The organism is Vibrio sp. qd031 (assembly GCF_002100145.1).
Classification (GTDB): domain Bacteria; phylum Pseudomonadota; class Gammaproteobacteria; order Enterobacterales; family Vibrionaceae; genus Vibrio.
The window spans coordinates 344,166-401,836 of the sequence record NZ_JXQD01000025.1 but is presented as its reverse complement, the minus strand read 5'-3'; the positions used below and the strand labels follow the sequence as shown (position 1 = coordinate 401,836).

54 protein-coding genes (1 of these 54 only partly in view) are annotated in these 57,671 nt (G+C 46.2%); 18 read left to right on the top strand and 36 right to left on the bottom strand.

Annotation, left to right across the window (positions count from 1 at the left end; translation table 11 throughout):
* Positions 1-797 carry the 3' portion of an ABC transporter permease gene (locus ST37_RS13815; protein ID WP_084887351.1) on the top strand. The gene continues 205 nt to the left of window position 1, outside the view, so 797 of the gene's 1,002 nt are visible here — the last part of the coding sequence; its start codon lies beyond the left edge, outside the window; it ends in the stop codon at positions 795-797.
* Positions 798-928: 131 nt separating this feature from the next.
* Here ST37_RS13815 and serS read toward each other — a convergent pair whose 3' ends face one another.
* The 5 genes from serS to lrp all read right to left on the bottom strand — a co-directional run bounded on the left by serS (position 929) and on the right by lrp (position 7,845).
* On the bottom strand, positions 929-2,236 hold the full coding sequence (serS, locus tag ST37_RS13810) for a serine--tRNA ligase (protein WP_084887349.1): 1,308 nt from the start codon (positions 2,234-2,236) through the stop codon (positions 929-931).
* A gap of 106 nt (positions 2,237-2,342) precedes the next feature.
* The gene (locus ST37_RS13805) at positions 2,343-3,689 is read right to left on the bottom strand and encodes a replication-associated recombination protein A (protein ID WP_084887347.1); all 1,347 of its coding nucleotides are present in this window, start codon (positions 3,687-3,689) and stop codon (positions 2,343-2,345) included.
* A gap of 5 nt (positions 3,690-3,694) precedes the next feature.
* Positions 3,695-4,300 carry an outer membrane lipoprotein chaperone LolA gene (gene lolA, locus ST37_RS13800; RefSeq protein WP_084887345.1) on the bottom strand — a complete coding sequence of 202 codons (606 nt, stop codon included), beginning with the start codon at positions 4,298-4,300 and terminating at the stop codon, positions 3,695-3,697.
* Between the two features lie 8 nt (positions 4,301-4,308).
* Positions 4,309-7,194, bottom strand: coding sequence for a DNA translocase FtsK 4TM domain-containing protein (locus ST37_RS13795; RefSeq protein WP_084887343.1), 2,886 nt, complete (start codon positions 7,192-7,194; stop codon positions 4,309-4,311).
* Between the two features lie 156 nt (positions 7,195-7,350).
* A complete protein-coding gene (gene lrp, locus ST37_RS13790) occupies positions 7,351-7,845 on the bottom strand; it encodes a leucine-responsive transcriptional regulator Lrp (RefSeq protein ID WP_084887341.1) in 495 nt (164 codons plus the stop codon).
* Positions 7,846-8,002: 157 nt separating this feature from the next.
* Between lrp and ald the strand changes: the two genes are divergently transcribed.
* Positions 8,003-9,127, top strand: coding sequence for an alanine dehydrogenase (gene ald / locus ST37_RS13785; protein ID WP_084887339.1), 1,125 nt, complete (start codon positions 8,003-8,005; stop codon positions 9,125-9,127).
* Between the two features lie 72 nt (positions 9,128-9,199).
* On the opposite strand, the gene ST37_RS13780 is transcribed toward ald, so the two are convergent.
* Both ST37_RS13780 and cysB read right to left on the bottom strand, forming a co-directional pair.
* On the bottom strand, positions 9,200-10,402 hold the full coding sequence (locus ST37_RS13780) for a methyltransferase (protein WP_084887337.1): 1,203 nt from the start codon (positions 10,400-10,402) through the stop codon (positions 9,200-9,202).
* Between the two features lie 88 nt (positions 10,403-10,490).
* Positions 10,491-11,465: an HTH-type transcriptional regulator CysB gene (gene cysB / locus ST37_RS13775; protein ID WP_084887336.1), complete on the bottom strand. Its 975-nt coding sequence runs from the start codon at positions 11,463-11,465 to the stop codon at positions 10,491-10,493.
* A 261-nt stretch (positions 11,466-11,726) separates the two neighbouring features.
* On the opposite strand from cysB, the gene ST37_RS13770 reads away from it, so the two are divergent.
* Positions 11,727-12,491 (top strand): DNA repair protein, encoded by a 765-nt coding sequence (locus tag ST37_RS13770; RefSeq protein WP_084887334.1) that lies wholly within the window; start codon positions 11,727-11,729, stop codon positions 12,489-12,491.
* 110 nt (positions 12,492-12,601) lie between these two features.
* Complete coding sequence (locus ST37_RS13765) at positions 12,602-13,369, top strand: tRNA isopentenyl-2-thiomethyl-A-37 hydroxylase MiaE (RefSeq protein WP_084887332.1); 768 nt, start codon at positions 12,602-12,604, stop codon at positions 13,367-13,369.
* A gap of 48 nt (positions 13,370-13,417) precedes the next feature.
* Here ST37_RS13765 and pyrF read toward each other — a convergent pair whose 3' ends face one another.
* The 6 genes from pyrF to cmk form a co-directional block, all read right to left on the bottom strand.
* On the bottom strand, positions 13,418-14,119 hold the full coding sequence (gene pyrF / locus ST37_RS13760) for an orotidine-5'-phosphate decarboxylase (RefSeq protein ID WP_084887330.1): 702 nt from the start codon (positions 14,117-14,119) through the stop codon (positions 13,418-13,420).
* 32 nt (positions 14,120-14,151) lie between these two features.
* Complete coding sequence (lapB, locus tag ST37_RS13755) at positions 14,152-15,333, bottom strand: lipopolysaccharide assembly protein LapB (protein ID WP_084887328.1); 1,182 nt, start codon at positions 15,331-15,333, stop codon at positions 14,152-14,154.
* A 14-nt stretch (positions 15,334-15,347) separates the two neighbouring features.
* The gene (locus tag ST37_RS13750; protein ID WP_084887326.1) at positions 15,348-15,626 is read right to left on the bottom strand and encodes a lipopolysaccharide assembly protein LapA domain-containing protein; all 279 of its coding nucleotides are present in this window, start codon (positions 15,624-15,626) and stop codon (positions 15,348-15,350) included.
* Between the two features lie 249 nt (positions 15,627-15,875).
* Entirely contained in the window at positions 15,876-16,178 is a 303-nt protein-coding gene (gene ihfB, locus ST37_RS13745; protein ID WP_277922157.1) for an integration host factor subunit beta, read from the bottom strand.
* A gap of 428 nt (positions 16,179-16,606) precedes the next feature.
* On the bottom strand, positions 16,607-18,277 hold the full coding sequence (rpsA, locus tag ST37_RS13740) for a 30S ribosomal protein S1 (protein WP_084887322.1): 1,671 nt from the start codon (positions 18,275-18,277) through the stop codon (positions 16,607-16,609).
* A gap of 108 nt (positions 18,278-18,385) precedes the next feature.
* Positions 18,386-19,063 (bottom strand): (d)CMP kinase, encoded by a 678-nt coding sequence (gene cmk, locus ST37_RS13735; protein ID WP_084887320.1) that lies wholly within the window; start codon positions 19,061-19,063, stop codon positions 18,386-18,388.
* 1,218 nt (positions 19,064-20,281) lie between these two features.
* Between cmk and ST37_RS13730 the strand changes: the two genes are divergently transcribed.
* On the top strand, positions 20,282-20,833 hold the full coding sequence (locus ST37_RS13730) for a type II secretion system protein (protein WP_084887318.1): 552 nt from the start codon (positions 20,282-20,284) through the stop codon (positions 20,831-20,833).
* A 246-nt stretch (positions 20,834-21,079) separates the two neighbouring features.
* Here the strand turns inward: ST37_RS13730 and sohB are convergent, their stop codons facing one another.
* Positions 21,080-22,138 carry a protease SohB gene (gene sohB, locus ST37_RS13725; RefSeq protein WP_084887316.1) on the bottom strand — a complete coding sequence of 353 codons (1,059 nt, stop codon included), beginning with the start codon at positions 22,136-22,138 and terminating at the stop codon, positions 21,080-21,082.
* A gap of 76 nt (positions 22,139-22,214) precedes the next feature.
* Here sohB and ST37_RS13720 point away from each other — a divergent pair, with 76 nt between their 5' ends.
* Positions 22,215-22,961 carry a YciK family oxidoreductase gene (locus ST37_RS13720; protein WP_084887314.1) on the top strand — a complete coding sequence of 249 codons (747 nt, stop codon included), beginning with the start codon at positions 22,215-22,217 and terminating at the stop codon, positions 22,959-22,961.
* Positions 22,962-23,025: 64 nt separating this feature from the next.
* Positions 23,026-23,709: an SDR family oxidoreductase gene (locus tag ST37_RS13715; RefSeq protein WP_084887312.1), complete on the top strand. Its 684-nt coding sequence runs from the start codon at positions 23,026-23,028 to the stop codon at positions 23,707-23,709.
* A gap of 19 nt (positions 23,710-23,728) precedes the next feature.
* Here the strand turns inward: ST37_RS13715 and ST37_RS13710 are convergent, their stop codons facing one another.
* From ST37_RS13710 to ST37_RS13700, 3 genes are all read right to left on the bottom strand, one after another.
* Positions 23,729-25,669: a DNA topoisomerase III gene (locus tag ST37_RS13710; protein WP_084887310.1), complete on the bottom strand. Its 1,941-nt coding sequence runs from the start codon at positions 25,667-25,669 to the stop codon at positions 23,729-23,731.
* Positions 25,670-25,727: 58 nt separating this feature from the next.
* Positions 25,728-26,276 (bottom strand): NAD(P)H nitroreductase, encoded by a 549-nt coding sequence (locus ST37_RS13705; protein ID WP_084887308.1) that lies wholly within the window; start codon positions 26,274-26,276, stop codon positions 25,728-25,730.
* Between the two features lie 76 nt (positions 26,277-26,352).
* Complete coding sequence (locus tag ST37_RS13700) at positions 26,353-28,368, bottom strand: NADPH-dependent 2,4-dienoyl-CoA reductase (RefSeq protein ID WP_084887306.1); 2,016 nt, start codon at positions 28,366-28,368, stop codon at positions 26,353-26,355.
* Positions 28,369-28,626: 258 nt separating this feature from the next.
* Between ST37_RS13700 and sppA the strand changes: the two genes are divergently transcribed.
* Positions 28,627-30,489 carry a signal peptide peptidase SppA gene (gene sppA / locus ST37_RS13695; protein WP_084887304.1) on the top strand — a complete coding sequence of 621 codons (1,863 nt, stop codon included), beginning with the start codon at positions 28,627-28,629 and terminating at the stop codon, positions 30,487-30,489.
* Positions 30,490-30,562: 73 nt separating this feature from the next.
* Here the strand turns inward: sppA and ST37_RS13690 are convergent, their stop codons facing one another.
* Both ST37_RS13690 and ST37_RS13685 read right to left on the bottom strand, forming a co-directional pair.
* On the bottom strand, positions 30,563-33,664 hold the full coding sequence (locus tag ST37_RS13690; RefSeq protein WP_084887302.1) for an efflux RND transporter permease subunit: 3,102 nt from the start codon (positions 33,662-33,664) through the stop codon (positions 30,563-30,565).
* A complete protein-coding gene (locus ST37_RS13685) occupies positions 33,651-34,757 on the bottom strand; it encodes an efflux RND transporter periplasmic adaptor subunit (protein WP_084887300.1) in 1,107 nt (368 codons plus the stop codon). Before ST37_RS13685 ends, ST37_RS13690 begins: the two co-directional genes overlap by 14 nt.
* A gap of 106 nt (positions 34,758-34,863) precedes the next feature.
* Between ST37_RS13685 and ST37_RS13680 the strand changes: the two genes are divergently transcribed.
* Both ST37_RS13680 and ansA read left to right on the top strand, forming a co-directional pair.
* Complete coding sequence (locus tag ST37_RS13680; RefSeq protein WP_084887298.1) at positions 34,864-35,463, top strand: TetR/AcrR family transcriptional regulator; 600 nt, start codon at positions 34,864-34,866, stop codon at positions 35,461-35,463.
* A gap of 152 nt (positions 35,464-35,615) precedes the next feature.
* Entirely contained in the window at positions 35,616-36,629 is a 1,014-nt protein-coding gene (ansA, locus tag ST37_RS13675; RefSeq protein WP_084887296.1) for an asparaginase, read from the top strand.
* A 146-nt stretch (positions 36,630-36,775) separates the two neighbouring features.
* On the opposite strand, the gene ST37_RS13670 is transcribed toward ansA, so the two are convergent.
* The gene (locus ST37_RS13670; protein ID WP_084887294.1) at positions 36,776-37,051 is read right to left on the bottom strand and encodes a DUF1315 family protein; all 276 of its coding nucleotides are present in this window, start codon (positions 37,049-37,051) and stop codon (positions 36,776-36,778) included.
* 106 nt (positions 37,052-37,157) lie between these two features.
* On the opposite strand from ST37_RS13670, the gene ST37_RS13665 reads away from it, so the two are divergent.
* A complete protein-coding gene (locus ST37_RS13665; RefSeq protein ID WP_084887292.1) occupies positions 37,158-38,000 on the top strand; it encodes a DUF2989 domain-containing protein in 843 nt (280 codons plus the stop codon).
* Between the two features lie 62 nt (positions 38,001-38,062).
* Here ST37_RS13665 and msrB read toward each other — a convergent pair whose 3' ends face one another.
* Positions 38,063-38,476, bottom strand: coding sequence for a peptide-methionine (R)-S-oxide reductase MsrB (gene msrB, locus ST37_RS13660; protein ID WP_084887290.1), 414 nt, complete (start codon positions 38,474-38,476; stop codon positions 38,063-38,065).
* A gap of 432 nt (positions 38,477-38,908) precedes the next feature.
* On the opposite strand from msrB, the gene gap reads away from it, so the two are divergent.
* The 4 genes from gap to ST37_RS13640 all read left to right on the top strand — a co-directional run bounded on the left by gap (position 38,909) and on the right by ST37_RS13640 (position 42,415).
* A complete protein-coding gene (gap, locus tag ST37_RS13655; RefSeq protein WP_084887288.1) occupies positions 38,909-39,904 on the top strand; it encodes a type I glyceraldehyde-3-phosphate dehydrogenase in 996 nt (331 codons plus the stop codon).
* A gap of 328 nt (positions 39,905-40,232) precedes the next feature.
* Entirely contained in the window at positions 40,233-41,117 is an 885-nt protein-coding gene (locus tag ST37_RS13650) for a D-hexose-6-phosphate mutarotase (RefSeq protein ID WP_084887286.1), read from the top strand.
* Between the two features lie 21 nt (positions 41,118-41,138).
* Positions 41,139-41,945: a 23S rRNA (guanine(745)-N(1))-methyltransferase gene (gene rlmA, locus ST37_RS13645; RefSeq protein WP_084887283.1), complete on the top strand. Its 807-nt coding sequence runs from the start codon at positions 41,139-41,141 to the stop codon at positions 41,943-41,945.
* Between the two features lie 128 nt (positions 41,946-42,073).
* Complete coding sequence (locus tag ST37_RS13640) at positions 42,074-42,415, top strand: hypothetical protein (RefSeq protein ID WP_084887281.1); 342 nt, start codon at positions 42,074-42,076, stop codon at positions 42,413-42,415.
* Between the two features lie 30 nt (positions 42,416-42,445).
* Here ST37_RS13640 and ST37_RS13635 read toward each other — a convergent pair whose 3' ends face one another.
* Positions 42,446-42,889, bottom strand: coding sequence for a YcgN family cysteine cluster protein (locus ST37_RS13635; RefSeq protein WP_084887279.1), 444 nt, complete (start codon positions 42,887-42,889; stop codon positions 42,446-42,448).
* A gap of 140 nt (positions 42,890-43,029) precedes the next feature.
* Here ST37_RS13635 and ST37_RS13630 point away from each other — a divergent pair, with 140 nt between their 5' ends.
* The 3 genes from ST37_RS13630 to aqpZ all read left to right on the top strand — a co-directional run bounded on the left by ST37_RS13630 (position 43,030) and on the right by aqpZ (position 44,266).
* Positions 43,030-43,227: a DUF2986 domain-containing protein gene (locus ST37_RS13630; protein WP_084887277.1), complete on the top strand. Its 198-nt coding sequence runs from the start codon at positions 43,030-43,032 to the stop codon at positions 43,225-43,227.
* Positions 43,228-43,476, top strand: coding sequence for a YkgJ family cysteine cluster protein (locus tag ST37_RS13625; protein ID WP_084887275.1), 249 nt, complete (start codon positions 43,228-43,230; stop codon positions 43,474-43,476).
* 94 nt (positions 43,477-43,570) lie between these two features.
* The gene (gene aqpZ / locus ST37_RS13620) at positions 43,571-44,266 is read left to right on the top strand and encodes an aquaporin Z (protein WP_084887273.1); all 696 of its coding nucleotides are present in this window, start codon (positions 43,571-43,573) and stop codon (positions 44,264-44,266) included.
* A gap of 116 nt (positions 44,267-44,382) precedes the next feature.
* Here the strand turns inward: aqpZ and recR are convergent, their stop codons facing one another.
* From recR to ST37_RS13550, 14 genes are all read right to left on the bottom strand, one after another.
* Complete coding sequence (recR, locus tag ST37_RS13615; RefSeq protein ID WP_084887271.1) at positions 44,383-44,982, bottom strand: recombination mediator RecR; 600 nt, start codon at positions 44,980-44,982, stop codon at positions 44,383-44,385.
* 14 nt (positions 44,983-44,996) lie between these two features.
* Positions 44,997-45,326: a YbaB/EbfC family nucleoid-associated protein gene (locus ST37_RS13610; protein ID WP_084887270.1), complete on the bottom strand. Its 330-nt coding sequence runs from the start codon at positions 45,324-45,326 to the stop codon at positions 44,997-44,999.
* Positions 45,327-45,472: 146 nt separating this feature from the next.
* Positions 45,473-47,803, bottom strand: a complete 2,331-nt coding sequence (dnaX, locus tag ST37_RS13605) for a DNA polymerase III subunit gamma/tau (RefSeq protein ID WP_084887268.1) — start codon at positions 47,801-47,803, stop codon at positions 45,473-45,475.
* Between the two features lie 44 nt (positions 47,804-47,847).
* Entirely contained in the window at positions 47,848-48,393 is a 546-nt protein-coding gene (apt, locus tag ST37_RS13600) for an adenine phosphoribosyltransferase (RefSeq protein ID WP_084887266.1), read from the bottom strand.
* Positions 48,394-48,468: 75 nt separating this feature from the next.
* Positions 48,469-48,867 carry a YbaN family protein gene (locus ST37_RS13595; protein ID WP_084887264.1) on the bottom strand — a complete coding sequence of 133 codons (399 nt, stop codon included), beginning with the start codon at positions 48,865-48,867 and terminating at the stop codon, positions 48,469-48,471.
* A 28-nt stretch (positions 48,868-48,895) separates the two neighbouring features.
* Entirely contained in the window at positions 48,896-49,090 is a 195-nt protein-coding gene (locus ST37_RS13590) for a hypothetical protein (protein ID WP_084887262.1), read from the bottom strand.
* 144 nt (positions 49,091-49,234) lie between these two features.
* A complete protein-coding gene (locus ST37_RS13585) occupies positions 49,235-50,308 on the bottom strand; it encodes a response regulator (RefSeq protein WP_084887260.1) in 1,074 nt (357 codons plus the stop codon).
* A gap of 285 nt (positions 50,309-50,593) precedes the next feature.
* Positions 50,594-52,111: an amidophosphoribosyltransferase gene (gene purF / locus ST37_RS13580; RefSeq protein ID WP_084887258.1), complete on the bottom strand. Its 1,518-nt coding sequence runs from the start codon at positions 52,109-52,111 to the stop codon at positions 50,594-50,596.
* Between the two features lie 33 nt (positions 52,112-52,144).
* Positions 52,145-52,636 (bottom strand): CvpA family protein, encoded by a 492-nt coding sequence (locus ST37_RS13575; protein ID WP_084887257.1) that lies wholly within the window; start codon positions 52,634-52,636, stop codon positions 52,145-52,147.
* Positions 52,637-52,698: 62 nt separating this feature from the next.
* Positions 52,699-53,268 (bottom strand): SPOR domain-containing protein, encoded by a 570-nt coding sequence (locus ST37_RS13570; protein WP_084887256.1) that lies wholly within the window; start codon positions 53,266-53,268, stop codon positions 52,699-52,701.
* The gene (gene folC / locus ST37_RS13565) at positions 53,258-54,538 is read right to left on the bottom strand and encodes a bifunctional tetrahydrofolate synthase/dihydrofolate synthase (RefSeq protein WP_084887254.1); all 1,281 of its coding nucleotides are present in this window, start codon (positions 54,536-54,538) and stop codon (positions 53,258-53,260) included. Before folC ends, ST37_RS13570 begins: the two co-directional genes overlap by 11 nt.
* Positions 54,539-54,584: 46 nt before the next feature.
* Positions 54,585-55,514: an acetyl-CoA carboxylase, carboxyltransferase subunit beta gene (gene accD / locus ST37_RS13560; RefSeq protein WP_084887252.1), complete on the bottom strand. Its 930-nt coding sequence runs from the start codon at positions 55,512-55,514 to the stop codon at positions 54,585-54,587.
* A 169-nt stretch (positions 55,515-55,683) separates the two neighbouring features.
* Positions 55,684-56,472, bottom strand: coding sequence for a tRNA pseudouridine(38-40) synthase TruA (gene truA / locus ST37_RS13555; RefSeq protein WP_084887251.1), 789 nt, complete (start codon positions 56,470-56,472; stop codon positions 55,684-55,686).
* A 113-nt stretch (positions 56,473-56,585) separates the two neighbouring features.
* On the bottom strand, positions 56,586-57,671 hold a 1,086-nt coding region (locus ST37_RS13550), incomplete at its 5' end, for a FimV/HubP family polar landmark protein (protein ID WP_277922153.1).

Genomic DNA, 57,671 nt, shown 5'->3' with positions numbered 1-57,671 from the left:
AATTTATTCCTTACGACGACGAGCAACAAGCGATGCTCAAGCTTAGCCAGCATAAAGTGGATTTGGTCGTCTCAGGTCAGTCACAACAGTATTGGATAAACAGTAGCTCAGCCAATGGATACATCGTTGAGAAGCTACTACTAGGCGAAGACACCCAATATCAAAAAGGGGTCATTGACGGAAAACAAATTCGCTACTTAGACTGGGTTGTCCCTGGGATATTAGCCATGAACATGATGTTTTCATGCCTATTTGGTGTGGGGTATGTGATCGTTCGATATCGTAAAAACTCGGTATTAAAACGACTCAACGCAACGCCGCTTAAAGCGTTTGAGTTTTTGTCCGCACAAGTCATTTCTCGGCTATTGATCGTGACGGCAATCACCAGCGGTATTTTTATTGCCTGTAACTTCATGTTTGGTTTTTATATGTTAGGCAGCTATTTGGATTTACTGCTGATTGCCATTTTGGGCACCGCCTCCATTATTTCATTATCTCTGCTCATTGCATGCCGCTCTGAGTCCGAGGAATTTATAGGTGGAATGCTCAATTTAGTGTCTTGGCCAATGATGATGCTATCGGGTGTGTGGTTTTCGTTGGAGGGCAGTCCCGATTTTATTCAAACCCTCACTAAGGTATTCCCACTCACTCATTTGCTGGAAGGGGCAAGAGCCATTATGTTGGATGGTGCTAGCTTGATGGACGTTTGGCCAAATGTGGCGGTGTTGTGTGCTATGACCGTTGGGTTTTTAGGACTTGGGTCCTATCTATTTAAGTGGCAAGGCCACGCTCGATAGCTGGGCAATTTAGCTAATAAAAAAAAGGGACATTTTCCAAACTGGAAAATGTCCCTAATTGTTTTGAATCTCTGCTTTAACGTAACTTAGCGTAAAGTGACGTCAAAAGCGCTGTGCTTTACAGAGTTACATTAACCGATGTGCGTCAAGCCGCCCATGTAAGGCTGAAGCACTGCAGGGATCGCAATACGACCATCCGCTTGTTGGAAGTTTTCCAAAATCGCAACCATAGTACGACCTACTGCTAAACCAGAGCCGTTAAGCGTGTGCACAAGCTCAGGTTTCTTTTCGCCTTTACGACGGAAACGAGCTTGCATACGGCGCGCTTGGAAATCACCACAGTTTGAACATGAAGAGATCTCACGGTACGTTTTCTGTGCTGGAACCCAGACTTCCAAATCGTAAGTCTTACGAGCGCCAAAGCCCATATCACCAGTACACAGGACCACTTTACGATAAGGCAGATCTAACAGTTGCAGTACTTTCTCAGCGTGGCCTGTTAACTCTTCCAGTGCGTTCATCGACTCTTCTGGCTTGGTGATTTGCACCAGTTCAACTTTGTCGAATTGGTGCATACGGATCAAACCGCGTGTATCACGGCCGTACGAGCCTGCTTCTGAACGGAAACACGGCGTATGAGCCGTCATTTTAATCGGTAGATCCGCTTCATCAGTAATGGTGTCACGTACCATATTGGTCACTGGCACTTCGGCCGTTGGGATCAAAGAGAGTTTACGAGGCTCTTCATCGTTCACTTTTTCTGTTAGTGGCTCTGTGTGGAACAGATCTTCACCAAATTTTGGCAGTTGACCAGTGCCGTATAGGCTATCTGCATTCACCAGGTATGGCACGTACATTTCGTTGTAGCCGTGCTCATCGGTATGCAGGTTTAGCATGAACTGTGCAATCGCACGGTGAAGACGAGCAAATTGCCCTTTCATCACGATAAAGCGCGCACCGGTGATTTTAGTCGCGCTGGCAAAATCCAAACCACCCGCTAGTTCACCCAGGTCAACGTGGTCTTTAACTTCAAAGTCGTACTCTTTTGGGGTTCCCCAACGAGCGACTTCAACATTGTCGTCTTCGTTACGGCCGTCTGGCACATCGTCTGCTGGAAGATTTGGTAGGCTCAATGCAATCGCTTCAAGCTCAGACTGAACGTCAGCAAGCTCGACTTTCTTCGCATCAAGGTCTGCACCTAGCGTACCAATTTGCTGCTTAATCGCCTCTGCACCTTCTTTATCACCCGCCGCCATTTTTTGGCCAATCTGCTTGGAGATCGAGTTACGCGTGGACTGCAGGTTTTCTACATCAACTTGGATGGATTTACGTTTTTCTTCCAGTTGACGGAGTGTATCGACGTCTAAGGCAAAGCCTCGACGCGCCAATTTAGCTGCTGTTTCGTCCAGTTCGGTACGAAGTAATTTTGAATCTAGCATTACTGTTCCTGTGCGTAATGTAACGGAGAAAATCGGGCGTCAGACGAGTCGTAAGACGACCAAATTTGAATCTTAAAATATAGCGGTTAACAATAGCCAAAAAAAGCTATTTTTTGTAGCGCTTTTGCGGGCTATTTTGGTTTAAAGAGTGCAAATAGTCGAGCTTTTCGCTGATTTTAGTCTCAAGCCCTCGATTTTGAGGGAAATAGTAGCGAGTGGTATCCATTTCTGGCGGAAAGTAACTCTCGCCAGCGGCATAAGCGCCAGGCTCATCATGAGCATAACGATAGCCTTCACCATAACCTAGCTCTTGCATCAATTTAGTCGGTGCATTTCTGAGGTGAGGTGGCACTTCAAACTCTGGCAGATTTCGTGCATCGGATAACGCTTGCTTCCATGCCGTGTACACCGCATTACTCTTAGGCGCGCACGCCAAGTATACGACCGCTTGTGCGAGCGCTCTCTCGCCTTCTGCGGGGCCTATTCGAGTAAAGCAGTCCCATGCACTCACCGCGACCTGCATCGCTCTAGGATCGGCGTTACCGATGTCCTCAGAAGCAATGGCCAGCAATCGCCTTGCAATATACAACGGATCGCAGCCTGCACTGATCATGCGCGCCGACCAATAGAGCGCAGCATCGGGATCCGATCCACGAATTGATTTGTGCACCGCTGAAATTAAGTCGTACCAAATATCGCCTTTGTTATCAAAACGAGACACTTTTTCGCCAGCCACTTGGGCAAGCAGCGGCAGTGTGATCTGTTTGACACCGTCGACTTCTTGCGCCATGTCATACAAAAGCTCTAAGTAATTCAGCGACATACGACCATCGCCGTTTACCCATTCTGCCAAACGCGCAACGACGCCATCGTCAAAATGCGCCTCATATTCTCCTAACCCGCGTTCTTTATCCTCAACTGCTTGTCTGATGAGGAGTTCGATGTCTTGATTGCTGAGTGAGGTTAGTTTGTACACTCGTGCCCGAGACAGCAATGCGTTATTGAGCTCGAACGAGGGGTTTTCGGTGGTAGCACCGATGAAGGTAACAGTGCCATCTTCAATATGCGGTAAGAAAGCGTCTTGCTGGCTTTTGTTAAAGCGATGCACCTCGTCCACAAACAAAATGGTCTTTCTACCCGCGAGTTTGTTTTCTCTCGCTCGCTCAATAGCAGCACGAATGTCTTTGACCCCAGAGGTCACCGCTGAGACCCGCTCAACATCGGCGTTGACGTAATTTGCAGCCACTTCGGCAAGGGTTGTTTTGCCCGTGCCAGGAGGACCCCAGAGTATCATCGAATGAATCTGGCCTGCTTGCAGAGCTCGGTACAAAGGTTTTCCTTCACCCACCACGTGAGCCTGGCCAACATATTGCTCAAGAGTTTGCGGACGCATTCTGGCCGCTAGGGGGCGAAAATCTTCATCGCCAGAAAAATCCAGACTAAGGTTACTCATGGCGGCTACTCAATGTTAGAACGTTGATCGTCCACTTCAACACCGTCTGGTGTTGTAAACACAAAACGATCTTTGCTTGGAACCGTGCTGGCAAATTGACTGAATTCAAAATGGCTGCGCTGACCGTCTTGCTCGACAACGCTGAAGCCTTCAACCACGCCTTTTGAGGTAATGTCGATATAAAACTGACCTTGGTTACTGTCGATTGCGGTCGGCGTTAACACAAAGCGGTTATCTTGCTGGGTAATAGAATACTTGTCCCAGTCACTGCTTTTATTGCGTGTTAGTAACACAAATGGCGTCTGCTCAATGGCCGTTTGCGCATCATAAATGGAAACTTGCTCAATAAACGGGCTGTAGTACCACAGCGCTTTACCATCAGAGACCATCACTTCTTCATCAGGGGCCGTCAGCGTCCAACGAAATAAGCTTGGTTTAGAAATCTCAACTTTACCTTCACCTTCCATAAGCACTTCATTATCGGGGCTGAGCACTTGCTGTGAAAAGTTGGCACTAAAACCGTCGGTTTTGTTTATTCTCTCTACCAACTCTTGTTGAGGGTTGGCCAGTACTCCAAAACTCACCAGTAACAGGGCGCAGTATTTTAACATCGGGACTCCTAAATATCTTTAATCGGTGGTGGGGCCAAAACTTCACGATTTCCGTTGTGGCCAGGGGCACTCACAATCCCTTGTGCTTCTAATTGCTCAACGATGCGCGCGGCACGGTTGTAGCCAATCTTAAATTTACGCTGTACGCCAGAAACTGAACCTCTTCGTGTTTCAGTCACATGAACCACAACTTGGTCAAAAAGCACGTCCAGCTCTTCTTCCCCTTCAGGACTTTCGCCAGGCAGTAGTGACTCTGGAGACTGATCGCCATGGGTTATTTCTGATATGTAATTCGGTTTTCCACGCGCTTTCCAATCGTTTACCACCGCGTGCACATCATCGTCGGAGGCAAACGCACCATGTACACGAATAGTATGGCTAGAGCCCGGCGGTAAATAAAGCATATCACCCATGCCTAAGAGTGACTCTGCGCCACCTTGATCCAGTATGGTTCTTGAATCGGTTTTCGTCGAAACAGTAAACGCCATACGGGTTGGGATGTTCGCTTTGATAAGCCCAGTAATCACATCTACCGATGGTCGTTGGGTCGCTAATATTAGATGAATACCCGCTGCACGCGCCTTTTGAGCAATTCGTGCAATGAGTTCTTCCACTTTTTTACCGACCACCATGATCAAGTCAGCAAACTCATCCACCACCACTACGATATACGGCAGTTTTTCTAGCAGCGGTGGTTCTGCATCCATACTGTCGCCATCTTGCCACAATGGGTCGTGGATGGGATGGCCCGCCGCTGCGGCCATTTTGAGTTTGTCATTAAAGCCTTTGACGTTACGAACTCCTAATGCCGACATCAGCTTGTAGCGTCGTTCCATTTCGCCAACACACCAACGCAACGCATTAGCAGCGTCTTTCATGTCGGTGACCACTTCAGAGAGCAGGTGAGGAATGCCTTCATAGATTGAAAGCTCGAGCATTTTCGGATCGATCATGATAAAGCGAAGATCTTCTGGCTTCGCTTTGTACAGCATACTAAGGATCATGACATTGACCCCAACCGATTTACCCGAGCCTGTCGTCCCCGCGACTAGCACGTGTGGCATTTTGGCGATATCGGCGATAACCGCTTCACCTGCAATATCTTGCCCCATAACCACCGTGGTTGGCGATTTGGCGTTTACAAATTGTTCGCTGCCCACAACATCAGAGAAAAAGACAGTTTGGCGTTTCACATTAGGAAGCTCTAAGCCAACGTAAGGCTTACCAGGGATCACTTCTACCACGCGTACCGCCAGAGCAGAGAGTGATCGTGCCAAGTCCATAGAGAGACTCGAAATACGAGATACCTTAACCCCTGGAGCAAGATCGAGTTCAAAACGAGTGATAACAGGCCCTGGGAAGATGTCGACGACCTTAGCGGTGATCTTGTAATCGGCCAGCTTAGACTCGACCAATCGCGCAATATTTTCGAGCCCTTCTCTATCAATAAAGGTATCGCGTTTTTCTGGATGATACAAAAGCTCGAGAGTTGGCATCGGCGTCGTAGGCTTAGGTAAATCTTGTTCTCTCTTCATTAAGAACGGATTCTGTTTACCAGCCATATTCTTTTGTGCTTCATTAACTAATGCCCCTAAAGCGTCTGCATTTTGTTGCTGCTCTGTCCTACCTTCTGGCTCTGACTCGGCTTGAGCTGGCGCATATGCGACGATGTCGCTGTCAGTAGCTGCACCCAGAGTGTCGAGCTGTTCTAAATCGATTGTTGGAGGAATATGTCCTGCATGGTCGCGCTCTGGCTCTCTCTCTTCTATAGAGAAAGGAGAATCCTCAACGTCAATATCATCAATAGAGCCAAGCAATACGTCATTGTCAGTTGCACTGTCGTTAACCCATGGTGGCGTCTGCTCTATCGGTGTTGCAACGGCAGATTGACTTAACTCCAGATGTTGGCTTTGTGCATCAATATCGTTGTGCGTTACAGCATCATGTTCTAACTGGTCGATGGTTGCGTGCAAGTTAGCGGTGCGATCAAATTCAGGCTCATCATCCACGTCGGGTGCCTGATACGGCGTCGCAGCCGAAGGAATGTGGATTTTGTATTCTGTTGGCTCACTCTTTGCGGTAACCCGCGCTTCGTCGACTAGTTTGGTCGCTGAACTTGGCTTGATAAGTGGTGGGTCAATAGTGTAAGTACCACTTGAAGCATCGAGTTCGTCGCTGTTGTTTGAGTTAGACAGCTCAGTTAATGGAGGGTCTTCCGCTTCAAGGGAGGCTTCATATTGCTGTGTACTCTTACCACGAACTAAGTTTAGAGCGCTAACCGTCGCGATGATTGCAGTTTTACCGATGCCTTCGACAACCGAGATCCACGAGATACCGGTAAATAAAGTCATCCCTGCCGCCCAGACAAACAGCATTGCAATAGTAGTACCAAGGCTATTTAACATTGGCATCACAAGACCTGTGATCACATCGCCAATCACACCACCCGATGAAAAGTACCAAATATCATCAAAATTAATGTCTGCCATAGCGCAACTGGTAATAAGTACTAACGTAAACCCTAGAGCTCGTGTGCCCCAAATCATCAAATCGATAGGTTCATTAGAATGACGACGGCGGAAGAAAACCCAAACCAATAACAACAGTAACGCGGGTATGGTGTAGGCGAGTACACCAAATAAAAAGAAAAACGTATCGGCAAGCCAAGCACCAATTTGACCACCGGCATTATTAATGGTGCCTTGCCACGCCGTTTGAGACCATGATGGATCGGCGGGGTCAAAAGAAAACAGGGCGACAGATAGCAGAATACTGGCGAGTATTCCAAGAATAAAAGCCCCTTCCATTAAACGCTGGCCTCCAGAGAGACGAGATTTATCCGATGTAACACCACTGTGTTCGATGATTGTGATTTTATCGCGCTTTGTAAACATAAAGACCGTTGTTGGTGTCGCTAGATCACTGTAAGGACCGCGACTCTACTTCCTAATGACCAAAAAAAGCGGCAAGCGCCGCTCATATTTGTTTAGTGTAACCTTGTTGAAAGTAAAACCCAATCCCGATGAGAGTTGAGTTTTCTTTCTCGTGAATCAGCGCGTTTTTATCACTAAGTGATTGCTCTGTTTCACTTCTTCCATCACAACGTATGTACGAGTGTCGTTTACACCAGGCAAACGCAGTAGAGTATCCCCTAGAAGTTTGCGATAGGCGCTCATATCAGACACACGTGTTTTAAGTAGGTAATCGAAATCTCCTGACACAAGGTGGCATTCTTGAATATCGTCCAACTTTTGAACCGCACTATTAAACTGCTCAAACACATCAGGTGCACCGCGGTTGAGAGTGATCTCAACAAATACTAATAATGATGCATCCAAATATTGAGGATTGAGCTGAGCGGTATACCCTAAAATATAGCCTTGGCGCTCTAAACGACGTACACGCTCCAAACAAGGTGTAGGTGATAAACCTACGCGCTTTGACAACTCTACATTCGAGATTCGACCGTCTTTTTGCAATTCGTTAAGGATATTGCGATCAATTCGGTCCAGCTCCTTGGACGGCTTATTATTGTTATCTACCATTTTTTTATTCCACCTTTTTACTTCCTTGCAAACATTTATACTACAACTTTATAATCTTTAGCATCTAATTTTATGTTGTGGCCATTATACTAGCGTTAAATCTGCCACTATCAACCACAAGGCAGTTACAACAACTAGTTTTTTAGGAGGAGTCAGGATGATCATTGGTATCCCAAAGGAAATAAAGAACCATGAGTACCGTGTCGGTATGGTGCCATCTAGCGTACGTGAGGTGATTACTCACGGGCATGAAGTCTATGTCGAAACTAACGCAGGTGTTGGCATAGGTTTTAGTGACGAAGACTACATTGCTGTTGGCGCATCCATTCTTCCAACTGCTGCAGACGTATTCGCTAAAGCTGAGATGATCGTTAAAGTTAAAGAACCTCAAGCTGTTGAGCGAGCTATGCTACGTGAAGGGCAAATACTATTCACTTATTTGCACCTTGCACCAGATTTTCCACAAACCGAGGAACTAATCAATAGCAAAGCCGTCTGCATAGCCTATGAGACTGTAACAGATAATATGGGTCGCTTACCACTATTAGCACCAATGTCTGAGGTTGCAGGTCGAATGTCTATCCAAGCTGGTGCTCAATGTTTAGAAAAATCTCAAGCTGGTCAAGGACTTCTACTAGGTGGTGTGCCTGGTGTAGAACCTGCTAAAGTTGTAGTTATTGGTGGCGGTGTGGTGGGTGCTAACGCAGCTCGTATGGCTGTGGGCATGCGTGCCGACGTCACCATCCTAGACCGTAGCCTAGATACACTTCGTCGTTTAGATGAAGAGTTCCAAGGACGTGCTAAAGTGGTATACTCAACCACAGACGCGATAGAAAAGCACGTAACCTCAGCTGATCTTGTTATTGGTGCGGTGCTTATTCCTGGTGCAGCGGCTCCAAAACTTGTTACAAAAGATCACATTGCGAAGATGAAGGCTGGTGCAGCGGTGGTTGATGTTGCGATAGACCAAGGTGGCTGTTTTGCTACGTCGCACGCGACAACACACGCAGAGCCCACTTACATCGTAGACGACGTTGTGCACTACTGTGTAGCTAACATGCCAGGTGCCGTCGCCCGCACCTCGACGTTTGCATTAAATAATGCAACTTTGCCATACATCATAAAACTGGCAAACCTTGGCTACAAAGAAGCGCTATTGCAAGACAAAGGCTTCATGCTAGGTCTAAACGTTATTCATGGACAAGTCACCTGCAAAGAAGTGGCTGAAGGGTTTAACTTAGACTACCTAGCGCCGCAAGACGCAATCGCTAAATTCAGCTAATCTAAATTTCGTCACAGTGCTGAACGCTTCAAAGCCCGCTAAACATATAGCGGGCTTTTTACTAAGTAGCATTTATTGTGGATACTCCGCTTGAATAAGCAGGTTTCTAGGCGTCACTTCACGCGAGCAAAACTCCGTTAATTTGACCTCGTATCCTATTTCGCCTAAATACAAACACTTGTCTAATGCTAACCACATTTCTAGCGGTCTTTGAAACAGTTGTTGTGCAAGCGACAGCCTTTCCATATGCCAAAATCGCAGCCTTCCTTTTTCGAGGTAGTGCTTAAAATCGACATCTCGAGGTAATTCGACGCTCTTTTTATTCGCAGCCCATTCAACAAAATATTGAAATCCTTCATCCAGCAGGGATTTCTTGATGCTTGGCACCGTAGTTTGCTCGTTAAACGAAAGCTCTGCTCTTAATAGCTCATCAAACCCTAATCTAAATGTCATTTCCTGCTGCCTGTGTCGGCTCACCCTTGCACCTCCCGTTACCGTTTGTTGCAATGGCACGCGTAAGGCCGACTTATCCAGCGTTAAGTCCAAATCTTTACCTACACTGGACATAGGTACGTAATGATCACCCCGAATTAAGTGATAGCAGCACGGTGCAATGGACACACTTTTTGGTAGTCGTTGGCTGGCTAAGCGTATGAGCTCAACATGTAAATCCCCGCAGGCGTGAAGGGCAACACAATGAATGTGGGGATGAACATGCGACACGGTGGATTCGCTGTCAAAGACGTCTTGCTGATAAAACTGCATATCCAACCCGTGACTGTCAGAATACAATTGACCAGCCTTAACTAGACTAGCCTGCCACTCTAGGCTGGTCACGTGTTGACCGGTAAGCGATGCAATCCCTCGTCCAAGATACCCCTTACCCGCGCACCACTCTACCCACGACTCTTGTTCGCGCGTCGATGGGAGCTGCGCGATTAATCGCTCAATTTGAATACGCTTATTCCCAGGCATACCAACACACATTGTCTCATCAATAGGACGTATTTTGTCAGTATCTAACAACTCAACACTGACCCAGCGGTAGTAATCACGTAGAGATGGGTCAATTAAGCCAAGGAAATCCAGCAGAGCCTCATCGCTACCCTTAAATTCGCTGATTTGGAGAGTGTCTAAGTTCTGTAATGCCACCCATAGAGCATTGAATTGAGTCGCCCAAGCAGGCTCTGAACGCGCGGAATCAACAAACGGCGAGGTTCGCCATAACAGCTGATAGTGGTGTAACCACTGAGTGAGGAGTGCAAATCGTTTCAAAAAAAAGCGCCACTGTGTATTGAGTGGCGCCTATTGTAAGCGCTATACGTGTGCACGCAAACCTCTGCTGGATAAGAAGGTGCGCCTATTAACGAACCGGTAGGTCTATTCCTTCAAACATCGCTTCAATTTCCGCATTATTTTTTAACGAGATGGCTTGTTCGACCACAGGACGGGTCAAGTGAGGCGCAAACCTCTCAACGAAATCGAACATATAAGAGCGTAAGAAGGTGCCTCTACGAAAGCCAATGCTCGTCGTACTGGCTTCAAAGATATGGCTTGCATCAATAGCCACAAGATCGTGGTCCAAGTTCTCATCAATGGCCATACTGGCAATCACACCCACACCAATCCCCATTCTAACGTAGGTTTTAATGACGTCCGCATCGGTGGCCGTAAAGACAATTTTAGGTGTTAAGTTAGCTTTGTTAAACGCAGCATCCAACTCAGAACGCCCAGTGAACCCAAAGACGTAAGTGACCAGTTGATACTGTGCAAGATCTTCAATGGAAACGGAGCCCAGTTGTGCTAGTGGGTGATCTTTTGGTACAACAATCGAACGATTCCAATGGTAACACGGTAACATGATGGCATCTTGGTACAGGTGCAAAGCCTCAGTCGCAATGGCAAAATTAGCGGTACCCTTCGCGATGGCTTGGGACATTTGACTGGGCGTACCCTGATGCATATTGAGACCGACATTAGGGTAACGTTTGGTAAATCCTTTAATAACATCAGGCAAAGCATAGCGGGCTTGGGTATGGGTAGTGGTAATGTTGAGCGTACCCATGTCGGGATTAGTGTGTTCACCTGCAACTGACTTAATGCTTTCTACACGAGCCAAAATTTCCCGTGAAATACGGATGATGTCGTCACCTGCATCCGTTACGTGAGTTAAATGTTTCCCGCTCCGTTCAAAGATTTGTATCCCTAACTCATCCTCTAGCAATCTAACTTGCTTGCTGATGCCGGGTTGCGATGTGTATAGGCTTTCTGCCGTGGCTGAGACGTTTAAGTTATGGTTGACGACTTCAACGATATACTTCAGTTGCTGTAACTTCATCCCTGTCCCTTATTTCTAAATGAGTCCCTATTAATGAATTTAGTTATAAACTGATCCGCAAAGAATTGACAGTCAATTTACTCAAAAGGTTTGCAACTGAGAAATAAAGCTACTCACAATTAGAATAGGGTCACATCGTCTAAAAATCCTATTCCAATTCAAACAAAATCAACGCGTTTTGAGGCAATTATCCTGTTACCTTAACCGAACATCAGTTATTCTACCCTATTAGCACATTGTACGGATAAACGGCGCTTTGTTATGAATATGGGATTGATCATCGCTCTGGTTGCGGTGCTACTGGTACTGGTTATTGCATACAACATTATGCTCCAGTACCGCGTTAAAACAGAAAACTTGAAAAAGCAGGAGTTTGCTAAACAAAACGCCGTCATTGAAACGACCGAAGAATTAATCGGTAATGCACACCACCTACCGTACAGCAAAGAGCTACTAAGCGTTTTAAACAATCGTATATTGTACGCGCTTAAGGCGATGTCGGAAGTCGACAACAATCCTGCATTAAATCAACGTATCACTAATACTCAACAGCAAATAGAAAAACTTGATAAGCTGACTGGAAATGAAGAGTCCACCAGCTTTAAGTCACCAAGTAACGATAAGCAAGCCTTATCTATGCTTAAGTTGGTGAAGCGCCTACGTGATATAGTGAAAAGCGAACACAATAAAGGTCGAATGGACACGCAGACTTTTGTAAACGAAAATGCTCGACTCGAGTCGATGCAAATGCGAATCCACATCGAAAACTTAACCAAGCGAGCGAAAGAGTCCTTATTGCGTGGGCAAGCTGGCACTGCGCGACAATTATTGCAAAAAGGTATCGACGCGCTTGCGTCTAAAAATGACGCATACTCAAATGGTGCTTCCCAAAAATTGCAGGCGCTGCTCGCCGAGCTTGATAAGCGACAGCAAGATAAACAAGCGCAGCAAATGCAGGCGATTGAAGACCGTGAAAAAGAGAGCGACATTGACGTACTCTTTGGCGGCGAAAAAAAGAAGTGGTAACCACTGCTTATCCCAAAAACTGGCCGCAATCGCGGCTTTTTTTTATGTAGACCTTTTTTTGTGTAGATCTTTTTTAATGTAGACCTTTTTTAATGTAGACAACGTGCACTATGAACTCATACCAATCACTCCTCGACCCTATTCATGATTTTCTGCAATGCGAAACACCGCATAGGTGGATCGATAAAGCCAAACAACCAGAGAATCTCCCGATTATTCTTAATGACCATCTACTATGTGAGCTCAAAGCTGGGCAATCAGCCATGTACCTGCTGAGAAAGTACGCAGTAGATAAAAGCAGTTGTCACGACTTACTTTCATGGTTTAAACCTTACGAAGACTTTGCCTATCGGTACATTGGGGGCCTAACCACGTTAAAAGGCAAAAATGCCCTAAGCAAAAATATTGTCGCTAAAAATAACTCACCTTATAGCCAAGACCTCATTGATAAGATGGTGCTGTTGATTAAGGAAGAACTTCATCATTTCTACCAAGTGCTTGAGATTCTAGAGCGGAGAAAGATCCCATACAGCAATGTCCCTGCGAGTCGCTACGCTAAAGGGATGCTTTCCCATGTGCGTACATACGAACCGCAAACATTAGTCGACAAGTTAATTATTGGTGCGTACATCGAAGCCCGTTCTTGCGAGCGTTTTGCGGCTCTAGCGCCGCATATGGATGAAGAAATTAAGCAGTTTTATGTATCACTACTTCGTTCAGAAGCTCGACATTACCAAGACTATTTGTCCTTGGCTCAACAGATATCTCCAGAGGATATCACAGCGCGTGTGGCCTTTTTTGGGGAGGTCGAAGCCGAGCTTATTTCAACAAAGGATACCGATTTTAAGTTTCACAGCGGTTCGCCAGCAAGCGATTGATCTTTAATTAAATTGGTCACGTCTAAAATAGAAATGACCAATTGGATACTAGCTGTTTGCTAAGCTGCTATTGATGTCCGCAAGCACTTGCGCAGGAGAAGCAGCTTGGGTAATTGGACGACCAATCACTAAGTAGTCAGAGCCTGCCTTTATCGCTTCTACTGGCGTCATAATGCGCTTTTGATCACCAGCAGCCGAACCTGCAGGTCGAATACCTGGGGTCACGAGCGCAAAGTCCTGACCTAGTTCAGCTTTAAGCAATGACGACTCTTGAGCCGAGCATACGACTCCATCCAGTCCAGAACGTTGTGTCAGCTTCGCCAAACGCATCACTTGCTCTTGAGGGCTGACTGAAATGCCTGTGCCGGCCAGATCCGATTGCTCCATACTGGTCAGTACGGTCACACCGATAAGCAGTGGTCGATCTTTACCATATGGCTCGATGATTTCACGAGCAGCGGTCATCATTTTTTCACCGCCAACGGCATGAACGTTGACCATCCATACGCCCAGCTCGGCAGCAGCACGCACAGCTTTTGAGCAAGTATTAGGAATATCGTGGAATTTTAGATCTAGAAAGACACTGAATCCTCGAGCGTGTAACTGCTTTACAAACTCTGGCCCAAATAACGTAAACATCTCTTTACCGACTTTTAATCGGCAACAACTTGGATCGATCTTATCCACAAACGCCAATGCATCTGCCTGGTTCTCATAATCTAATGCCACAATTACTTTTTGATCGATCATTGTTTCTCCTAGTTAAATCTTCTTGGTTTGAGTTATTCGCCGTCTAACCCGCGAATCGGTTTAATGGTGCCCCAGTTCTTACACGAAGGGCAATGCCAATGAGAGGCATGGGTCGAGAAGCCGCAATGACGACAGCGAAAGTGTGGTTTCACTTTGAGCTGCTCACCAACCAACTTTTGAATGGTTTGTAAGCTTGCTTTTGCTCTGCCCTCTTCAGCCTCTTGAATATGGTAATCGATAAGCCTATAAAAGCCTTTCATGGTCGGGTTCTTAATCAGTCGACCCGTTAGTAAATACTGCGCTTCTGCTGCGCCCTCATGTTTTGCAACTATTTGAGCCAACATAAGCTCTACTGATGCCCCACCACCTCGCTCTGTACAACGCTTGAGGAATCGTACCAAACCTGCTTCGTTATCCGTATGGTAGTAACAATCTGCGAGATTGGGCAGGACCTCAGAGATAAAGTCTGGATCTTGGTCTAATACATTCTCAAAGTGCGTTATCGCTTGCTTGTAATTTTCATCGCTGAGGAATATTTTGCCTAACTCTATATTTGCGCGGGTACATTTAGCATCAGCCGAAATGGCCTTTTTATAGAATTGAATGGCTTTTGGAGTATTGGTTGCCGACTGTTCAATCACCGCCAACTCACACCAATAGTGAGAAATTGAACGAGACGTCGAACGTTTGGTACTACGCTTACCGTATTTTTGCAGTTGCTGCGCGTAATCAATGGCTTTTGACCATTCACGGGTTTGCTGATAGATCGCCACTAATTGTGTGAGTGCAGGCTCTCTGTGTGCCGGCTCTTCAACCAACTGTTCAAAAATTCTTTCGGCGCGATCCAAAAAGCCAGAGGCCATATAGTCTTTCGCCAGCTGTTGCAAAGCAATGTTTTTTTGCTCTAACGTTAACCCAGAACGAGAAATCAGGTTTTGGTGTATTCGTATTGCGCGATCGACTTCACCGCGAGAGCGAAACAAGTTACCGAGTGCCAAGTGAGTGTCGATGGTTTCTTTATCGACTTGCAACAGTTCGATAAAGTGATCAACCGCTTGGTCTGACTGCTCAGACAACAGTAAGTTGAGTCCACGGACATATTGCTGCGAAATTTGGTTGGAATGCTCCTGCCTTTTTTGACTGGCACTACGATAGCCCATATACCACCCGTAGGCAGCGGCTATCGGCAGTAGCAGAAACAGAAGCTCTAACATGAAGGCGTTCTTACCTAACCTTTGGCCTTAGTTAACTCGGCACCATCACCCTGAAGCTTTTTCAGTTGACGTGATAGCTTGCGGTTGGCCAGTTTTTGAGTAAATAACATCGAGCCAAAAATCGCCCATGCAAATAAAAAAGCGACTAAGAAAACAATACCCAGTAGAGTCGATAAATGAAACTCGCCTTGAGCAAGCAAATAGTTGAAGTTTACGATCTCTTGGTTTTGGGCACCCAATGCCAAGGCGATGACAAACAATATCAATACTAAAACTATCTTGAGTATTTTCACGCTGTTATTCCTTTACTAGGCTATTTTGAACATTATGCAATAGTTTACCACTGCACACCAAATCTATTGCTACCTTTCGCGCCAGATGGCTGTAAATTAGTGTATTTAATCCGTTTATTGGCTTAATACCCGATCAGTTATCGACACATTGAACAGACGAATGGGTGGTAATGAACTAAAAAGGCCAACACAATGTTGGCCTTTGTTGACGTCTTAACTAGCTACTTGACGTCTAAGTTGCATCGAAAGTTACAGAGAGTCGTTAACTCGCTCACGCAGCTCTTTGCCAGGTTTAAAGTGAGGAACGTATTTCCCTTCTAGAGTGACTTTCTCACCTGTTTTAGGGTTACGTCCAACACGGGGTTCGCGGAAATGCAGAGAGAAACTGCCAAAGCCGCGAACTTCGATACGGTCACCCTCTTCCAGAGTAGTCGCCATATGCTCTAAAATTTCTTTGACCGCGTCCTCGATCTCTTTTGCTGAAAGATGCGTTTGTTTCGCGCATAGTCTTTCTATTAGCTCAGATTTTGTCATTGTTTCCTCGTACACTATTCTTTTATATAGAGTTATTTAATTAATACGCCAAGATCGCCAATTAGTCAAAGTATCTGGGTTACCTTTTAGTCTAATTTGGTGAAAAACTAAGCATTTAATTGGAAATTAGCAAAAGTGTAGCAGGGACAGGAAGTTACGTCCAAGGTTATTGGGTGTGGTGATGAAAGGCGAGAAGCGAGAAGCGAGAAGCGAGAAGCGAGAAGCGAGAAGCGAGATGCGAGATGCGAGATGCGAGATGCGAGATGCGAGATGCGAGATGCGAGATGCGAGATGCGAGAAAGTATGGCCCTCCTCTCTCAAAACGCAAGCGCTCTCGAAGCAAAGCGTCTCGACTCTGTTTTCAGTAAAACGTCTTGCCTCTTTTTCCCTTAAAACAAAAAAGGAGCCCTAAGGCTCCTTTTTACTAATAGACGGTAAAGTCAGTCTTAGCTTTTGTTCGCAGCTTTGAAAGCGTCAGCCATTGCGTTACCGAACGAAGCTTCATCTTGCTTGTTCAGTGAAGCCATTGCTTCTTGCTCTTCAGCTTCGTCTTTCGCTTTGATAGACAGGTTGATTACGCGGTTCTTACGGTCAACACCGGTGAACTTCGCTTCAACTTTGTCGCCAGCGCTTAGGATTAGAGAAGCGTCTTCTACACGGTCACGAGCGATTTCAGATACACGGATGTAACCTTCAACGCCTTCAGCGATCTCTACAGTTGCGCCTTTCGCGTCAACAGCAGTGATAGTACCGTTTACTAGAGTACCTTTCTTAGTATCAGCTACGAAGCTGTTGAACGGGTCGTTTTCCATTTGCTTAACGCCAAGAGAAATACGCTCACGCTCTGCATCTACTGCAAGTACAACTGCAGAGATTTCGTCGCCTTTCTTGAAGTCACGTACGGCTTCTTCGCCTGCAACGTTCCAAGAGATATCAGATAGGTGTACTAGACCGTCGATGCCACCTTCAAGACCGATGAAGATACCGAAGTCAGTGATTGACTTGATCTTACCAGTAACTTGATCGCCTTTAGCTTGCGCTTCAGCGAATGATTGCCATGGGTTAGCTTTACATTGCTTAAGACCTAGAGAAATACGACGACGTTCTTCGTCAATCTCAAGAACCATAACTTCAACTTCATCGCCAACATTCACAACTTTAGAAGGGTGGATGTTCTTGTTAGTCCAATCCATTTCAGAAACGTGTACTAGACCTTCAACGCCTTCTTCGATTTCAACGAAGCAACCGTAGTCAGTTAGGTTAGTAACACGGCCAGAAAGCTTGTGACCTTCTGGGTAACGCTTAGCGATTGCTACCCATGGATCTTCGCCAAGTTGCTTAAGACCTAGTGAAACGCGAGTACGCTCACGGTCAAACTTAAGAACTTTAACTTGGATCTCATCACCAACGTTTACGATCTCAGATGGGTGCTTAACACGCTTCCAAGCCATATCGGTGATGTGAAGTAGGCCGTCTACACCGCCAAGGTCAACGAACGCACCGTAGTCAGTAAGGTTCTTAACGATACCTTTAACTTCGCTACCTTCTTGTAGAGTTTCAAGAAGCTCATCACGCTCAACACTGTTTTCAGATTCGATAACAGCACGACGAGAAACAACAACGTTGTTGCGCTTCTGGTCTAGCTTGATAACTTTGAACTCTAGCTCTTTGTTTTCTAGGTGAGCAGTATCACGGATAGGGCGTACGTCAACAAGAGAACCAGGTAGGAATGCACGGATACCGTTAAGTTCTACAGTGAAACCACCTTTAACTTTACCGTTGATGATACCAACAACAGTTTCAGCTTCTTCGTAAGCTTTCTCAAGTACGATCCAAGCTTCGTGACGCTTCGCTTTCTCACGAGAAAGTTGAGTCTCACCGAAACCATCTTCAACAGCGTCAAGAGCAACATCTACTTCTGAACCAATTTCAACTTCAAGTTCGCCAGCAGCGTTCTTGAATTGTTCAGCAGGAATAGCAGATTCTGACTTAAGACCAGCGTCTACAAGTACAAAGCCGTTTTCGATAGCAACAACAGTACCTTTAACGATAGTACCTTGTTGGAATTCAGTTTCAGATAGAAACTCTTCAAAGAGTTGAGCAAAAGATTCAGTCATTATTTGATCTTCATAGTTTAAGTCTCCACGGCCATCCTAGCTCGTGGGGGTTGATAAAATCGCCGGTCATCATCCTTGGGACCAACGGCCTATGTGCCCTGACCGGAATCAGGACAACTTAGATTCGATAAATTTGTAGGCTTTTTCTACCACTTCTTCAATAGAAAGCTCTGTAGAATCAAGCACTAAAGCGTCATCCGCAGGACGTAAAGGAGCCACCGCTCGGTTGCGGTCGCGGTAGTCACGTTCTGTGATCTCGCTCAAAAGGTGGTCAATATTAACCTCTAACCCCTTAGCATGCAACTGATTATAGCGTCTCTGAGCGCGCTCTTCGGCGCTGGCATCCAAAAAGATTTTTGCTTCTGCGTTTGGAAACACAATTGTGCCCATATCACGGCCATCGGCAACGAGGCCAGGCTCCGCGCTAAAGGCGCGTTGACGGCGTAATAATGCTTCGCGAACACGAGGTAAAGCGGCCACTTTTGATGCTGCCATACCCGTCTCTTCTTTACGTAATTCGTCCGAAACATTTTCGCCTTCAAGGATCACTTTAACTAGGTCTCCTTCAGCGATAAATTGAACGTCTAAGTGAGTCGCAATAGGTACAAGAGCGTCTTCGGATTCTAAATCCACACCGTGATGCAGTGCGGCCAAAGCCAAAACGCGATAAATCGCGCCAGAGTCTAGCAGATGATAACCTAGTTTATTAGCCAACAGCATGCACAGAGTGCCTTTGCCTGCACCACTTGGGCCGTCAACGGTGACAACAGGGTACGGTTGAGTCATGTATCACTCCAGATAGTTATTATGCTTAGAGGAAATCCTCTAAATTTTGGCGCGGATTATACAGGAAGCTGCATAGATTCAAAAGCCATTAAACCTTAGTGAAAACATGTTAACGGCTGCAAAATCCATTTTTAATATAATGTCACTAAAGTCTATTCACAAACTGAACACACATGCTTTAAACCTATATTGACGTTTATAGTCACCGGTAGCACCCCCATGTAGCTCATGATCATTCAGCGACAACGTTACATTTGAAATTTGACACTACCGCTTCTTCAACACAGATTTTCAAACGGCTCAAATGACAAGCATACTGTCTAGAAAGGTTGGAAGAAGAGTCTAACAAAAGCAAACCGCTCAGAACAATCAAACGTCAATACCTCACACCCAAAAACCCCTTCACGAGTGTAACGTGATTCTATGTCGCTCCTAATACAGGAGCCATTGAGGTTACTGTCTAAAAATACTAGGTCGACCTGGCGTAGCCACAGTGGTAACCGCAGTACATTACCCGCTATGGTCGTCATTAGTAACTAAGGTTGTGACCCTCTGCTATACGGATATTGTTGGGGCAATATATAACAGAAGTTTAGCCGAGCCACAGCCCGAGAAGCGTCGTTGCGCAATTTTGCGGAACACACCGACCATCAGCGAGCCTTTGGTGTAACTAGCGCGAGAGCCCTCGTGAACACCGGCTAGGGTAAATTGAGGTTATTGAACTGCATTAGCTTTGGCTTTTGCCTTGATTTGGTGGGTGGATTAATTTTAGCGATTGCCCAAGCTGCTGAAGGTCGCTTTTGCTTTCTGATAAAGCTTTGGCGCTTCAATTCATTTCGCCAGTCGCACTGGCGTCAGCTTGCTTAAACGCACTCATGCGTGGAGGAGGTTAAGCACAGTATAGAAAAGCTCGGCGCTAGGCGATATGGTCTGGAGGCCCTGCTGCCGACAGGTTGATTTATTTGATCTTTTATTAAATAACCTTGTAAGAAGTAAGGTTTATTGGTCTAATCACGTTTATCCCGTTGGTGTTGGGTTAACGTAAGGGCTTTTGCTGGGGTAACGTTCCCATCACCAAGGCATGGGGGCGGGATATAGCGAGTCTGTAGCTATGCCTGCTCTTTGCTGTCGGAGTAAAAAAGAAATCCAGATGCTTCTCACCAATTGGGTGAGAAGCATGACTTGGACGATAGAGTATAAGGAATTGATTGCTTGATTATGGACTGGGAAGACAAGTTGCCCGCTGGTCACTCCTATCGGGAAGATGGTGGTTTTACGCTTATCGAAATGGTGGCGGTTGTTGTCCTACTCGGGATCCTCGCTGCGATTGCGTTACCCAACTTTATCAATTTGCGACAAGACGCCCGGCAAGTGATGCTGAACACGGCGGTTGCGGCGACTAAAAATGCATCCGAGTTTGTTTTTTTGAAAGGGCAACTCCAAGGGATCTCCAATGGAAAGGTCGACATCGGAGGCGAGGAAGTATTGGTTGTCGAAGGGTATATGCAAGGTCGGGGAGCCGATGCTTTTTTGAAAGTGGTCGAGCTTTCGGGTATCACCACCGGCCTTGATTGGGATGAACTGTGCCCGACGAGCTTTTGTACGCATGGCAATGAGCAATCCATGCCGGATGTCCCAGGAGCTAACGGTGGACGTGGCGTATATGTCTGGCCAATAGCCACTACCGTTGCAGATAGCTGTTATCTCTATTACTACAATCGCGAGGATGGTAGCCCCCCGCTGATTGGCAAGATTGCCTCCGGCTGTTAAACATCGAATGAATGACAGCACAGCCTGTTCAGCTAAGAAGTGATCTTTGGATCGCTTTTTTGTTGTCTGCCCACAGAGGGTCGCTCCCTTGCAATGCAGTATCCGTCACCATATTGGTACCGCATGCTCTCGTAAATGTAGGACTTTAACCACTCATCTTTGACGAATAAGTTATGATGACCCCTATAAAATAAAAGAGGCCAAGCCGAACAGTGCTTGGCCTTTGATTGCTTTGCGATCACTTATTTAGACGATCGGCTTTTGTCCGCGCTCAATCAGCTGTAGCAGTGATCGATCTACGAGCTGCGCACCGCCACTGGCAACTTTTTCAGACAATTTTTTCTTCTCTACATAATTAACCGCTAATACAGTCTTATCTTTACAAGCTTCAATAACCACATCGTCAGAAGTTGTGATGTCGTCCACCAGCCCTAGATCTTTTGCTTGTGTGCCAAACCAGTGCTCTCCTGTTGCGACTTTATCGAGTTCAAGATCAGGTCGGCGCTGCGCGATAAAGTCTTTAAACAAGCCGTGAGTCTCTTCAAGCTCTTGCTTGAATTTGTCTCTGGCTTTATCGGTGTTTTCGCCAAACATGGTCAGTGTTCGCTTATATTCACCCGCCGTCAGTTGTTCAAACTCAATATCGTGTTTTTTGAGTAACTTATTGAAGTTTGGAAGCTGGGCAATAACACCTATAGAGCCCACAATGGCAAATGGGGCTGCGACAATTTTGTCTGCAACACAGGCCATCATGTATCCACCGCTTGCCGCAACCTTATCGACAGAGATGGTTAACGGCAATTTTGCCGCCTTAATGCGATCGAGCTGAGATGAAGCCAATCCATACCCATGGACCATGCCACCGCCAGATTCCAATCGAACAAGGACTTCATCGCCCTCTCGTGCCACCGCTAAGATTGCGGTGATTTCTTCACGAAGGGGGGCCACCTCTTTAGCATCGATACTGCCTTTAAAGTCCAGCACAAAAAGGTGCGGTTTGCGTTTTTCGTCTAGTCCACCGTCTTTGACCGCTTGCTTGATCTCTTTATCACGCGATTTTTGCTTCTCTTTTTCCGCTTTTTTATGAGCCTTGTCACGCGCCTTAATAAACGATGCATCGTGCAGATGATGCTCCATCAGTTCGATGTTGGTTTTATACTGCTCCGATAAATTAGTGATTTTAAGGCTGCCCTTTTGACCGCCCTTTGAATTGACCGATTTAGCGATGACCATAATCACAATAATAGCGATGACAAAGGTCGCGATTTTGGCCAAAAATAGTCCATAGTCGAGCAAAAATTCCAATGTAGTATCCTCAGTAACTCAATTTGGTGTAAGGTATTGCACCGTCATAATACCGAAATAAACAAGGAAAAGTAGAGTGGATTATCAAGTTGAGCCTCAGGCCTTAAAAGGCCATGTTATTTTAGTGACCGGAGCGGGCGCTGGAATTGGCAAACAAGCAGCTATGTCTTATGCAGAACATGGCGCAACCGTCATTTTACTTGGCAAGACGGTTAATAAGCTCGAGGCCACATTTGATGAGATCGTTGCTGCTGGCTTTCCTGAACCCGCGATCGTGCCTCTTGATCTAAAAGGAGCGTCTAAACAGAATTATCTCGATATGGTCGACACCATAGAGCAAGAATACGGTCGTCTAGATGGGATTCTTCATAACGCAAGTTTGCTTGGCATGATCGGTCCATTTGAACATATTGAAGAAGACAGCTTTGATGACCTCATGCAGGTGAATGTAAAAGCTGAGCTTCTTATGACCCAAGCTGCGCTACCACTACTACGCAAAGCGCCTCAAGGACGTGTTGTGTTTACATCCTCCACTGTAGGCCATTCTGGACGTGCCTTGTGGGGTGCTTACGCAATCTCAAAATTTGCCACCGAAGGAATGATGCAAGTGCTGGCCGATGAAATGTCCAATACTAACGTACGCATTAACGCGATCAATCCAGGAGCAACTCGCACTAACATGCGTGCTCAAGCTTACCCTGCGGAAGATGCAAATAGGCTTAAAACCCCTTTAGAGCTTATGCCGTTATATCTATATTTAATGTCGGCAGAAAGCCAAGACATTAATGGGCAATGTATTGATGCTCAACCAAAAGCTAAATAAAAGAGTGCCTGCAAAGGCGCTTTTTTGCTCATTAGCGACCAGTTTCTCATCACAAGGAGTTTCTATGCCAAAAGTACTTATTACAGGAGCAAACCGCGGGATTGGATTAGGGTTAGTTCAACAATACTTAAAAGATGGATGGCGTGTTCATGCAACAGCGCGAGATTTTGAACAAGCAGGTGAACTCACCACGTTGTCAGCCAACCCGCAATTGTCACTGCATCAACTGGATGTCACAGACTATGCCGCCGTGGAGCGATTGGCCGACGAGCTCAATGACATTGATCTGTTAATCAATAACGCAGGCTATTACGGCCCCAAAAATTATGGGCTAGGTCAAACAGACCAAAAAGAGTGGCGACATGTTTTTGAGGTCAATACGATTGCGCCTCTCAAGCTGGTTGAAGCACTATTGCCCAACCTTTCAAGAGGCAAGCACAAAAAGATCGTCTGTATCAGTTCCAAAGTTGGCTCTATGCAAGAAAATACCTCTGGTGGCGGGTATATTTACCGGTCTTCGAAAGCAGCACTCAATTCGGTGGTTAAAAGTCTGTCGAATGATTTGTCAAAAGATGGGTTCACCGTGTTAGCGTTACACCCAGGTTGGGTTCGAACGAATATGGGCGGACCCAATGCACTGATTGACGTTGCACAATCCACCGTTGGTCTTTTTAATGTTATTGCGAATGCTGGCAAGAAGGACTCGGGACGCTTCTTAAACTATGACGGTACAGAGCTTCCTTGGTAAACAAGCGAAGACAATGGCGTCATGATCGTTTTCTATAGGTCGATCGCTTCTTTCTAAACGTGGCTTTAGCTGGAGGTAAATTCCTGAGTGATTCAGGAATGGCACCATTGCTGCTCTGATCAATAAGTGCCTGTAACGATTGAGTCAGCGGTAACATAAAGTGGTTATAAGATTCTTTCTTTTCCACAATATTTTGCAACTGATGTTCCCAATGCGCGGTCATGTCTGGAAAGGTTGACTGCTCAGGTAGCGCACCGATTAATCCACGTCCAGCAGGTGTCGACAGCATCGATTTACCCTTGCGATTGATTAACCCTCGTTTGACCAGTAAATCGAGTATCCCTGCGCGTGTTGCTTCAGTGCCCAGTCCATCTGTCTCGCGCAGAATCTTTTTCAATTGCGTATCCTGCACAAATCGTGAAATGCCCGTCATTGCTTGCAGTAACGTCGCTTCAGTAAAATGTTTTGGCGGTTCAGTGAGTTTTTCTTTCAAATCACTACCAACACATAGATGAGTGCTACCCATTAGCAATTTAGGAATGAACGCACTCCCTGGCTCGTTAGATGCAGAGCCATTTTTGGGTTTTGATGGGCGCTCAAGTAGAGACCGCCATCCAGGGGACAACAGGGTTTTCCCTTTTGCAGTAAACTCGCCGCCTTCGATGTCAAATCCCAGTTGAGCTTCGGCGTACTCAGCGGCCGGATAAAACTGCATCAAGTATTGTCTCGCGATAAGCTGATACACATTGGCTTCATCTTTACCTAAAACGGCACTTCTTAAAGACTTACTGGTTGGGATAATCGCGTGGTGCGCCTCGACCTTAGCGTCATTCCACGCTTTTGAACGCAGCGCGGTATTCGCCCCCTGCACGGCGCTTTGTAGCGGCTGACTATTATTGCTGATTGCGGAAAGTACGCTACTTGCTTCGCTAAAATGCCCTTTAGGTAAATAACGACAATCGGAACGAGGATAAGTGATTAACTTGTGTTTCTCATACAAACCCTGACAGGTATCGAGAACTTGCTGAGCACTCATGCCAAAACGCTTGGACGCATCAATTTGCAACGCCGAAAGCGAGTAAGGCAAAGGCGCATTTTGCTTGCTGGTTTTGTGTTCACTGAGTGTCACTGTCGCTGGCTGATTGGCGATTTTTTTTGCCACATGCTCAACCAATTGACGATTTAACACCCGCCCTTCTTCGTCTTGCCAAGCTTCACAGGCTTTACTGGGCTTCCACTTAGCGATCACCGTGCCACTTGGATTATCTACGGCAACATGCGCTTCAAGGGTGTAATAGGTTTTTGCCACAAAATTGTCGATTTCTTGGTCTCTGCGTACCACCAAACCCAAGACCGGAGTTTGCACACGGCCCACCGACAGCACACCTTGATACCCCGCTTTTTGACCAAGCAACGTATAGGCACGCGTCATGTTCATCCCATAAAGCCAGTCTGCGCGTGAGCGCGCTAAAGCCGACACCGATAGTGGCACAAACTCTTGATTGCTTTTAAGTTGCGATAACGCTTTTTTGACTGCGCTTAAGTTTAAATCACTGATGAGTAAGCGAGAGATAGTCTGCTTTTTTGCTTTAGGTACTTTGCAATAATCGATCACTTCATCGACCAACAGCTGCCCTTCTCTGTCTGGGTCGCCTGCATGAATGATTTCACTGCTGGACTTAATCAGCTTTTTCACGACCGTCAGTTGCTTAGAGGAGGATTTTCGAGGTTTTAATATCCATTGATCAGGAACAATAGGTAAATCAGCACTGTTCCATTTTTTGTAGCGACTGTCATATTCATCTGGATCGGCCTGCTCTAATAAATGACCGATGCACCAAGTAACCACAGAGCCATCTGCGCACTGAATATACCCATTTTGTTTTGAGTGCGGTTTTGGTAAAGCATCGGCAATCGCGCGACCAAGGCTGGGTTTTTCTGCAATATAAAGTCGTGTCATAAAAAAGGCCTTCCATGTGGAAGGCCTATTATAATCAAATAACTGTGAATATATACAGCTACAAATAATCAACGAACTGACTGAGGTCACGCTCCGGCACTTTTAACGGTGTGCAACCCGCTGTTCCTAAATACAAAAAGCCGACGATTTGATCGGTAGCGGCCAATTGTAATCCATTGTGAACATGGCGACTGAACATCCAAGGACCAGAGCGCCAAAACGCCTGAAAACCTTGAGCAACGGCCGCCATTTGCATCGCATGGGCCGCGCAACCTGCCGACAAATGTTGTTCTAAAACTGGAACTTTAGGGTGCTCGGTGACTTTGGCAACCACAGTGATCACCATAGGTGCTCTAAATGGCGCTTTCGCAAGCTTTTCAATCACCTCTGGTTCGCTATTTTCAGCTTCGGCGGCATCCACCAACACATTGGCCAGTCTTTTAAGACCATCACCTTTGGCGATAATAAATTGCCAAGGGGTAAGATTGCCATGATCCGGTGCGCGTAAACCTGCACGCAATATATTTTCCAGCGCCTCGCCGTCGGGCGCGGGCTCGCTCAATTTAGCAATTGAGCGACGATTAAGCAGTAAATCCAATCCTTCCATACAACGTCCATATTGGTGTGCCAACGTGGCCAGCACAAACTAAGAATGATTTTCATTAACGTTATCACAGTTACGATTAGATTTTAACTGCGATTTCCATTCCTTGACGAATTGCGCGCACCGCATCCAGTTCACCGGCTTCTTTAGCCCCACCAATCACATGCAGTTTATCACCAAGCTCTGCCCACTGAGACTCAAAAGGTCGTACCGATGTTTGACCGGCGCAGACAATCACAGAGTCAGCATCGAGTAACCTGTCCCCGGTTCCGTTCACAATATGTAAGCCTTGCTCGTCCAATTTCTTGTATTGGACGCCACCTAATAGGTTTACTCCGCGCTTTTCTAAGGTGCGTTTATGGATCCAGCCTGTGGTTTTACCTGGCCCTTTACCCACACGCCCTTTACGACGCTGCATGACCCAAACAGTGAGGTCTGTCTCTTCGTCAGGGAATGGGAACAAACCACCAGGATGTTCAATTTGCTTATCGATGCCCCACTCGTGCAGCCAGTCATCTAGGTCATGGCCTTTAGGTTCAGTGAGCATGGTCGCAACATCTATGCCGATGCCACCTGCGCCCATGATGGCAACTTTTTTACCTGTTGGCGTCTTTTCTCGGATCAACGTTTGATAGTCAATCACTTTGTCACTGCCTTCAAGCCCCTCTAAATTCACTTTACGAGGCTCAACGCCCGACGCCATGATCACTTCGTCATACTCTTTGAGCGTATCAAGAGTGGCCACAGTATCTAACTTAAGGTTCACTCCTGTCTCATCGAGCATGTTGGCAAAATAACGAATCGTTTCGCGGAACTCTTCTTTACCCGGGATTTGCATCGCTAGGCGGAACTGACCACCAATGCGATCGCTTTTTTCATACAAGTCCACTTCATGGCCACGCCCCGCGGCTGTGGTCGCGGCAGAAAGTCCCGCAGGACCTGCACCGACGACGGCGACTCGTTTCTTTTGGGTAACTTGAGTGATCGGGATTTCGGTTTCATAGCAAGCGCGCGGGTTGACTAAACAGCTTGCACGCTTACCCTTAAACACATTGTCTAAACACGCTTGGTTACACCCAATGCAGGTATTAATGAGATGCGACTGTTGGTTGGCCGCTTTATTCACAAAATCAGCATCGGCTAAAAATGGCCTAGCCATGGAAATCATATCGGACTTCCCGCTTGCCAATATCTCTTCCGCAACTTCTGGGGTATTAATACGATTGGTTGCAATAACCGGTACATTGACATGGGGCTTTATTTTTTCGGTAACCCAAGAGAATGCGCCTCTTGGTACTTGCGTGGCGATGGTGGGGATTTTAGCTTCGTGCCATCCTATACCAGTATTGATAATGGTCGCGCCCGCATCTTCTAGCGCTTTAGCAAGATAAATCACTTCGTCTAACGTGCTGCCTTCTTCTACCAAGTCCAACATCGATAAACGGAAAATTATAATAAACTCTTTCCCGGCCGCTTTACGCACAGATTTAACCACTTCTAATGCCAAGCGAATGCGCTTTTTATAGGTACCGCCCCACTCGTCGTAACGCTTGTTGGTGCGTTGACAGATGAACTGGTTAATCAAATAGCCTTCTGAGCCCATGATCTCAACACCATCGTAACCCGCAAGTTGCGCCAGTTGCGCACTATTTGCAAAAGCGTCGATGGTTTTTTTAATTTGTTTGTCGCTCATTTCGCTCGGGGCAAAACGAGAAATGGGCGCTTTCATGCTAGACGCACTTTGCGCAAATGGATGCATCGCATAACGACCTGCATGCAATAACTGTAAACAGATCTTCCCACCATTGTCATGCACCATCTCTGTGACTACTTGGTGCGCTTTAGCGTGTTTTGGCTTGCTAAACTCTGCGCTTAGCGGGTGCAAGCGGCCACGTAAATTAGGGGAAAAACCACCGGTAACAATCAAGCCGACACCGCCTCTTGCACGCTCGGCATAAAAGGCCGCCAGCTTTCCAAGCCCTTCTTTATGTTCTTCAAGTCCAGTATGCATTGACCCCATCAATACGCGATTACGCAGTTGGGTAAATCCTAAATCCAGTGGCTCAAGTAGGTGTGGGTACATCGTTGTTTCCATCCATTTTTTGGTATCAATTACTGTAATCAACTGCTCACACCGCTGGCTAGAATTGGCTCAAGGGAATGCAGTTTGGAGTCGTCCATTACGCGTATTGTCATTATTATTCTGGTCTGACCACGATATCATTGTTGTTTCAGATTTCAAACAGTTGTTTACATAAATGCAACAAACATCAATCTACAGTTTGAATTATGAGAGCATTGACGTAGGATTGTTAAATCAAATCCTTGAATTCATACAGTTAAAGGGAATCGAATGATTAAGCTGTTCAAGTTTATCGGCAAAGTGTTCAAGTTCTTACTGAATACACTCAACATTATTCGGTTGCTGGTGGTTAACCTGTTCTTTTTATTTGTTATTGGGGTGCTATACCACACCTTTATGCAATATCAACAAGATCCCACTGCGCAACCCATTGAAGACGTCACGCCCTCTGCATTGGTACTAAACCTCTCTGGTCCCATTGTCGAGCAACGCACCTACATCAATCCAATGGACAGTCTCTCAGATTCCGTACTTGGTCGAGATATGCCAAGGGAAAATGTACTGTTTGAAATTGCCGAAACCATTCGCCACGCGGCCGACGATGACAGCATCAGTGGCTTAGTGCTAGTTCTTAAGCAAATGCCCGAAACCAACCTCACCAAACTTCGTTACATTGCAAAAGCGATTAACGAATTTAAGGCATCCGGCAAACCAGTGTTTGCGTCCAGTGACTTTTACAATCAAAGTCAGTATTACTTAGCCAGCTACGCAGACAAAATCATGCTGGCACCGGATGGCGGCGTGCTACTCAAGGGCTACAGCAGTTACACCCTTTACTACAAAGAGTTATTAGAAAAGTTGGACGTCACTACCCACGTATTTCGTGTGGGCACCTACAAATCAGCCGTCGAACCGTTTTTGCGCACCGACATGTCCGATGAAGCAAAGCAGTCTGCGTCACGCTGGTTAAGTCAACTCTGGGGCGCCTACGTTGATGATGTGGCCACCAACCGACAAATTGATGCCGAAGTGCTCAACCCTAGTATGGAGACCTTCTTGGCCGATTTCGAAAGTGTCGGTGGAGACCTTGCTGCCCTTGCTAAGAAGCTCGACCTTGTGGATATGCTCGCGACGAGAGATCAACGCTTAGCGGTTATGATAGATGCCTTTGGTAGCGACGATCACAACAGTTATAACCACGTTAGCTACTATAGCTACCTTAATCGCGTCAAAATGCCGCCACAGACTGCCGACAGCGACATTGCCATTGTGGTTGCACGCGGTGCAATTATGGACGGCAAAGAGCAGCGTGGAAATGTGGGCGGTGACACGACGGCTGCACAACTTCGCGCAGCGCGCTTAGATGATGATGTTAAAGCGGTAGTACTTCGCGTGGATAGCCCAGGAGGCAGTGCGTTTGCCTCAGAAGTCATTCGCAACGAAGTAGTCTCGTTGAGAGCAGCCGGAAAACCAGTGGTGGTTTCAATGTCTAGCTTGGCGGCCTCAGGTGGCTATTGGATTTCGATGAACGCCGATAAAATTGTTGCTCAGCCTACAACACTGACCGGCTCTATCGGAATTTTCAGTGTGATCACTACCTTTGAAAACAGTTTCAAATCCTTAGGCATTCATACCGATGGGGTCGGCACCTCTCCATTTAGTGGTGCAGGTGTGGCGACGGGTCTAAACAAAGGTGCACAAACTGCCATGCAAATGGGCATTGAACATGGTTACAGTCGATTTACAGGGCTGGTTGCTGATGCTCGTGATATGGACATTGCCGCTGTTGACGCCGTAGCACAAGGCCGCGTGTGGACAGGTGTTGATGCTAAAGAGCATGGTCTGGTCGATGAAATTGGTGACTTTGACTTTGCCGTCGAACTTGCCGCACAGCTGGCAGAGCTTGATGAATACAACCTCAGTTGGGTCCAAGAACCGCTTACCCCAGCGCAGGAGTTTTTCCTGCAGTTCTTTGGCGACGCCCAATCATGGCTTGGTGCAGATATTCAACAATGGATCCCTGCCGCATTGCTACCACAAGTGTCACAGATACAATCTGACCTTAGTTTAGTGAATCAGCTCAATGATCCGCGCGGTGTGTATGCGATGTGTTTAACCTGTAGCGTGGAATAAACGATTATCTGCTTCATTAGAAAGGGAGTGCAATGCACTCCCTTTTGGTTTGATCCAACTAAGGGTGTATTCATCAATGAGTCACGGCGACATCGTTGACGGGAAGTCCATTGCCCAACCTTGCTCTACCGCGAGTCAGTAACACAAACCCGGCCGGCACAAAAAAGAATGAAACGATCGAGGTCAACACCGTGCCACCTACAATGGCAATTGCAAACGGAGGCCAAAACCCTCCCCCAGCCAAAATAAGTGGCATAAAACCACCAACCGTCGTGATGGTAGTCGAAACAATGTGCCTGGTGCACATCATCACCGCACCAACGATTGAGTCAATATCCCCTGCCATCGCTTTAGGGGTTGCTTTTAATTCAGCCAAAATCACAATAGCGGCATTAATGGCCAATCCAATCACACCTAACATAGCAATGATTACGGTAAACCCAAAAGGATAGCCAAACGCGTACACGGACAATATCGCTAAGCCTCCCGCTAGCCCCGCCACCATAAAAATGAGTAAGCTAAATCGAAATGAATTAAAGGCCATTACCACCACCAGTATGGTTAACACAACCACCAGCATAATGTTGGAGACAAGACTATTAACCGACTCATTGCGCTGCGCTGACTCTCCGCCAAATTCAATATACACGCCGGCTGGCAACGATATGTCTTGCAGGGCACGCTGCACTTTTTGTTGCACCGCTTGTGGCAGCGTATCTGCTTCTAAGTAGGCTTCAATAGTATTGACCCTTTCTCCATTGCGGCGAGTAATCGCGCCGAGGTTCGACGTCAGAGAACGCGAACTTATCGACGAGAGACTGACACCGAGATGCTCCGACTCTGTCGTCAGTGGCAAAATTAAATTACCCAGTTGCTCATCACTTTGCCTGAGTCCGTCACCAACACGAACTCGTATCGGTAGTGATTGAGCACCCTCCACCACATAGCCACTGTCTATGCCAACTAACGTGGTCTGCAACCATTGGCTCATTTGACTCATAGACCACTGGTTTAATTGCAAAGCGCCTTGATCAAACTCTATGTGTATATCAGGGACGCCTGGCTGAAGGGTCTCACGTGTGTGCGTGACATGGTCTATGCGCGATAACATCAATCGAATATCTTCACCTAGTAACTTTATTTGATGTAAGTCCTCGCCATAGATCCTTAACTCGATAGGAGCGGTAAACGGAGGCCCTTGCTCTAGCTTTCTGACTAATATCTGAGCCTTTGGGATCTGTGTATTGAGTTGCTTTTGTAGTGTCGGAATCAGGTAGTTTGCGACATCAACATCGACAACCTTTACCATGGCTTGCGCATAATAGGGTGCATCGCGAAGCGAGGATTGAAGATTGTAATAAAACGAAGGAAAGCTGGCTCCAACCAACCAGCTGACCTGCTCGACGCCTTCATGTTGGTATATTAAACGGTTTACTTCACGAGTAACTGTCTCGGTAGCCTCGATACTGGTTTGAGCAGGTAAGTAGAGCTGGACTTCAAACATGTCGCGATCAGAAGGTGGGAAAAACTGCTCAGTCAACTGCGTGAGGCTCCAATACCCTGTCATGGATACCAGCGCCACACTGATGATGGCAGATTTAGGTTTCAACACCGCAATTTGAATAGCTCTAGACATAGTATGTGAAAGGGCTTTGACTCGTAGTCCGTTGACATACCACGCATTTGATGACGTATTGTCGGTTAGAAAGTGATTGGCAAGTCCGGCAATTATGGTGTGTGAAATTAAATAAGACCCCACTAAAGAAAAAGATACCGTTGCAGCGATAGCCCCAACAAATTCACCGGTTGCCCCCTGCATCAGCATAATCGGTGTAAACGCCAGCACAGTGGTTAATGTTGACCCTAGCAATGGGATCGCAAGATGGCGAATCGCTTGGCGCATCGCCTCCAATCGACCTTTTCCTTGATGCCGATAGGATTGAATGGTGTCAACCATGACAATGGCGTTGTCCACCATGATCCCAAGGGCGACGATCAACCCCGTTACCGACATTTGATTAATGGGTAGCCCTGTCACTTTCATCATACTCAGGGTGAGTAGCGTCGTTAACGGCAGCGCAGCAGCTACCAAAAGCGCGGCACGATAGCCCAAGGTAACGAATAATACAGAGACAACTAACCCCAAACCTAGTAGTAGACTTTGGACTAGATCGATTAACCTTTGTTCGGTGTAGGGCTGCTGGCTAAATACAATTTCCAGCTCTATCTGTTGTGGCAGGGTCTGCTCAAATCGAGCTATTACTTGCTGAACATTGTTAGTCCAATGGTCAACGCGCAATGAAGGTTGCATTCGCGCCGCGACTAAGACGCCGTTGTCACCATCAACCAATGCGATCTCTGACGTTGGTGAACTCATTGTTCTTCGCACTGAGGCGATATCGCGCAATTCGACAGTATGGCCACTCTGATCTGAGTACACAATAATGTCACCGATGGTTTGCACCGAATCAAGGTTTGAATCCACTTCAATCCCGTAAACAGCGTGCGAATTAACTAACTGGCCTGAGGCGATTTTGGTATCGCTGTTTGCGATTAAGCCAGACAGTGTGACTGGAGAATGCCCGAGCGCTGCCGCGTCAGCCAAATTAAGTTCCACGTTAATCTCTTCTTGGGGAATACCATAGGCGTCAACAAATTCCGTTCCTGGCTGCATTCTTAGTCGCGTCGCTAACTCATTAGCGTAGCGGCCTAAAACTAACGGATTTATCTCACTCTCACCTCGCCATTTTAGTGCCGCAATCGTGGTAAAAGCATAGGTTCTATCACTGTCTAGGTTGGGCGTTGACGCTGCCGAAGGCAGCAAGCGTTGAACATCTCTAAGTTTGTTTCTTGCTAATGTCCAAACCGGCTCTGGCTCTACTATTTCATCATGCAGCTCGATCGTGATGATTGAGATGTTAGGGCGCGATGTTGAAGAGATGGTCTTAACCTCAGACAACTCGGACAATTTATTCTCAACGACTTCGGTGACGAGCTTTTCCACTCTTTCAGCACTTGCTCCTGCGTAAGTGGTGGTGACTGTCGCAAAACGGTTGCTGATTAAAGGATCTTCGGCCCGAGGAAGATCATTAATGGCGACCAGCCCGCTGACGCAGAGTAATCCGCATAGCAGCACTAATAACCTTGGGTTAGTGATAGCGCTATAAAATGTCATCGTTCACCGCCTTCTCGCTGCTGTTGATTGCCACAACCTTTTGACCTGCGACCACACGATGCAGACCTGTCGATATCACCTTTTCTTGGTCAAACAGCTCACCAGAGACAAAGGCTTGGGTGCCGGTCACATGTTCGACAGTGACGGTTCTACGCTCAACGATCTGCACATTATTCACAACCAACACATTCCACAGCCCTTGCACGCCACCTGAAAGGGCGGAAATGGGTACCCAAGCGCCTGGCTGCTGGATAACCTGCGCAAGGCTGATGTGCGCCAACTCTTTTTCTAGCATGTGGCTGTTTTCAGGAAGCTGGTAGCGCAAGCTCACAGTTCGTGAGTGTGCATCAAGATTTGGCGCAGCACTGAGCAGCCTGGCTGTCCACTCTTGCTCACCGACGATAATGGTAATAGGCGATTGTTGTTTGGCTAAAGGTACGACACTAATCGGCACACCGATAACGACTTCCTGATGTGCGCTCGAGAGCAACGTCATTGTCGACGTCCCTACATTCACTACATCTCCCATTGATACATTACGCTGCGCGATCACACCATCATACGGGGCGTAGATGGTCGATTTTTTTAGCTTTAGCTGAGTATTATTAAGCGCTGCTTCTATACGAGCCAATTTTGCTTTCAACACCAAGACTTGGCTATTGAGTGAATCAATTTCGGCGTCAGCACTAAACCCTTTTTGTTTTAGCTGTTTTTGCCTACGTAAGGTGGTATTGGTCAATGCGAGTTGTGCAACAACTTCATCTTGCTGCGCTTTCAACTCCATGTTTTCGTTTTCAATAAACTGAGTGTCCAATTGAAGTAATGGCGTATCTTTTTTAACACTATCACCTACGTCAGCATGAATAGCGATGATTTTACCGCTGAGTTCAAACCCTAAGGTCGCGCGCTGGGCTTGTCTCACCTGCCCCACATACTCTCGAACTACCTCATAGTGAGGCACTGACTTAACCGATATGGTCTCTACGGATATAGGTGCGGTACTGCGTTGTGATGCAGTCGGCTGGCTCGTATTACATCCAACAAGAGTAACTAACAAAACAATAAGAGGATAACTCGACAATAGTCGCTTCATGATGGCTTCCTATCCAAGGCGGTTATCTATAAGTACCATAACTAGACTGGACGGTCTAGTTTTGTTTTGATAGCCTATCATTTCACTCATTAGGAAACCACCACGGATGAAGCCAAAAAGCCAAGAAAAACGAACACTTATACTGAGTGCTGCCGGTCAACTCTTTATGCAACACGGGTATAACGTGAATATGGAGCAGATAGCTAAAGTCGCTGGTGTCTCTAAACAGACTGTTTATTCTCACTTTCAAAATAAAGATGCGTTGTTTGAAGCCTGTGTTCAATCGCGCTGTATTGAAAGGCAAGTTGACCAAGAAGCCTTTGATTTAAACGCGCCTATTTCTGAGGTACTGCTGTCATTTGCTATGCGTTTTCAATCAATGATGCTTGAACCTCAAGTGCTTCAAGTGTTTCGCAATGCCGTAGGCCAAGCGACCCACACACCTCAAATTGGCGCGTCCTATCTAAACTCGGGTCCAAAACCTACGATCGCTTCTCTTGCGAGCTACTTAGAGGTTAAGCAAAAACAGCAACACATTACGCTATCCCTTGATCCCCACGAATCCGCTGTGCAGTTGATCATGATGTTCCATGGGAAAGCCGTGTATTGGGCAATGATCGGACAGGACTCGCAGCAGACGGACGCGCAGAGAAACGAGTATTTGAAAGATTGTGTGGATCTTTTTTTGAACCAACACGGGCATTAATTGCTCAGTCTCTCGAACGCTACACTTACTTTTAATCGCGTCTGGAAAGAAGCGCGTCAAACAGCGCGGTTAGTGAGACAAAACAGTTAATTTTTGGAATTTTGTGCGTATACTTGCGGCAAGTTAAAATACCACTCAAAAGAGTTACTGAAATGAGTCGCAAGCACATCTATATCGCCTATACAGGTGGCACAATTGGTATGCAAAAATCGTCACAAGGCTATGTGCCCGTGGCTGGTTTTATGGAGAAGCAACTGGCGGCCATGCCAGAGTTTCACCGACCGGAAATGCCTGAATACACCATTCATGAATATCAACCGCTGATCGACTCCTCAGACATGTCACCTAATGATTGGCAGCAGATCGCCAATGACATCTATGAAAATTACGATAAGTACGATGGATTCGTTATTTTACATGGCACTGATACTATGGCGTACACTGCCTCGGCGCTGTCTTTCATGTTTGAAAACTTAAGCAAGCCTATCATTGTCACCGGTTCGCAAATTCCTCTAGCAGAATTGCGCTCGGACGGACAAGCGAACCTACTAAATGCACTGCACATTGCAGCGAACTACCCAATCAATGAGGTTACGCTGTTTTTTAATAATCAGCTGATGCGCGGTAATCGCAGCACGAAAAGCCATGCGGATGGATTTAAAGCGTTCACCTCACCGAATTTGCCTGCATTACTCGAGGCCGGCATTAACATCCAACTCTCTCCGTTTACTGAAATCAATAAACTCCCTGTTGGACCACTAAAACTTCACTCCATCACCCCTCAACCGATTGGTGTGATCACCATGTACCCTGGGATTTCGCATGAAGTGATCCGAAATACGCTTCGCCAGCCCGTTAATGCGATGATTCTGCTTACCTTTGGGGTGGGCAATGCACCGCAAAATCCAGAACTATTAGGCCATCTAAAAGAGGCCTCAGAACGTGGTGTGATTGTGATTAACCTAACCCAATGCTTAGCGGGTAAAGTCAATATGGGCGGGTATGCGACAGGATGTGCACTTGCCGATGCTGGAGTGATCAGTGGCTATGATATGACCTCGGAAGCCGCGCTGGCTAAGCTCCACTTCCTATTAAGTAAAGGGCTTAGCTATACTGAGATAAAAACGGCGATGCAACAGGACATGCGCGGCGAAATGAGCCTTTAACTCGATGACTACCGTCGGTAAACACATGCCTAGCTTGGGTAAGTGAGCGGTAATAATCCAACAATGACTGAGTGAAAGTGAGAACGCTGGGGGCATGATAATTAACCTTGCCCCTTACTATTGACATACTTAAGTGGTGGTAAGGTTTAGTCTAATTCTTGCACATCGATGCTTTGCTGAGGAATAAACTGCTGTTTAAGTTCAGCTTTAGATTTAAAGGCTATCTCACCATCGGTCGCAACAGACATGTGTTGCGGATTCTCATTGTGTACAGACTGGTACATCATTACTGCCTGCATACAATGGTCACGCTGCTCTTTGGTCAGCTCAGTTCCTTCTGGCCAGCGTCCCGTTTCCACAGCATACAGCAGTCGGTCATAAGCTTCAGGTGTGATCGATTCTATTAATTGTTGTTTATTCATTTGCCGTTACAACTCCTTGTGGCACATTTTGCTCAAGTTACGCAATTGCTCGCCGATACACAAGCATATGGATCACAGTGCTTGGGATTAGGAGCATCACTAACCAATGAAACCATTTGCATTAACCTTTCGCTGCATGTTTTTAGCTATGCTTGCATTCACTTTAAGCGGTTGTTTCGAAAGTCGTTTAAACACAGAGGGTTTGTGTAATAGTAATCCAAGCTTGGAGTGTGAACAGCTCAACATTAACGACGGCAAATGCAGGGTGCAACGAACCGATCTCATATGGCACCGTTATGACATGTTGAAAAAGCCCGACGATCTAAAACTGATCACAGAATATGAAATGCTGGCGGACTACCAGCGATGCCTAACACTGGCGGCGCAAATTCGTGCTCTGAAAACAACCGCTCAATCACAAAATCGCTTTAATGCGTTGCAATACAGTTATAACGAACAAAAGCGGCTTACCGCGGTAATGCAAGAAATTGATAACCCTTATATCTACTATTTTTTGTGGACACATGGCGATGATTACGCGAAACGCAAATTTTTACAGCTTGAGCCAACGGGACAACTCGATACCCCAACACTGCAATATTATCTGGCCACTTATTACAGCAATCGAGATCCTGAGCATACCTTAGCGATTTTGAATAAAGCCCTAGACTTAACTGACAGTGACAACGTCGACAATCGCATCATCCAGTCGCTGGCAACTATTCATCAAACTGCGGGCAATATTGAAATGGCGTATATGTGGGCGATCGTGGGGCGAAGTTTCAAATTACCTGTTTCAGATGACCGCACTCTTGCAGTCTATTATTCGTTCAACGAACAGAAAAAAGCGTTTTTGGACCAAAAGGCAGCAGAAATTGTAACTCACTTACAAAAAGGCACTTACAGCACCACCCTTTTACCTTCGCAATCGTATCTGCAAAGCCTCTAAATTTAGAGGCAATGCTGACAACAAGCATGGGAGTTAATGCGTTTTTTAAATCTTGAGAATCATTACTCTTTTCTATCAAATTTTAATGACACAGAATTAACACAAAAACGTTGGCCCGTGGTGTCTTGAGGGCCATCTTCAAACACATGCCCTAAATGGCTATCACATTTCGCACATCGGATCTCAGTGCGGATCATGCCATGGCTCATGTCCTTGATATAACGAATTGCCTGGTCGTCAATGGCCTTATCAAAACTTGGCCAACCACAACCCGAATCGTATTTGTTATCAGATACAAACAGCGGTGCGCGACAGCACGTACAGTGATAAACACCACTGTTTTTATTGTGCAATAAAGTACCGCTGTACGGGGCTTCAGTGCCTTGCTCTCGGCAAACTCGATACTCTTCATCACTTAATTGTTCGCGCCATTGTTGTTCTGTTTTTTTCATGGTTTTGCATCCTTTTAAAATCACAACGAGTATACCGTTTTCTCCACTACTGGCTCAACTTTTGATGGTTATCATCTCAACCAAGCGTGTATGCATTCACTCCTAAAACATTCACTAATACGTAGCCTTATGATTAAATTGGTGTCGCAAATTGTCGTGGCAGTAGATTGTTAAAACAAAACTTGCAAATGTAGCGGTTTGTAGCACATACTTTGTGACATTCTCGACACTTGTTGAAGCCTGTATTTCAAGTGTCTATTTCAGGAATCAGCTTGGTTTGTCTACAAATACAACAGCTGAAGGTGAACAACTCGTTATTCGGTATGTAAGTTTCTAACATTTTTTTGATGTTAGACAAGTTAACCGCAATTTCGGCTTGCGATTCGGCGCTTAGTTTTGTAATTTTACTACCAAGTTATCTTTCAATCGAAAAAAATAAGTTGTGGAGCAACTATAATGACTATCAAAGTAGGTATTAACGGTTTTGGCCGTATCGGTCGTTTCGTATTCCGTGCTTCTGTAGAGCGCAATGACATCGAAGTAGTAGGTATCAATGACCTAATCGACGTAGAATACATGGCATACATGCTAAAATACGATTCAACTCACGGTCGTTTCAACGGTACTGTTGAAGTTAAAGACGGTAACCTAATCGTTAACGGTAACACTGTACGCGTTACTGCAGAGCGCAACCCAACTGACCTTAAGTGGGACGAAATTGGTGTTGACGTTGTTGCTGAAGCAACTGGTATCTTCCTAACTGACGAAACTGCACGTCAGCACATCACTGCTGGTGCGAAGAAAGTTGTTCTAACTGGTCCTTCTAAAGACGCAACTCCAATGTTCGTTATGGGCGTAAACCAAGACTCTTACGCTGGTCAAGACATCGTTTCTAACGCTTCTTGTACTACTAACTGTCTTGCTCCTATCGCTAAAGTTCTTAACGACAAGTGGGGCATCGAGTCTGGCCTAATGACTACAGTTCACGCAACTACTGCGACTCAAAAAACTGTAGATGGTCCTTCTGCTAAAGACTGGCGCGGTGGCCGTGGTGCTTCTCAAAACATCATCCCATCTTCAACTGGTGCTGCTAAAGCTGTAGGCGTTGTTCTTCCAGAACTAAACGGCAAACTAACTGGTATGGCTTTCCGCGTACCAACTGCTAACGTTTCTGTAGTTGACCTAACTGTTAACCTTAAAGAAGCTGCATCTTACGAAGCAATCTGTGCTGCAATGAAAGAAGCTTCTGAAGGCGAAATGGCTGGCGTTCTTGGTTACACTGAAGATCAAGTTGTATCTCAAGACTTCATCGGTGAAGTACAAACTTCAGTATTCGATGCTAAAGCTGGTGTTGCTCTAACTGACAAATTCGTTAAAGTTGTATCTTGGTACGACAACGAAATCGGTTACTCAAACAAAGTTCTTGACCTAATTGCTCACATCTCTAAGTAAGCATTAGCCAAAAACTTGGTTTAGTAAAAGGCGACTTTCGAGTCGCCTTTTTGCATTTTAAAGGAACGCGAAAAGGCTAGATGTCACTGCCCTTCTACCAATCGGATTATTTAAGTGGTCAGAAAATTGCGCTGGAAAAATCGCTAATAACAAGGTAAAGACTGCAGTAGATAGCTGTTCTACCTACAAAATCTTTAGCGCAGATATTGGTGATTTTAACAAGCAAGAATGAGCAGTTAATTGATGCGATTGGTATTATATGCGTTCCAAATGAATATTGACTTGCGACGGACTATCTCCCACTCTTCGATACTAAGGTGACCTCACTATGGACTACGTTAACCTACCCACTATTGCAGCCCTATCAGACTGTGTTTCCATCATCAACATGGGCGACTGCAAAGCTGTTCGCGTTATTCACCCTAACGCTCAGGCACTGATCTCTCTTCATGGTGCCCACCTATTGTCGTTCCAACCAACTGGACAGGCTGATCTTATTTGGATGAGTGAAGACGCTATTTTCGATAATAAGGCAGCCATCAGAGGCGGTGTCCCAGTTTGTTGGCCTTGGTTTGGGCGAATTGCAGCCCCTGCACACGGTTTTGCGCGTACCAGTGAATGGACCCTAGCCCAACATAGAGAAAATGACCGTGGCGTCATCATCGAGCTAACGCTTCAAGATAGCGCACCGTCTCATGCCATTTGGCCACATAAGTTTTTTGCTCGACTGCTCATTGAAATCGCAGACACCATCACCCTGACGCTCGAGGTTGAAAACACCGACAGCAGCCCTTGGACGTTTTCTGGTGCACTCCATACCTATCTCAATGTTGGTGACATTACTCAAACCAAAGTCACTGGAATGGGCCCAACCTACCAAGATAGCTTGCAACAAGGAAAAATTTGCACCGGTAATGAAGAACTGATGCTGACTGACACTATCGACCGAGTGTATACTGCGCCAGTTTCCCCAATCGTGTTGTTTGATCCTGTACTGGACAGACATATCGAAGTGCGCAATCAAGGTGACAATAGCGCGGTGCTATGGAACCCGTGGCAACAGGGAGCGAAAGCAATGGCTGACATGCATGATACGGGCTACCAAACCATGCTCTGCATCGAATCCACTTTGCACGCAGCAAGTTTGGAGCAAGGTAAAAAGCTTGAACCTGGTGAGAAGCACCAACTTATTACACATCTGTCCGTTAAATAATATTGTAGAGACTATTACGCAATGCACTACCAATGCCCTCTTTGTCAATTACCACTCAATTTGGCTGATCGCACACTAACGTGCAGTAATCGACACCAGTTCGATTTCGCAAAAGAGGGCTATGTGAACTTAATGCCAGCGCAGCATAAGCGCTCTAAAGCCCCTGGTGACAACAAAGAGATGATGCAGGCAAGACGCTTATTTCTTGAGTCCGGGCACTATCAGGCGCTGGCACAGCACATTGCAGAGCTTGTAGCAAGCGTGACCCCAGCTCAAGGCCATGTATTGGATATTGGATGCGGCGAAGGCTATTACACGCAGCATATTGCCAAGCGAATCAACGGTGATTGCTACGGATTAGATATATCAAAAGTGGCGATTCGTTATGCCGCCAAACGATACCCACAGTGTCACTTTAGTGTCGCCTCTAGCCATCGCTTACCTTTTGCCGACAATAGTTTAGATACCGTCATTCGAATTTATGCGCCGTGCAAGCCAGAAGAGCTGTTAAGAGTTCTCAAACCCGGTGGTCATGTGGTCACAGTAACTCCAGCAGCAAGACATCTTTATCAATTGCGCGAGCTTATTTACGATGAAGTTAAGCTGCATCAACATACTGAAACCTTAGAGCCGTTCACCAAGGTTAACGATACGCAGTTAGAGACGTTGATGACTCTTTCCAGCAATGACGCTAAAGCATTATTGCAAATGACGCCGTTTGCATGGAAAGCGACCGAAGAAACCATAGCTGCATTAGAGCAAAATCCAAACTTTGAATGCGAATCTAGCTTTGCTATTCATACCTACCAAAAGCCAAGTAACATCTAGCAATAGTAAAGATGAGCTCCACCAACAACTCATTGGCAGCTCGGGAACACTTTTTGCTTAGCTTCTATAGACGCACTGATTACGCATTACCGCGTTCAGTATTGCCATAATAGCCAAAAGGAAGGGTAATGAATCCACTGAATTCCTCTCAATCTATCGCCTCTGCTGGATCTCAACACACGCCATACGCCTCAAGCGCCGCTGAACAAAGCGGCAACGATTCGCCTCGTATTGCCGCAGGAGCGTCAGTCCCATTGGACGAAACGACAAAGCCTGCACAAATACAAGGGTTGACGCCAGAGGGGAAAGCGCTCATTCAAGCGTTGCAAGACATTGAAAAAGAATCCGAGCTTGCCAGAGAATCATTGTCTGGTGGTGAAGAAAACAATCAAAGCGATCGCAGTTTCTCGATGAAAAAAGCCTTAACGGCCGCGGCAACCATAGGCGGCATTTTGCTGGCCGTCGGCTGATCGAGTTTTACAGTTCGATCATTAGCGCGTTTATTTCAGGTTCTTTCCAAATGGGTAGATGTGATCTTCCCAGTCAATCACGTCTATTTCGTAGACCACTTTATTGCGCACGCTTTCTCCTGCTGCATGCATAGCAGACTTTGAACCTGTGAGTAACGGATGCCACTCGGGTAACGGTTTGCCTTCCGCAAGAAGACGATAGGCACAGGTTGACGGTAACCAGTGAAACTCGTGAATGGTTTCTCGCGTCAACTTAAGACAATCTTCACCAGACTCAAAACGGTTAGGGTAATCTTTGCAACTGCATGTTTTGCTGTTTAGCCAGCTGCAGGCTACGTTGGTGTAGTAGACTTCATCGGTTTCTTCATCTTGCAACTTATGCAGACAACACTTACCACATCCATCACACAGCGACTCCCACTCTTGTTCACTCATTTGTTCAAGTGATTTTTCTTTCCAATATGGTGCGCTCATGTCGTGGCCTATTCGGTGGTGCAAAGAAGAGCGCTGAGTTATACCATTTTGACAGCGAAACTCAAGTTATCTCCAACACACTTCATCTCGCACTCATTAAAAAATTTTAGTAGTATGCGCGCACACACTGGAGGGGCACTATGAACCGCAAAAAGAAAATCAACGACATACTGAAAAAGAAACTGAAAAAACAGAACGCGAAGCTGCACAAAAGTAATAAGCCTCGTTACATTTCAAAAGCAGAACGCGCCGAAATGGAAAAAACACAAGCAGAACACACTGTAGAAGCCAACACCGATACAGCAATTAACGACTCAACAACAGAGCAGAGCGAATAATTGAACTGTCGGTTAGGATGCGGCGCCTGTTGTATCGCCCCAAGTATATCTTCGCCTATTCCCGGCATGCCTAGCGGCAAGCCTGCCAATACTCGCTGCATTCAACTCAACGATGATAACTTATGTCGGCTATTTGGATTAGACAGTCGTCCAAAAGTCTGCCTCGATTTTGCTCCAGACGTCTATATTTGTGGTGACTCCGACCCACAAGCCATGAACAATTTAATCTATCTTGAGAAAGTCACCTAATCTCTGCCGCTCATTTTTCCTATTGAAGCCACTCGCACTATGCATTTTGTTGTCTACAGTTAAGTAGATATGTTTCAAAATCAAGGGAACAATAATGAAAGCATACTTAGCAGAAGCAGTTGGCACGTTTTGGTTAGTATTAGGTGGCTGTGGTAGCGCTGTATTAGCCGCAGCCTTTCCAGAGGTTGGTATTGGGCTCTTGGGAGTCTCACTGGCATTCGGCCTTACCGTATTAACTATGGCTTACGCCATTGGGCACATTTCGGGATGTCACCTCAATCCGGCAGTCACCATAGGTCTTTGGGCGGGTAAGCGTTTTGATGCTTCCCAAATCATTCCATACATAGTGGCACAAGTTGTTGGCGGAATACTTGGCGGCGGAGTCCTTTACTTAATCGCAACCGGTCAGGCAGGATTCGATGTCGCAGAGTCTGGTTTTGCCACTAACGGTTATGCAGAACGCTCGCCTGGTGGCTACGATCTTTCAGCAGGTTTTATTGCCGAAGTCGTCATGACAATGATGTTTATTGTGATTATTCTCGGCGCAACGGATAAGCGTGCACCTCAAGGATTTGCCCCAATAGCGATCGGTTTGGGATTAACTCTAATACATTTAATCTCTATCCCAATTACCAACACATCTGTCAATCCAGCGCGCTCAACGGGTGTGGCTATTTTTGTCGGTGATGGTGCCTTAACACAACTTTGGATGTTTTGGGTTGCCCCTATTATTGGATCAATACTAGGCGCTGCAATCTATCGAGGAATATCGAGTGAATCTGAGGGGTGATCCCGTTGATTTAATAGGTTGGAGTTTTCTAATCAAAAAAAGCCGCATTTAAATGCGGCTTTTTATACCAATCGAAGTAATTAACTGGTCAGAAAATTGCTTTGGTTGGTATTAGATCATATTTTTTGGCGACCCAGTAAGGAGTGAGACAGTGTTGTCCCATCCACCAAGTCTAACTCGCCGCCAACAGGAACACCATGTGCAATACGACTGGCATTAACCTCGTGCAGGTGGCAAAGCTCAGCAATGTATTGGGCCGTGGCCTCCCCCTCTACTGTGGGGTTTGTGGCAAGGATGACTTCTTCGATATCACCCACTTTCAAACGATAATCAAGTTCATCCAGCCCAATATCCGAAGGGCCAATCCCATCAAGTGGCGATAGGTGCCCCATCAACACAAAATAACGACCAGAAAATTGCCCCGTGGATTCCACCGCGGCTATATCGGCAGGGCTTTCAACCACACACAACTGCCCATTAGCCTGTCTCTTAGGATTTAGGCAGATATGACAGGTTTCTTCTTCGGTGAACGTTCGACATTGAGAGCAATGGCCAATTTCTGTCATCGCTTGTGACAGCGCATCGGCCAATTGTAAGCCGCCTTTACGATCTCGCTGAAGAAGCTGAAACGCCATGCGCTGAGCAGATTTGGGTCCTACTCCAGGCAAACAGCGTAACGCCTCCATTAACTGATCCAGCTTTACACTGGTACGCATCGAGAAAGCCTAACTTAGAACGGCATTTTCATGCCTGGTGGAAGTTGCATTCCACCAGTAACTGACGCCATTTTCTCTTTTTGCGTTTCTTCGATACGACGTGCAGCGTCGTTGAACGCAGCTGCAATCAAATCTTCCAGCATTTCTTTGTCATCTTCCATCAAGCTTTCGTCGATGTCGACACGACGAACACTGTGGCTACCAGTAATGGTCACTTTTACAAGACCTGCGCCAGATTCACCTGTTACTTCCATGTTGGCGATCTCTTCTTGCATTTTCTGCATACGATCTTGCATTTGCTGGGCTTGTTTCATGATATTGCCCATTCCGCCTTTTCCAAACATCTCGATTCTCTCTATTCTGCTGAGTAGTTAACTGTGAGACTTAGCCACGTTGCGCTTGCTGGCAAACCTCAGGTTTGTAGCACGTCTACACGTACCAAGTTATGATTTATTAATGGGGGTAATACGACGCTATTTCAAGTATCACCCTATATAGGTCTTACGGTATCACTGTCCAGTTGCGCCCCAAAACGGGTCTGCAAAAACTGGATATGAGTATCTTGCTGCAGTGCGTCATACGCCTGAGTCATTTTTTGTTGATACAGCTTATCTTTAATTTCCAAAGGCGTCTCGCCTTGTTCACCTACTTTAACCGACACCTGACACGGTTTGCCACGCAAACCACTTAGAGCTTCCGTTAAGATCTCAATGGCTTTGGGACTAATGAGGTGGGCTTGGCTTGGTCGTAGACATAACTGAAAATTCTCGCCCTGCTCTTCACAATGCGAGTTAAGCGCGAGCTGCTCCACCATTTTAGGGATGGTCAGTTCGGCTATTTCCGTTGCCCAGCGGTCTTTTTCTAACGCTTCTTGTTGCAACTTAGCGTTCATTTCTGGCGTACGCTCATGTTGCAGCGCCTGTTTGAGCTGCGCTGGCGTCAACTTATCCGACTGCTGCGCTTGCTGCTGTTTCTGCTTAGCCGCTTCGCTTGGCTGCCATTGATAAGGTTCTTTGGCTGTTGCAGCGGTTTGCTGTTGAGACCTGCTAAAGGCCGTGTCATTAGGCGAAGCGCTAGTAGGTAGAGAGCGCACAGGCGCCGAACTCGACTTATCTGCTAAGCGATCAAAAATGGACGCTTTGCTGTCTACCTTACCGGGCTTTTTTGCTGAGTCAGCTCCTGTCTCAGATTGCTTATCGAGCTGTACTCGCTTCGAGCGCAATTGATGACGCAGCCCACCAATAGCAGAGCCCTGTCCACTCGACTTCGCGGTGCGTGAGGTTGCTGGTTGCTGGTTTGTTGCTGGTGCGTTGTCTCGCTCTGATGACGATGGTTGAGGTGGCTCAGACTGTGGTGCTTGAGACTGCACTGGATTTGACTCTGCAAAATCGTCGTAGGACATTGGCTGGTAATCGTCTTCCGACGGGTATTCCGGCTGGCTGTCCACCAGTGATTGAGTTCTATCGTCAACCGGTGTTTGATCAGCCGTTGGCGAAGACGTCTGAGCATTGCTTTGCAGTGACGTTTTCAATGAAGCAGACGCTTCATCGTTAGCCTGCACAGTAATCGGAGCTGTCTTTGTAACCGCCTCAAACTTAGCTTTAACCTCAGGTTGACTTACTGCCTTTGGCTTAACATCTGTAACAGGTGCAATCTTAGGCACAGCAACGTCTACCGCCCCCACTGCAGGAGTATCGGCTGCTTGCGCATCAATCGATAATGCATAAGTCTGCTTCGCCTTAGGTTTAAAGGCCAACAGTCGTAGCAATACCATTTCTACACCTTGTTTTGGCAAGGGTGCCAAAGGCAGACTTTGGCGTCCTTTTAAGGTGATTTCGTAATACAGTTGAACGCTTTCTGGCGATAATTGCTGAGCCAATGCTGCAAAGATTGCGCTCTCAGGCTCATTGGAGTTGAGCGCTTTAGGCATTACCTGCAGCATCGCTATTTTATGAAAATGCTCTGCCATCTGCTTGAGCAAGACATCCCAATCAGCACCTAAGCCAGCAACGTGATCCAAGGTGGCAAAAAGTGACTGTGCATCATTGAGTGCAAGTGAACGAACAACTTGCAATGCATAATTAGCATCGATGGTGCCAAGCATTGAGTGGACAGTATGCTGGTCAATGACACCATTACCTAATGCGATTGCCTGATCGGTCAGACTGAGCGCATCACGCATACTACCGTCACCAGCATGAGCAAGTTGCTGCAGCGCTTTTAGTTCAAACTCAACCCCTTCTTGCTTAAGTATATGTTCCAGTTGACCGGAAATATCATCAAGCTGATGAGGTTTAAGGTGAAACTGCAAACAGCGCGATAGGATGGTAACAGGTAGTTTTTGGGGATCCGTTGTCGCCAACAGAAACTTCACATACTCTGGCGGCTCTTCTAGTGTCTTTAGCAACGCATTGAAGCTATGACGTGACAGCATGTGTACTTCATCAATTAAGTACACTTTGTAGCGTCCACGAGCTGGCTTGTACTGGACATTATCCAGAAGCTCTCGGGTATCTTCTACTTTTGTTCGTGAAGCTGCGTCAATTTCTAGCAAGTCAACAAATCGACCTTCGTCAATTTCTTTGCAGGTTGCACAAACGCCACACGGATGCCCTGTCACGCCCGTTTCACAATTTAGCCCTTTGGCAAAAATTCGGCCGATGGTGGTCTTACCCACCCCTCTTGTACCACTAAACAAATAAGCATGATGCAGCTTATTATTGTCCAAGGCATTACCAATCGCAGACAGCACATGTTGCTGGCCTACGACTTGATCAAAGGTGGCGGGACGCCATTTTCTTGCTAACGCTAAGTAGCTCATTCAATTTCCAGATGTGTCGTGCTGCGAACAGTCGCAATCACGATTTAGTGACCGTCAAACTCACAGATTGAGAATACATTAAGACCGAGTTTCTCTAGACGTTTGTCTCCACCGATTTCAGGAAGGTTAATCACAAACGCGGCATGTTCAACTTCGCCACCAAGCTGACGAATTAACGCCGTTGTTGCTTCAATAGTGCCACCGGTTGCCAATAGGTCATCAACCACTAACACTTTATCGCCCTCTACAATGGCGTCAGTGTGGATTTCGAGTACGTCTTCGCCATATTCTAGTTGGTACGATTGAGCAATAGTTTTACGAGGAAGCTTACCTGGTTTACGCACAGGTACAAATCCAACACCTAATTCAAGCGCTAAAGGAGCTCCAAACAAAAAACCACGAGCTTCCGTACCAACGACTTTAGTAAAGCCCATTGATTGATACTTTTCGACAAGCAATCCAATGGTTGCTTGATAGGCCTTAGCATCTTCAAGAAGGCTAGTAACATCTCTAAATAGGATGCCTGGTTTTGGGTAGTCAGGAATAGATTTAATGCTGTCTTTAATAAGCGTTAGAGTTTGTGTATTCATAGTGTTCACTTTTTGGGCTCATACCTGAGCCTCTGAGTCGAGCAAAATGCTCTTTAAATTAATTAGGGGCTAATGTTAGTGATTTTCTGTGGGTGGGGCAATATCGACATGAGTAGGAATTGATCGAAACCAGATAATCAAGACTAAAAACAGACCCGCTAGTAGCATCTTTACCCAAATGAGTGGTGCTACGATTATTGAGACGGTAAAACTCGCCACAATAAACACAAAAGCTTTTTTCTTTACCGAGCGCTCTATACAGCGGTTTTGTTGCCAGTTCTGTACGATCGGACCAAATGTGGGGTGCTGATTAAGCTTTTTATAAAGCGCGGGGTTTCCCCGAACAAAGCAGGCGCTCGCCAGTAAAACAAAGGGAGTTGTTGGTAAAATTGGCACTACGGCACCAATCACACCAATAAACAGAAAGGTGGTACCTAACGCGGTATAAACCCAGCGTTTAATAGTAATACCCACCTCCCAACAGCCATCAGTGGTAAAAAATCTAGAACGAATATCCGCCCATGACTTTAGTCCAAGTTAAAATGGCAGGCAATAGTGGCAGCGCTAAAACAGCAACAAATCCTAGAAAATAGGCAATGTTATACGGGTCTTTAAACGTTGTAGAGTGAGACGCGTTTGATTGAGTCGACACTTGAGCCGTGAATGTGTCTAAGGTATCAAGAGCAATGCTGGTCATGGAGAGTTCCTTTCTTGGGTCGTGGTCTAGCAAAAACGTTGCTAGTAAACAATACAATGAGAATCACACTCATTAAAATTGCTTCGACTATAGCCAAAAAAAGAGCAGACAAAAACCGACAGTAAGTAAGGGTATTCGCGCGCGTTACTCGACGCTAAGGCTAAAGCGCAGTCGTGCTCCAGAGCTTGGCGAAAACGTCCAGACCGTTTGCGCAGCTAGGTCTATAGTTTGACACGCTTTTTCTAACTCAGATTGAACCGCTTGCCCAAGCAGAACGGTTGATGAAGAGCTGTTATCTAAAGGAATACCAAAATTTAATGTCTGAATTTGTTTTAACGGACAATCTGCAAGAGCAAAAAAACTGGCAACGGGCTCTAAATAATTAATCTGATGGATAGAGTTATTGATCGACTCAACCAACTGGAAAAAACTGTCCACTCTGCCATGGTGACGTCGGATGTAGTCGTTTACGATCCCTCTTACCATTAGCGCACTTGCAACACCGTGCTCAGGGGCCGTATTAGTATCAATGGCGTACATCAACCACTGCCCGTTCATCAGCCACACATAATCGTAGACTAAGGGCGCGGTGTCGGCGTTTTGCATCAATTGAAAACGACAAGACCAATCTCCTTGGCTGGAGCTATTTGAGGGGATAAGCGCTTGCAGGAGTTGATTGGCTAATACCGGTTCCGAGTCCAACTGTTTTAAGTGCCAGTGCAGTTCTTGCTCGTCCGGCAGTTGCCCTTCACTACTCAAACCAAACCATTCGCTGGCAAAGTCCGATGACTCGCGACCGTCATCAGAGTGTTTAAGTGCTTCGTCAACGGCATCCAAAAGATGTTGTGGGTTCTTAATGGGTTTGATTAAAAAATCTTTAATGCCGAATCTCAACGCGTTGGCGACGACCGACATCTGGTCAGTACTCGACACAACGATCATGGGCAACGAAGGGTATTCACGAGCGGCCTCCTCAACAAACTCAAGTCCATTCATGATCGGCATATCGATATCGCACACCACAAGATCGGGGTGCGATCTATCGAGCATTTGCAGCCCTTGTAATCCGTTTTCTGCTTCTACAACCATCAAGCTATTCGCTTCGAGTATGGCTCGCGTCATTTGACGAAATATTGCGTCGTCATCCACCACCAATACTACGCTTGATGTGCTGGCCTCTATGGCTGTATGTTGTGCGACCGCGCCTGGTCTGTTCATCTATACTTCCCTTACAACTCACAAAACCACTATGAATTAAAATTAAATCTGTCTATTTTTATTATTAAAGCAACTTTTTAATAACAGTAGTCAATAGCTACAGGAAACTCAAAAAATGGCGTACTCTTTACACTGTCAAGGCCTTTTTTTGCGAAAACGATCTCGAATGCGTCATTGGTTTAGACAAAAAAATGCCGACTATCTACTTAGAGATGGTCGGCATTCTAATGCTTTAGTACCAACTAGTTAAGTGTTAGTTGGTCTATAAATTGTGCAAGCGTACGCTTATGCGCCTTCGTTGTATAACTCTAGGTTGGCAAGTTCTTGAGCAATATTTTGCTCAAGTTTAGCGTCGTCGTTACGAAGCCCGTCCAAGAAATCGAGGTACTTCTGATCGATATCTCCGGTCACATACTCTCCATTAAACACTGATGTTTCAAATAGAGAAATATCGGCATTACCCATGCCTACTGCAGAAACAAGATCTTCCAGTGATTGGAACATCAATCCATCCGCGCCAATAATTTTACAGATTTCATCTGCGTCACGTCCATGAGCAATCAACTCATTGGCGGTCGGCATATCGATGCCATACACGTTAGGGAATCGAATCTCTGGAGCTGCGGACACTATGTACACTTTATTTGCCCCTGAATCACGCGCCATCTCAATAATCTGTTCAGAAGTGGTGCCTCGAACGATTGAGTCATCGACGAGCAGAACATTTTTACCTTTAAATTCAGAGCGAATCGCATTCAGCTTACGACGCACCGATTTACGACGCTGCTGCTGTCCAGGCATAATAAATGTACGGCCAACATAACGGTTTTTCACAAAACCTTGTCGATACGGCTTATCAATAATTTGCGCAATTTCTAACGCAATGTCACATGAGGTCTCAGGGATTGGGATCACCACATCGATGTCCAAATCTTCCCACTCTTGCTTAATTTTTGCGCCTAGCTTTTTGCCCATTTCTACGCGTGCACTATAAACAGACACCTTGTCGATGAATGAATCTGGACGGGCAAAATAGACATATTCAAAAATACATGGGTTTAGGCTTGGGTTGTCTGCACACTGCTCGGTAAACAGCTCCCCTTCGAAAGTTGCATAAATAGCTTCACCAGGCGCAACATCGCGCACGAAGTCAAAACCGACGGCATCCAACGCCACAGACTCAGATGCAACCATATACTCGGTGCGACCTTCTACTTCTCGCTTACCTAAGCAAAGAGGGCGAATGCCATTAGGATCGCGAAAAGCAATCATACCGTGGCCAATCACCATTGACGCCACTGCGTAAGCGCCACGAATGGTGTTGTGAACGTTACGTACGGCTTTAAACACGTCTTCTTTAGTGATGGTAAGCCCTGGCGCTAGGTCCAAGTTATGCGCGAGCACATTAAGCAACACTTCCGAATCTGACGTAGTGTTAACGTGACGACGATCGTTTTCAAATAGCGACTGACGTACTTCGTGTGCATTGGTCAAATTGCCATTGTGCGCCAACGTAAGACCAAAAGGCGAGTTGACGTAAAAAGGTTGAGCTTCAGAGGCACTGGAGCTTCCTGCCGTTGGGTAACGGACATGGCCTATACCAACCGTACCTTGTAAGCGCTGCATATGCTTCGCTTCAAAAACATCTTTAACCAGTCCATTGGCTTTACGCAGACGAAAACGATTGCTTTCTATGGTAATAATACCCGCAGCATCTTGACCACGATGCTGTAACACCGTTAACGCATCATAAATTGACTGGTTAACGGGGGTGATGCCCACGATTCCAACAATACCACACATGTTTTTTTCCTCGACTATGGCAAACGAACACGCCTAAATGGCGTTCTTCAAAAAGCTAGATGATTGCTGAAGATGCTCAAAAAACGGTTCTATCACTTGGCCAAATTCTGGGATAAGCACAGATTCTTTCCACCACTGTGACTCTGGTAAAGTGGTAAAGGCGTCAACAAAAAACAGCAACGCGGAAACAATCAATACACCCCGAACCATACCAAACACCACGCCCAGCAGTCTATCTGTGCCCGACAAGCCCGTTTTGCTGACCAACTGGCCAATGGCGTAGTTAACGATAGCGCCCACAATCAAAGTTGATATAAACAGCGCAGCGATGGCTGCGCCATTTCGTATCAGTTGATCTTCTATATTGGTGAAATAGACCGCTAGTTTGCTGTAATACTGACTGGCGATAAAAAATGCGCCAAACCAAATTACCAACGATAACGCTTCTTTGACAAAACCGCGGACCAAGCTGATCAGAGCGGACAAAGCTACTAAACCAATAATGATAAAATCGACTGTGTTCATTTTGAGTACATCTCGTATTTGGCGCGCATTTTAACAGAAAAAATGGTGACGCAAACGTTTTCTTATGGATTTAGTGGTTTAAATTTGAGCACTTGACCTTCTAAGCCAATAATTGCTTTTAACTCAATAATCTGCTTTTCCAGTTTTTCTTTAGAGACATCTGGACCAACAACAATCCGATTAAAGCCATTATCTTGCTTAATGATATTGGCTGGGTAGCCGCTGTTTTTCAGATCAGCCACTATTGCCTTAGCGTTATCTTCATTTTTTAGTGACACCAGCTGTATGATCCACGCACTATCGGCATAGTCATTCGCCTCGGGTACATCGTTAATGACGACCTCCACCTGTGGTGGCTCGTCCGACGGCGACGCTTCTTCACCGTTGTTCGTGCTGGACTCTTCTTGAACAACAAACTCCACCGGCGCCTCTGGTAACTCGATATCATCATTGATGGGTTCAAGAACCTCAAAGCTAACCGCTTCGCTTTCAACTGTCGGCCTGATAGGGATCTTGGCAAAATCTTCTTGAAAATGTTTTTTTTCGCCGTCGAGAATGTCAGGCAAGAAAATCACACCAACGGCGGCAAGAATGATGGTTCCAACAATGCGGCTTTGAAACTTAGTGGCCATTCAACGCTCCTTGTGTACAAAACTTTAATACTTCACCCACCGTCACAAACGATCCCATAACCACAATAATGTCGTTTTTATCTGCGATCTTGAGGGCCTCTTGGTAGGCTTCTATCGCACCACCATAGGTGTGATAGTTTGTGCTAAATTTATCCACAACCTCAACCAGTTGCTGTGCTTGGGCCGCGCGATCACCAGGTAAACTTGCTAAGTGCCAATCAGAAACAACCTCAGACATCGCATTGAGCGTCTCGGCAATATCTTTGTCTTTCAACATTCCCACAACCGCAATGACCTTTTGCTTTGGGTAACGCTGCTTCAGACTACCGGCCAAATATTGAGCAGAGTGAGGGTTATGTGCAACATCCAGCAGAACCACAGGATCGGTACTAAGCAGTTGCATTCGACCATTTAAATTGGCATTTTGCAATCCATTCACCACATTGACATCGGTAATATTGAGCTCCGACACGCCCAGTGCCGTCAGTGCTGTTGCTGCATTTTGCAATGGAAGATTAGGAATGGGCAACTCTTCTAGATCAAACTGTCCACACCGCCAAGACCATTGAGCACCATCACTATGATAATGATAGTTAATACCCACTTGGTACAACTTAGCGCCAATGTCATCTGCGTGTGCAGCGACTGTGCTCGGTGAATCTGGTTGGCCACATATAGCAGGTTTTCCACTACGAAAAATCCCCGCTTTCTCATATCCAATCACATTAATATCGTCGCCTAACCAATCAACATGATCCACGGCTAAGGAAGTAATGACTGAAACATCATGATCAACAACGTTGGTCGCATCCAATCGACCGCCTAACCCTACTTCCAAAATGACCACATCGACCGCTTGCTGTTGAAAGAGCCACAAGGCAGCCAAAGTGCCAAACTCAAAGAAGCTTAAGCTGGTGTCACCGCGCAGCTCATTAATGTGGGCAAACGCTTCGCTATGTAAATCGTCGACGAGTTCATTGCCATTGACTCTCACACGCTCTGTATAGCGAATGAGGTGCGGAGAGCTATACACGCCAACCGAATAGCCGGCGTCCAGTAAGATCGCCTCTAAAATAGCGCAGGTGGACCCTTTGCCATTGGTTCCTGCTACGGTAATCACTTTTGGTGCGGGGCGAGATAATTGTCCATCCTGAGCGACCTTTTGGACCCGGTCGAGACCAAGATCAATGGCACTAGTATGAATATTCTCTAAATAATGAAGCCACATCTCGAGTGAAGATGTGGCTTTTGGGGAAGCGTTTTGATTCATCAATCTATATTAAGGCTGTGCCTGTTCACTGCGATTGAGAACTACTTTACTCGTTTTCGTCCGCGACGGGTACTGTGTATTCCTCTTGTTGAGGTTTTTCTGTCACAGAAACCACCAATGGCGATGATTGCGCGGTCATTTTGGCGATTAAACCACCAATGGTTTGGCGCATATCGCGGCGATCGACAATCATGTCAATGGCGCCATGGTCGAGCAAAAACTCACTGGTTTGAAAGTCCGCCGGTAAATCTTCACGTACTGTTTGTTCGATGACGCGACGTCCTGCAAAACCGATGACCGCTTTTGGCTCACCAATGTTGATATCACCTAGCATCGCAAAACTTGCAGAAACACCACCCATCGTTGGGTCTGTCATGACCGAAATAAACGGCAGACCTTTACGCGTTAATCGCTCGAGCGCCGCACTGGTTTTGGCCATTTGCATCAGCGACATTAACGCTTCTTGCATGCGCGCACCGCCAGAGGCAGAAAAACAGACCAGTCCACAATTGTTCTCGATGGCCGCATCTACCGCTTTTACAAAACGAGCACCCACAACAGAGCCCATAGAACCACCCATGAACTTAAACTCAAATGCACAGGCAACAATCGGCATAGAGAGAAGTTCGCCTTTCATCGCAATCAGCGCGTCTTTCTCACCGCTGGCTTTTTGATAGGTAGTGATACGATCTTTGTAGCGCTTCGTATCTTTAAACTTTAACTTGTCTTGCGGCTCTAGCTCAGCCGCAATTTCTACGCCCGTTCCTTCGTCTAGGAACTTTTCTAAACGCAAACGCGCAGCAATACGCATATGATGGTCACACTTAGGACACACCTCTAGGTTTCTTTCAAGCTCAGCGTGGTACAGCACCTGGTCACAAGAGGTACATTTAGTCCACACCCCTTCAGGGATATTCGCTTTACGTTGAGACGTGCCAACATTGGATTTGTTAAAAATCTTTTCAAGCCAACTCATGGAAGTCCTTATTAGCTAACACTCACGTCAAGACGCAAGATAATGAAATATGGTGTATTTGTGCGTGGAATTAAACCATAGATCCAGCGCTCTGTTTACAAAAAACTGGTTGTACCTATCAGAAAGTAGATGAATTACACGCTATTTCAATCATTAGAAGACGAATTTACTACTGCTGTGGCAAAAACAGCGGCCCCATAGGGACTTGTGGTAAGTCAAATTCTTGTGGGTAGTCCACCGCAACCAAATACAAACCATGTGCTTTTGCCGTTGCCGACGCAAGTGTGCGATTTCTTTGCTCTAACAACCACTTAATCCACTCTGGCTGTTGTTCTTTACGCCCAACAGTGATTAAGCTGCCCACAATGTTTCTGACCATATGGTGCACAAACGCATTGGCTTTGATATCAACCACGATGTATTGATTATAGCGAACAACATTCACATGCATAATATTGCGGTTTGGTGAGTTGGACTGACATTGCGCTGCACGAAACGAGCTAAAGTCATTTTCGCCAAGCAAATATTGTGCAGCTTCATGCATCAATGTCTCATCGAGCTCGCCATGGTAGTGGCTAACACCTTTTGCTAATACCGCTGGGCGGTAGTCACTGTTGTAAATGACGTAGCGATAACGGCGTGCAGTAGCACTAAATCGTGCGTGAAAGCTCTCTGGTACTTCTTTAGCCCAACGTACGGCTATCTGGTCTGGCAGGTTTGCATTAACCCCCATAGTCCAAGCCACGAGCTTTCTTGACGCGCTAGTTTCAAAGTGGACAACCTGCCCCGTGCCATGTACGCCAGAATCTGTGCGCCCAGCGCATTGCACTTCTATCGGTTCGTTGGCTATCACCGATAACGCTTTTTCCAGCTTCTGCTGCACCGATACTACGTCGCGTTGACGCTGCCACCCGTAAAAAGAGGCACCGTCATATTCTATTCCTAAGGCTATTTTCATTGTATTACCTACCTTTTAATTGCGCGCAGTATATACCGACTCAAGCACAAAGAAAAAGGGAGTAAACGATGTTTACTCCCTACTATTATTTGATGGCTAAATGATGAGTAACGCTACGACAAACCCTCTTTAATTTGGGTCGCTTCGGTAACAACACTCTCATCCCCCAGTTCAATAGCTTGGTCGAGCAATCGAACTGCGCCGTCTACATCATTCATCTCTAAGTAGATTTTGGCAAGATCCAATTTACCAATCGCTTCGCTGTTGTTGTCTACGTCATACGCTTCAACATCACCAATCACGTCAGGAAACTCATTGAGACCGACATCGAGATTAAGCTCTTCTTCGTCAGCTGCAGTGCCGCTCTCTTGCTGCTCAATTTGCCCCATGAGCTCATCGATGCTCATGTAATTTGAATTGGCAACAAGGTCCTGTTCTTCGTCCACTTCTTGTGAAGACCAGTCCTCTTGCGTCAATTCGGGTTGAGTCGCTTGCTGTTCCCAGATTGCTTGGTCTTCGTCTGGAATGTTTTCATCAATCTGTTGACGCTGTTCATCAGAAAGTTCAAAGCTTGGCCACTCTTGGTCATCTTCGTCTATTTCTGATTCGCGCTCAGACACAGTTGTTTCATCAGAGGGCTCTTGAGAAAGTAATGCATCCAAATCCAGAGCTGCGGCATCAAGCGCTTGTTGATCGGCAATAGGTTCACTGTTCGACTGTTGAGTTGGCTCATCGAGCAAGCCTTCTAAGGCGGTGTTCTCGTCAAAGACGCCTAGATCATCATCAGATAAAATGACGTCTTCTGGCGCTAACAGTTGCTGTTCAGGTTGCCCTTCTGGCTCTTGCTCATACTCAGTAGCATCAGCCAGCGCTTGCTCTTCTGTATATTCAGGTAAATCTTCTACACTCAGTACCAACGGCTCAGACACATCATCGCGGTCGCTCGTTGGCGCAGATGGCTCTTCTTCCAGCGAGTGAGTCGGCTCTAACTCCGGCTCAAGCTTCGAAGATGGCTGGTCAAAAATTGCAGCCACTTCGCTTGGAGCAGTTTCATCCACACTCGGTTCTTCAACTGGCTGCTGCTGCGGTTGAAAATCGATAGGTGCGTCCAATTCTGGCACATTCCAATCGTCATCTTGCGGTTGACCAAACTCGTTTTCAGGTAACCCTAAGCTATCAACTATTGGCTCTGGCTCTGG

What these genes read in the sequence shown, in the direction of transcription:
- serS (WP_084887349.1), bottom strand. Translation starts at nt 2,236, where the DNA reads ATGCTAGATTCAAAATTACTTCGTACCGAACTGGACGAAACAGCAGCT.
- ST37_RS13805 (WP_084887347.1), bottom strand. Translation starts at nt 3,689, where the DNA reads ATGAGTAACCTTAGTCTGGATTTTTCTGGCGATGAAGATTTTCGCCCC.
- lolA (WP_084887345.1), bottom strand. Translation starts at nt 4,300, where the DNA reads ATGTTAAAATACTGCGCCCTGTTACTGGTGAGTTTTGGAGTACTGGCC.
- ST37_RS13795 (WP_084887343.1), bottom strand. Translation starts at nt 7,194, where the DNA reads ATGTTTACAAAGCGCGATAAAATCACAATCATCGAACACAGTGGTGTT.
- lrp (WP_084887341.1), bottom strand. Translation starts at nt 7,845, where the DNA reads ATGGTAGATAACAATAATAAGCCGTCCAAGGAGCTGGACCGAATTGAT.
- ald (WP_084887339.1), top strand. Translation starts at nt 8,003, where the DNA reads ATGATCATTGGTATCCCAAAGGAAATAAAGAACCATGAGTACCGTGTC.
- cysB (WP_084887336.1), bottom strand. Translation starts at nt 11,465, where the DNA reads ATGAAGTTACAGCAACTGAAGTATATCGTTGAAGTCGTCAACCATAAC.
- ST37_RS13770 (WP_084887334.1), top strand. Translation starts at nt 11,727, where the DNA reads ATGAATATGGGATTGATCATCGCTCTGGTTGCGGTGCTACTGGTACTG.
- ST37_RS13765 (WP_084887332.1), top strand. Translation starts at nt 12,602, where the DNA reads ATGAACTCATACCAATCACTCCTCGACCCTATTCATGATTTTCTGCAA.
- pyrF (WP_084887330.1), bottom strand. Translation starts at nt 14,119, where the DNA reads ATGATCGATCAAAAAGTAATTGTGGCATTAGATTATGAGAACCAGGCA.
- lapB (WP_084887328.1), bottom strand. Translation starts at nt 15,333, where the DNA reads ATGTTAGAGCTTCTGTTTCTGCTACTGCCGATAGCCGCTGCCTACGGG.
- rpsA (WP_084887322.1), bottom strand. Translation starts at nt 18,277, where the DNA reads ATGACTGAATCTTTTGCTCAACTCTTTGAAGAGTTTCTATCTGAAACT.
- cmk (WP_084887320.1), bottom strand. Translation starts at nt 19,063, where the DNA reads ATGACTCAACCGTACCCTGTTGTCACCGTTGACGGCCCAAGTGGTGCA.
- ST37_RS13730 (WP_084887318.1), top strand. Translation starts at nt 20,282, where the DNA reads ATGGACTGGGAAGACAAGTTGCCCGCTGGTCACTCCTATCGGGAAGAT.
- ST37_RS13715 (WP_084887312.1), top strand. Translation starts at nt 23,026, where the DNA reads ATGCCAAAAGTACTTATTACAGGAGCAAACCGCGGGATTGGATTAGGG.
- ST37_RS13710 (WP_084887310.1), bottom strand. Translation starts at nt 25,669, where the DNA reads ATGACACGACTTTATATTGCAGAAAAACCCAGCCTTGGTCGCGCGATT.
- ST37_RS13705 (WP_084887308.1), bottom strand. Translation starts at nt 26,276, where the DNA reads ATGGAAGGATTGGATTTACTGCTTAATCGTCGCTCAATTGCTAAATTG.
- ST37_RS13700 (WP_084887306.1), bottom strand. Translation starts at nt 28,368, where the DNA reads ATGGAAACAACGATGTACCCACACCTACTTGAGCCACTGGATTTAGGA.
- sppA (WP_084887304.1), top strand. Translation starts at nt 28,627, where the DNA reads ATGATTAAGCTGTTCAAGTTTATCGGCAAAGTGTTCAAGTTCTTACTG.
- ST37_RS13690 (WP_084887302.1), bottom strand. Translation starts at nt 33,664, where the DNA reads ATGACATTTTATAGCGCTATCACTAACCCAAGGTTATTAGTGCTGCTA.
- ST37_RS13685 (WP_084887300.1), bottom strand. Translation starts at nt 34,757, where the DNA reads ATGAAGCGACTATTGTCGAGTTATCCTCTTATTGTTTTGTTAGTTACT.
- ST37_RS13680 (WP_084887298.1), top strand. Translation starts at nt 34,864, where the DNA reads ATGAAGCCAAAAAGCCAAGAAAAACGAACACTTATACTGAGTGCTGCC.
- ansA (WP_084887296.1), top strand. Translation starts at nt 35,616, where the DNA reads ATGAGTCGCAAGCACATCTATATCGCCTATACAGGTGGCACAATTGGT.
- ST37_RS13670 (WP_084887294.1), bottom strand. Translation starts at nt 37,051, where the DNA reads ATGAATAAACAACAATTAATAGAATCGATCACACCTGAAGCTTATGAC.
- ST37_RS13665 (WP_084887292.1), top strand. Translation starts at nt 37,158, where the DNA reads ATGAAACCATTTGCATTAACCTTTCGCTGCATGTTTTTAGCTATGCTT.
- gap (WP_084887288.1), top strand. Translation starts at nt 38,909, where the DNA reads ATGACTATCAAAGTAGGTATTAACGGTTTTGGCCGTATCGGTCGTTTC.
- ST37_RS13650 (WP_084887286.1), top strand. Translation starts at nt 40,233, where the DNA reads ATGGACTACGTTAACCTACCCACTATTGCAGCCCTATCAGACTGTGTT.
- rlmA (WP_084887283.1), top strand. Translation starts at nt 41,139, where the DNA reads ATGCACTACCAATGCCCTCTTTGTCAATTACCACTCAATTTGGCTGAT.
- ST37_RS13640 (WP_084887281.1), top strand. Translation starts at nt 42,074, where the DNA reads ATGAATCCACTGAATTCCTCTCAATCTATCGCCTCTGCTGGATCTCAA.
- ST37_RS13635 (WP_084887279.1), bottom strand. Translation starts at nt 42,889, where the DNA reads ATGAGCGCACCATATTGGAAAGAAAAATCACTTGAACAAATGAGTGAA.
- ST37_RS13630 (WP_084887277.1), top strand. Translation starts at nt 43,030, where the DNA reads ATGAACCGCAAAAAGAAAATCAACGACATACTGAAAAAGAAACTGAAA.
- aqpZ (WP_084887273.1), top strand. Translation starts at nt 43,571, where the DNA reads ATGAAAGCATACTTAGCAGAAGCAGTTGGCACGTTTTGGTTAGTATTA.
- recR (WP_084887271.1), bottom strand. Translation starts at nt 44,982, where the DNA reads ATGCGTACCAGTGTAAAGCTGGATCAGTTAATGGAGGCGTTACGCTGT.
- ST37_RS13610 (WP_084887270.1), bottom strand. Translation starts at nt 45,326, where the DNA reads ATGTTTGGAAAAGGCGGAATGGGCAATATCATGAAACAAGCCCAGCAA.
- dnaX (WP_084887268.1), bottom strand. Translation starts at nt 47,803, where the DNA reads ATGAGCTACTTAGCGTTAGCAAGAAAATGGCGTCCCGCCACCTTTGAT.
- apt (WP_084887266.1), bottom strand. Translation starts at nt 48,393, where the DNA reads ATGAATACACAAACTCTAACGCTTATTAAAGACAGCATTAAATCTATT.
- ST37_RS13590 (WP_084887262.1), bottom strand. Translation starts at nt 49,090, where the DNA reads ATGACCAGCATTGCTCTTGATACCTTAGACACATTCACGGCTCAAGTG.
- ST37_RS13585 (WP_084887260.1), bottom strand. Translation starts at nt 50,308, where the DNA reads ATGAACAGACCAGGCGCGGTCGCACAACATACAGCCATAGAGGCCAGC.
- purF (WP_084887258.1), bottom strand. Translation starts at nt 52,111, where the DNA reads ATGTGTGGTATTGTTGGAATCGTGGGCATCACCCCCGTTAACCAGTCA.
- ST37_RS13575 (WP_084887257.1), bottom strand. Translation starts at nt 52,636, where the DNA reads ATGAACACAGTCGATTTTATCATTATTGGTTTAGTAGCTTTGTCCGCT.
- ST37_RS13570 (WP_084887256.1), bottom strand. Translation starts at nt 53,268, where the DNA reads ATGGCCACTAAGTTTCAAAGCCGCATTGTTGGAACCATCATTCTTGCC.
- folC (WP_084887254.1), bottom strand. Translation starts at nt 54,538, where the DNA reads ATGAATCAAAACGCTTCCCCAAAAGCCACATCTTCACTCGAGATGTGG.
- accD (WP_084887252.1), bottom strand. Translation starts at nt 55,514, where the DNA reads ATGAGTTGGCTTGAAAAGATTTTTAACAAATCCAATGTTGGCACGTCT.
- truA (WP_084887251.1), bottom strand. Translation starts at nt 56,472, where the DNA reads ATGAAAATAGCCTTAGGAATAGAATATGACGGTGCCTCTTTTTACGGG.